Source organism: Herbaspirillum sp. FG34, assembly GCF_057809315.1.
In genome coordinates, this window is record NZ_JBMDJS010000022.1 from 1 (window position 1) to 57,508 (window position 57,508).

The 57,508-nt window shown below is 61.5% G+C and carries 49 protein-coding genes and 1 pseudogene (1 of these 50 cut by a window edge); 36 read left to right on the forward strand and 14 right to left on the reverse strand.

Annotated features, from left to right (window positions below; genetic code table 11):
- Positions 1-90: 90 nt before the first annotated feature.
- The 4 genes and pseudogenes from ACODSZ_RS20735 (at position 91) to ACODSZ_RS20750 (ending at position 1,818) form a co-directional block, all read left to right on the forward strand.
- Positions 91-492 carry a hypothetical protein gene (locus ACODSZ_RS20735; RefSeq protein WP_488928452.1) on the forward strand — a complete coding sequence of 134 codons (402 nt, stop codon included), beginning with the start codon at positions 91-93 and terminating at the stop codon, positions 490-492.
- A gap of 74 nt (positions 493-566) precedes the next feature.
- Positions 567-905 (forward strand): annotated as a pseudogene (locus ACODSZ_RS20740) (hemagglutinin repeat-containing protein); the annotation flags it as partial.
- A 78-nt stretch (positions 906-983) separates the two neighbouring features.
- Positions 984-1,196, forward strand: coding sequence for a hypothetical protein (locus ACODSZ_RS20745; protein ID WP_488928453.1), 213 nt, complete (start codon positions 984-986; stop codon positions 1,194-1,196).
- Entirely contained in the window at positions 1,180-1,818 is a 639-nt protein-coding gene (locus ACODSZ_RS20750) for a LysE family translocator (protein WP_488928454.1), read from the forward strand. Before ACODSZ_RS20745 ends, ACODSZ_RS20750 begins: the two co-directional genes overlap by 17 nt.
- 74 nt (positions 1,819-1,892) lie before the next feature.
- Here the strand turns inward: ACODSZ_RS20750 and ACODSZ_RS20755 are convergent, their stop codons facing one another.
- Complete coding sequence (locus ACODSZ_RS20755) at positions 1,893-3,440, reverse strand: methyl-accepting chemotaxis protein (protein ID WP_175344644.1); 1,548 nt, start codon at positions 3,438-3,440, stop codon at positions 1,893-1,895.
- A gap of 448 nt (positions 3,441-3,888) precedes the next feature.
- Here ACODSZ_RS20755 and ACODSZ_RS20760 point away from each other — a divergent pair, with 448 nt between their 5' ends.
- A complete protein-coding gene (locus tag ACODSZ_RS20760; RefSeq protein ID WP_175344645.1) occupies positions 3,889-4,800 on the forward strand; it encodes a LysR family transcriptional regulator in 912 nt (303 codons plus the stop codon).
- Positions 4,801-4,983: 183 nt separating this feature from the next.
- Positions 4,984-6,177 (forward strand): acyl-CoA dehydrogenase, encoded by a 1,194-nt coding sequence (locus ACODSZ_RS20765; protein WP_175344646.1) that lies wholly within the window; start codon positions 4,984-4,986, stop codon positions 6,175-6,177.
- A gap of 59 nt (positions 6,178-6,236) precedes the next feature.
- Here the strand turns inward: ACODSZ_RS20765 and ACODSZ_RS20770 are convergent, their stop codons facing one another.
- From ACODSZ_RS20770 to ACODSZ_RS20795, 6 genes are all read right to left on the reverse strand, one after another.
- On the reverse strand, positions 6,237-7,445 hold the full coding sequence (locus ACODSZ_RS20770) for a CaiB/BaiF CoA transferase family protein (protein ID WP_008326320.1): 1,209 nt from the start codon (positions 7,443-7,445) through the stop codon (positions 6,237-6,239).
- A 72-nt stretch (positions 7,446-7,517) separates the two neighbouring features.
- The gene (locus ACODSZ_RS20775; protein WP_488928455.1) at positions 7,518-8,318 is read right to left on the reverse strand and encodes an oxepin-CoA hydrolase, alternative type; all 801 of its coding nucleotides are present in this window, start codon (positions 8,316-8,318) and stop codon (positions 7,518-7,520) included.
- Positions 8,315-9,460 carry an acyl-CoA dehydrogenase family protein gene (locus ACODSZ_RS20780; RefSeq protein ID WP_175344648.1) on the reverse strand — a complete coding sequence of 382 codons (1,146 nt, stop codon included), beginning with the start codon at positions 9,458-9,460 and terminating at the stop codon, positions 8,315-8,317. Before ACODSZ_RS20780 ends, ACODSZ_RS20775 begins: the two co-directional genes overlap by 4 nt.
- Positions 9,461-9,470: 10 nt before the next feature.
- Complete coding sequence (locus ACODSZ_RS20785) at positions 9,471-10,667, reverse strand: acyl-CoA dehydrogenase family protein (RefSeq protein ID WP_488928456.1); 1,197 nt, start codon at positions 10,665-10,667, stop codon at positions 9,471-9,473.
- 39 nt (positions 10,668-10,706) lie between these two features.
- Positions 10,707-11,897, reverse strand: coding sequence for an acetyl-CoA C-acyltransferase (locus tag ACODSZ_RS20790; protein WP_488928475.1), 1,191 nt, complete (start codon positions 11,895-11,897; stop codon positions 10,707-10,709).
- 77 nt (positions 11,898-11,974) lie between these two features.
- On the reverse strand, positions 11,975-14,116 hold the full coding sequence (locus ACODSZ_RS20795) for a 3-hydroxyacyl-CoA dehydrogenase NAD-binding domain-containing protein (protein WP_488928457.1): 2,142 nt from the start codon (positions 14,114-14,116) through the stop codon (positions 11,975-11,977).
- Between the two features lie 360 nt (positions 14,117-14,476).
- Here ACODSZ_RS20795 and ACODSZ_RS20800 point away from each other — a divergent pair, with 360 nt between their 5' ends.
- The 6 genes from ACODSZ_RS20800 (at position 14,477) to ACODSZ_RS20825 (ending at position 20,066) form a co-directional block, all read left to right on the forward strand.
- Positions 14,477-15,277, forward strand: a complete 801-nt coding sequence (locus tag ACODSZ_RS20800; RefSeq protein WP_008326330.1) for an IclR family transcriptional regulator — start codon at positions 14,477-14,479, stop codon at positions 15,275-15,277.
- Positions 15,278-15,566: 289 nt separating this feature from the next.
- Positions 15,567-16,751, forward strand: coding sequence for an ABC transporter substrate-binding protein (locus ACODSZ_RS20805; protein WP_175344651.1), 1,185 nt, complete (start codon positions 15,567-15,569; stop codon positions 16,749-16,751).
- A 64-nt stretch (positions 16,752-16,815) separates the two neighbouring features.
- Positions 16,816-17,688 carry a branched-chain amino acid ABC transporter permease gene (locus ACODSZ_RS20810; RefSeq protein ID WP_008326334.1) on the forward strand — a complete coding sequence of 291 codons (873 nt, stop codon included), beginning with the start codon at positions 16,816-16,818 and terminating at the stop codon, positions 17,686-17,688.
- Positions 17,689-17,692: 4 nt separating this feature from the next.
- On the forward strand, positions 17,693-18,673 hold the full coding sequence (locus ACODSZ_RS20815) for a branched-chain amino acid ABC transporter permease (RefSeq protein ID WP_488928458.1): 981 nt from the start codon (positions 17,693-17,695) through the stop codon (positions 18,671-18,673).
- A complete protein-coding gene (locus ACODSZ_RS20820) occupies positions 18,660-19,364 on the forward strand; it encodes an ABC transporter ATP-binding protein (RefSeq protein ID WP_008326342.1) in 705 nt (234 codons plus the stop codon). Before ACODSZ_RS20815 ends, ACODSZ_RS20820 begins: the two co-directional genes overlap by 14 nt.
- Positions 19,365-20,066 carry an ABC transporter ATP-binding protein gene (locus ACODSZ_RS20825; RefSeq protein WP_008326344.1) on the forward strand — a complete coding sequence of 234 codons (702 nt, stop codon included), beginning with the start codon at positions 19,365-19,367 and terminating at the stop codon, positions 20,064-20,066.
- 74 nt (positions 20,067-20,140) lie between these two features.
- On the opposite strand, the gene ACODSZ_RS20830 is transcribed toward ACODSZ_RS20825, so the two are convergent.
- Together ACODSZ_RS20830 and ACODSZ_RS20835 are read right to left on the reverse strand one after the other, a co-directional pair.
- Positions 20,141-21,415 carry a glucarate dehydratase family protein gene (locus tag ACODSZ_RS20830; RefSeq protein WP_175344655.1) on the reverse strand — a complete coding sequence of 425 codons (1,275 nt, stop codon included), beginning with the start codon at positions 21,413-21,415 and terminating at the stop codon, positions 20,141-20,143.
- A gap of 44 nt (positions 21,416-21,459) precedes the next feature.
- On the reverse strand, positions 21,460-22,779 hold the full coding sequence (locus ACODSZ_RS20835) for an MFS transporter (protein WP_299531789.1): 1,320 nt from the start codon (positions 22,777-22,779) through the stop codon (positions 21,460-21,462).
- A 211-nt stretch (positions 22,780-22,990) separates the two neighbouring features.
- On the opposite strand from ACODSZ_RS20835, the gene ACODSZ_RS20840 reads away from it, so the two are divergent.
- Positions 22,991-23,698 carry a GntR family transcriptional regulator gene (locus ACODSZ_RS20840; RefSeq protein WP_008326349.1) on the forward strand — a complete coding sequence of 236 codons (708 nt, stop codon included), beginning with the start codon at positions 22,991-22,993 and terminating at the stop codon, positions 23,696-23,698.
- Between the two features lie 96 nt (positions 23,699-23,794).
- Here ACODSZ_RS20840 and ACODSZ_RS20845 read toward each other — a convergent pair whose 3' ends face one another.
- Positions 23,795-26,071 carry an NADP-dependent malic enzyme gene (locus tag ACODSZ_RS20845; RefSeq protein ID WP_488928459.1) on the reverse strand — a complete coding sequence of 759 codons (2,277 nt, stop codon included), beginning with the start codon at positions 26,069-26,071 and terminating at the stop codon, positions 23,795-23,797.
- A 514-nt stretch (positions 26,072-26,585) separates the two neighbouring features.
- On the opposite strand from ACODSZ_RS20845, the gene ACODSZ_RS20850 reads away from it, so the two are divergent.
- The 13 genes from ACODSZ_RS20850 to ACODSZ_RS20910 all read left to right on the forward strand — a co-directional run bounded on the left by ACODSZ_RS20850 (position 26,586) and on the right by ACODSZ_RS20910 (position 45,464).
- Positions 26,586-27,320 (forward strand): DUF2076 domain-containing protein, encoded by a 735-nt coding sequence (locus ACODSZ_RS20850; protein WP_488928460.1) that lies wholly within the window; start codon positions 26,586-26,588, stop codon positions 27,318-27,320.
- Positions 27,321-27,497: 177 nt separating this feature from the next.
- On the forward strand, positions 27,498-28,544 hold the full coding sequence (locus tag ACODSZ_RS20855) for a Fic family protein (RefSeq protein ID WP_488928461.1): 1,047 nt from the start codon (positions 27,498-27,500) through the stop codon (positions 28,542-28,544).
- A 65-nt stretch (positions 28,545-28,609) separates the two neighbouring features.
- Positions 28,610-31,408, forward strand: coding sequence for a type I restriction endonuclease subunit R (locus tag ACODSZ_RS20860; protein ID WP_488928462.1), 2,799 nt, complete (start codon positions 28,610-28,612; stop codon positions 31,406-31,408).
- A gap of 15 nt (positions 31,409-31,423) precedes the next feature.
- On the forward strand, positions 31,424-33,130 hold the full coding sequence (locus ACODSZ_RS20865) for a type I restriction-modification system subunit M (protein ID WP_488928463.1): 1,707 nt from the start codon (positions 31,424-31,426) through the stop codon (positions 33,128-33,130).
- Positions 33,127-34,728 (forward strand): restriction endonuclease subunit S, encoded by a 1,602-nt coding sequence (locus ACODSZ_RS20870; RefSeq protein WP_488928464.1) that lies wholly within the window; start codon positions 33,127-33,129, stop codon positions 34,726-34,728. Before ACODSZ_RS20865 ends, ACODSZ_RS20870 begins: the two co-directional genes overlap by 4 nt.
- Complete coding sequence (locus tag ACODSZ_RS20875) at positions 34,725-36,506, forward strand: restriction system-associated AAA family ATPase (RefSeq protein ID WP_488928465.1); 1,782 nt, start codon at positions 34,725-34,727, stop codon at positions 36,504-36,506. Before ACODSZ_RS20870 ends, ACODSZ_RS20875 begins: the two co-directional genes overlap by 4 nt.
- Positions 36,506-37,594: an HNH endonuclease gene (locus ACODSZ_RS20880; protein WP_488928466.1), complete on the forward strand. Its 1,089-nt coding sequence runs from the start codon at positions 36,506-36,508 to the stop codon at positions 37,592-37,594. Before ACODSZ_RS20875 ends, ACODSZ_RS20880 begins: the two co-directional genes overlap by 1 nt.
- A 252-nt stretch (positions 37,595-37,846) precedes the next feature.
- Positions 37,847-38,284: a MarR family winged helix-turn-helix transcriptional regulator gene (locus ACODSZ_RS20885; protein ID WP_488928467.1), complete on the forward strand. Its 438-nt coding sequence runs from the start codon at positions 37,847-37,849 to the stop codon at positions 38,282-38,284.
- A gap of 103 nt (positions 38,285-38,387) precedes the next feature.
- Positions 38,388-39,683, forward strand: coding sequence for an MFS transporter (locus ACODSZ_RS20890; protein WP_175344660.1), 1,296 nt, complete (start codon positions 38,388-38,390; stop codon positions 39,681-39,683).
- A 203-nt stretch (positions 39,684-39,886) separates the two neighbouring features.
- Complete coding sequence (locus ACODSZ_RS20895; protein WP_237713508.1) at positions 39,887-41,272, forward strand: S1C family serine protease; 1,386 nt, start codon at positions 39,887-39,889, stop codon at positions 41,270-41,272.
- Positions 41,273-41,375: 103 nt separating this feature from the next.
- Positions 41,376-42,446 (forward strand): LacI family DNA-binding transcriptional regulator, encoded by a 1,071-nt coding sequence (locus ACODSZ_RS20900; protein ID WP_488928468.1) that lies wholly within the window; start codon positions 41,376-41,378, stop codon positions 42,444-42,446.
- 169 nt (positions 42,447-42,615) lie between these two features.
- Positions 42,616-43,995 (forward strand): glucarate dehydratase, encoded by a 1,380-nt coding sequence (gene gudD, locus ACODSZ_RS20905; RefSeq protein WP_488928469.1) that lies wholly within the window; start codon positions 42,616-42,618, stop codon positions 43,993-43,995.
- 113 nt (positions 43,996-44,108) lie between these two features.
- Positions 44,109-45,464, forward strand: coding sequence for an MFS transporter (locus ACODSZ_RS20910; protein ID WP_008326370.1), 1,356 nt, complete (start codon positions 44,109-44,111; stop codon positions 45,462-45,464).
- A 93-nt stretch (positions 45,465-45,557) separates the two neighbouring features.
- On the opposite strand, the gene ACODSZ_RS20915 is transcribed toward ACODSZ_RS20910, so the two are convergent.
- A complete protein-coding gene (locus ACODSZ_RS20915; protein ID WP_488928470.1) occupies positions 45,558-45,818 on the reverse strand; it encodes a hypothetical protein in 261 nt (86 codons plus the stop codon).
- A gap of 125 nt (positions 45,819-45,943) precedes the next feature.
- Between ACODSZ_RS20915 and ACODSZ_RS20920 the strand changes: the two genes are divergently transcribed.
- Entirely contained in the window at positions 45,944-46,867 is a 924-nt protein-coding gene (locus ACODSZ_RS20920) for a DedA family protein/thiosulfate sulfurtransferase GlpE (RefSeq protein WP_175344678.1), read from the forward strand.
- On the opposite strand, the gene ACODSZ_RS20925 is transcribed toward ACODSZ_RS20920, so the two are convergent.
- From ACODSZ_RS20925 to xseA, 3 genes are all read right to left on the reverse strand, one after another.
- On the reverse strand, positions 46,849-47,235 hold the full coding sequence (locus ACODSZ_RS20925; RefSeq protein WP_008326374.1) for an OsmC family protein: 387 nt from the start codon (positions 47,233-47,235) through the stop codon (positions 46,849-46,851). The two genes, ACODSZ_RS20920 and ACODSZ_RS20925, sit on opposite strands and share 19 nt — an antisense overlap.
- A gap of 138 nt (positions 47,236-47,373) precedes the next feature.
- Complete coding sequence (gene sodB / locus ACODSZ_RS20930) at positions 47,374-47,952, reverse strand: superoxide dismutase [Fe] (protein ID WP_175344665.1); 579 nt, start codon at positions 47,950-47,952, stop codon at positions 47,374-47,376.
- Positions 47,953-48,289: 337 nt separating this feature from the next.
- Positions 48,290-49,696, reverse strand: coding sequence for an exodeoxyribonuclease VII large subunit (gene xseA / locus ACODSZ_RS20935; protein ID WP_488928471.1), 1,407 nt, complete (start codon positions 49,694-49,696; stop codon positions 48,290-48,292).
- 173 nt (positions 49,697-49,869) lie between these two features.
- On the opposite strand from xseA, the gene ACODSZ_RS20940 reads away from it, so the two are divergent.
- The 9 genes from ACODSZ_RS20940 to ACODSZ_RS20980 form a co-directional block, all read left to right on the forward strand.
- A complete protein-coding gene (locus ACODSZ_RS20940) occupies positions 49,870-50,475 on the forward strand; it encodes a MotA/TolQ/ExbB proton channel family protein (RefSeq protein ID WP_008326395.1) in 606 nt (201 codons plus the stop codon).
- Positions 50,476-50,496: 21 nt separating this feature from the next.
- Complete coding sequence (locus tag ACODSZ_RS20945; RefSeq protein WP_175344667.1) at positions 50,497-50,925, forward strand: ExbD/TolR family protein; 429 nt, start codon at positions 50,497-50,499, stop codon at positions 50,923-50,925.
- A 113-nt stretch (positions 50,926-51,038) separates the two neighbouring features.
- The gene (gene lpxK, locus ACODSZ_RS20950) at positions 51,039-52,067 is read left to right on the forward strand and encodes a tetraacyldisaccharide 4'-kinase (protein ID WP_488928472.1); all 1,029 of its coding nucleotides are present in this window, start codon (positions 51,039-51,041) and stop codon (positions 52,065-52,067) included.
- Entirely contained in the window at positions 52,048-52,227 is a 180-nt protein-coding gene (locus ACODSZ_RS20955; protein ID WP_034349859.1) for a Trm112 family protein, read from the forward strand. The genes lpxK and ACODSZ_RS20955 overlap by 20 nt, the downstream gene beginning before the upstream one ends.
- 55 nt (positions 52,228-52,282) lie before the next feature.
- Entirely contained in the window at positions 52,283-53,098 is an 816-nt protein-coding gene (gene kdsB / locus ACODSZ_RS20960; protein WP_034349860.1) for a 3-deoxy-manno-octulosonate cytidylyltransferase, read from the forward strand.
- A gap of 280 nt (positions 53,099-53,378) precedes the next feature.
- Positions 53,379-54,035 carry an adenylate kinase gene (gene adk, locus ACODSZ_RS20965; protein WP_008326404.1) on the forward strand — a complete coding sequence of 219 codons (657 nt, stop codon included), beginning with the start codon at positions 53,379-53,381 and terminating at the stop codon, positions 54,033-54,035.
- Positions 54,036-54,306: 271 nt separating this feature from the next.
- A complete protein-coding gene (locus ACODSZ_RS20970) occupies positions 54,307-56,346 on the forward strand; it encodes a sodium-translocating pyrophosphatase (protein ID WP_008326405.1) in 2,040 nt (679 codons plus the stop codon).
- A 215-nt stretch (positions 56,347-56,561) separates the two neighbouring features.
- A complete protein-coding gene (locus ACODSZ_RS20975; protein WP_175344669.1) occupies positions 56,562-57,320 on the forward strand; it encodes an SDR family NAD(P)-dependent oxidoreductase in 759 nt (252 codons plus the stop codon).
- A gap of 60 nt (positions 57,321-57,380) precedes the next feature.
- Positions 57,381-57,508, forward strand: partial view of a patatin-like phospholipase family protein gene (locus ACODSZ_RS20980; RefSeq protein ID WP_034349863.1) — the beginning only. Its footprint extends 1,078 nt past the window's final position; the window shows 128 of its 1,206 coding nt (coding positions 1-128); it begins with the start codon at positions 57,381-57,383; its stop codon lies beyond the right edge, outside the window.

Genomic DNA, 57,508 nt, shown 5'->3' on the forward strand with positions numbered 1-57,508 from the left:
CGAAACGGCTCGGGGTATCGCAGCCGACGCTGTACGAATGGATGAAGAAGTACGCCTTCATTTGATCCCACCCGAGGCGGAGATAAATAAATGTATGAATTCTTTAGTGACTACCTACCCGAAGATGAGCGCGTTCCATATAAAGTAATTCGGTGGTGGTTATTGGATTGCTATTACGGCTATTGCAAGACAAAAATTATGGGTAACAAGCGATGGCATCATCCCTGGCAAAAGGATGAACATGAACTTTGGTACGCCTATGAGCAGTGTGAATTTGCCTATTCCAGACCCATAGAAAATTTGATGTTGGAAGTACTGACGTTGGTTCTTGATGCTGGCCGAGGCTCCAAACTATTTGAAATAGAGCGACGCGCGAAAATTTCTCAGATTCTTAAGGAAAATAATCTTTCCGAAATGCTCTCTGAACTCCCAAAGGATGAGTGTCGCCAATTCGAAGGTGACCTTGCACTATTGGATATTGTTCCGTTCTGAGTCGAACATTAGAAATGCGGAGCGGGCAAAAAATGAAGCAGCTGGAAAAGCCGTAGCGAAAGAAAAGAAGGACTGTACGCGCCTCCGTTGTTGCCTCAGGAGGCAACGTCAGTATCAAAGCACAAGGTGGCGGCAAGGACAGCAGCATCCTCATCCAAGGCAGTGACATCAAGGCCAGCGTCAATGCCACGCTACAGGCCGAGAACGAAATCCGCCTGCTGGCCGATCAGAACACCTCAGCACAGAACAGCAGCAACCAGAGCAAATCTGGATCGGTGGGCTTCTCCATCGGTACGGATGGCTTCCTGGTCAACGCCAATGCGTCCGGCATGGTGGCCGGTGGAGATGAAGTGCGACTGCAGCTCGATCAAAAGTTCAGCGTTGAAGCTGAGTTATGTCATCAGTATTGCTGATAGTGGCTGTCATTAAACTCAATTTTACCAATGACTTCGATTGGCGGATGATCTGCCCATTCATCCAGGGAGAAGTCCATGTGGCACATCATCAGAGAGGTCCTTGCCCGCGTCCTCGGGGACCATCACGCTTCACACGGGGGTGCCGCGCAGGAAATGCGGGAGATGGGCGCGCGCGAGCTCAATGACTTGGGCATCGGTGCGAGCGAGGTGCCTTTCTTCCTGCAGAAGCAATCCGATGAGATCCGTCCTCGTCGCCAAAAGGAGGTTATCCATGCAGCATCTTGCTGAAATGATCGGACTGGCCGCCACGCTGAGCCTGGCCACCATGAGCCCCGGCCCCAGCTTCGTGATGGTGGCGCGCACCTCGGTGGGCGGGGGACGACCCAATGGCCTGCTGGCGGCACTGGGTATGGGGATCGGCGGCGTGCTCTTTGCCGCAGCGGCCTTGCTGGGGCTGCAGGCAGTGCTGCTGGCAGTGCCTTCGCTCTATCTGGTGTTGAAGTTCGGGGGTGGTGTTTATCTGGCCTACATGGGATGGCGCATCTGGCGCGGGGCGCGTACGCCCCTGATGGCTGACGACATCGCACCGCGCGACCAATCACCCTCCTTGTCACGCCGGTCCCTGTGGCTGGGCCTGGTCACCCAGATCAGCAATCCGAAAACCGCCATCGCCTACACCAGCGTGTTCGCCGCCTTTTTGCCGGCCCAGACTTCCCTGTCCTTCAAGGCGCTGACGCTGCTGCTGGTCTTCGTGATCGAAGCGGGATGGTATGGCCTGGTGGCCGTTGCACTCTCTTCATCGCGTCCACGCCGCTGGTATGTGCAGGGCAAGCACTGGTTCGACCGCATCGCGGGCGGCGTCATGATAAGCCTCGGGTTCAGGCTGCTGCTCTCGCGTACGGGGCCGTGACCGCCTGAGCTTGGCTGGACGCGAGGCCAGCGCACGCGGCCGACACCAGGCAATCTGGCGTCGGCCATATCGCTTCAATCCAGCTTGAACTTGCCCACTACGGCTGCGAGATTGCCTGCCTGTCCCTTCAGTGAATCCGCCGCCGCCGCCGCCTGCTCCACCAGTGCGGCATTCTGCTGCGTGGTCTCATCCATCTGCGTGATGGCGAGATTGACTTCATTGATGCCGCCGCTCTGTTCCTGCGTGGCCGCGCTGATCTCGGCCACCACGTCAGTAACGCGGCGCACGCTGGCCACCACTTCGGTCATGGTGCTGCCGGCGCGTTCCACCAAAGCGCTGCCCGCGCTGACCTTCTGCACCGAGTCGTCAATCAATTCCTTGATTTCCTTGGCCGCACCGGCCGAACGCTGCGCCAGTGAGCGCACTTCCGAGGCCACCACCGCAAAGCCGCGTCCCTGTTCGCCAGCTCGCGCCGCCTCCACCGCTGCATTGAGCGCCAGGATGTTGGTCTGGAAAGCGATGCCATCGATCACGCTGATGATGTCGGCGATGCGGCGCGAACTCTCGGTGATGCCTTCCATGGTTTGCACCACCTGACCCACCACTTCACCACCCTGGCTGGCGATGTCGGATGCGGTGGCCGCCAGCTGGTTGGCCTGACGGGCGTTGTCGGCGTTCTGGGTCACGGTGGAGGTCAGTTGTTCCATGGCCGAGGCGGTCTCTTCCAGCGAACCGGCCTGTTGTTCGGTGCGGTTCGAGAGATCCAGATTGCCGCGCGCGATTTCGTTGGAGGCGGTGGCGATGGTGTCAGTCCCCTGGCGCACCTCATTGACGATGTCGCGCAGGCTGTCGTTCATCAGGCGCAGGGCTTCCATGAGGCGTCCGGTTTCGTCGCGACCGGCCGGGCGAATGCGCAGGGTCAGGTCGCCACGTGCCACGCGCTGGGCAATCTCTACCGCTTCCTTCAGCGGACGCGAGACATTGGCCGCCACCACGAACGCCAGCAGCGAACCGACGGCAACGGTGGCCGCCAGCAGTCCTACGATCCAGCGCTGCGCACCCCGGAATACGCCCGAGGCTTCTTCATCGGCATCGGCGCTGCCGCTGGCATTGAGCTTCACGATGGCATTGAGGTTGCCGACCATCGCGGCATAGAGCCTGGCCGATTCCCCATGGAACAGGGCACGCGTCTCGTCATACTGCTGGTTGGCAGCCATCTCGGCCAGTTGCTCATCTACTTTCAGATAGGCTGCCAGATTCTTGCCGAACTGGGCGTACTGTTGCTTTTCCTCCGGCTCGGACATGCGCTGCTCAAACACCACGCGCTGCTTGGCCAGCGCATCCAGGCGCTTCTTGATGGCCGCATTGGCCGCACTGCGTTCCTGCGGCGTGACGGCGGTCACCAGTTCCAGTTCAGTGAGTCGTAGCGGCGGCAGCGAACCCTGCAGCTCGCGGGCGGCATCCATGGTCGGCATCCACTTGTTGACGATCTCGCCGGAAGCGCTGTTGACCTGCTTGAGCTCCTTCATGGCAAACAGCCCCTGCAACAGCGTCAGCGCAATCACCACTGCAAAGGACAGGGCCAGTTTCTTGGCGATGTTGAGGTTGTAGAACCAGATCATGTCTTCCTCGCATTTGTTTTATATCGTTTTCAGTTTCGGATCCCGACGATGCGGTCGACGCGTCGATGGCGAGGTCACCCGTTTGGCGTGCGGGCGTCAAGAGGGGCATGCGGCCGGGGGCGTGGTCGCGAGGAGCAATGAAGTGCTGGTGATGTCATGCTGTCATGCCGTCACGAAGCGTCGGCTTCCTGCCCATCCTGTCTCTCTTGTCGCCAACGGCCTCCCTCGGCCGCCGGCGCTTGCTGTTCGATGGTCGCATGGCTGGATCGGGCTTGATCTTAATGAGCGGCAAGAATTCCATCCAATGAAATTAATCATGCAGGCAATGCGCTAATTGATATCGATAGTGATCTGGATGTCAGACAAGATTATTCATATGATCATTTTGGAATGCGCCGCCGCTGTAATAAGATGTGCATAAAATTCACTTCAGAGCCATTTTTGCCCGATGCGCCGAAAGATCCCTTCTACCCAGGCCATGGCGGTCTTCGAGTCTGCTGCACGCCATCAGAGTTTTACCAAGGCGGCGCAGGAAATGGCCGTGACGCAAAGTGCAGTCTGCCGTCAGGTGGCTGCGCTGGAGGAATTCCTGGGCCTGAAGCTGTTTCGCCGTACCAAGCGCGGCGTGCGCCTGACCGAGGCCGGGGTGAGCTACAGTCATCAGGTCGGTCAGCGCCTGGACGAGATCGAGCGCGATGCCCTGCACCTGATGTCGCGCGACGGTCATGGCGATACCCTGGAGCTGGGCGTGATGCCGACCTTCGCCACCCGCTGGCTGTTGCCGCGCCTGCGTTCCTTCCTGGAGGCGCATCCGGGCGTGACCGTCAACCTGCGGCCGCGCACCCGGCCCTTCCTCTTCGAAGAGACCAATCTCGATGCCACGCTCTACGCCGGGCAAGCCAGCTGGCCCGGTACCGAGGGTGTGTTCCTGATGCGCGAGAGCATGGTGGCGGTGGCCAGCCCGGAACTCATCGGTCCCGACCGCAAGCTCACGCCCACCGGGCTGCTCGCTTATCCGCTGCTGCAGCAGAGCACTCGTCCCTACGTGTGGCGGCAGTGGTTCGCCTCCTTCGGCATGCAGGTGCAGAACGATCTGGTGGGCACCCAGCTGGAACTGTTCTCCATGCTGACCCAGGCGGCCATCGTGGGGATGGGCGTGGCGCTGATCCCGCGCTTCCTGATCGAGGATGAATTGCGGCGCGGCCTGCTGGTGGTGGCCGTTGATCACGATTACCTGAGCACCCACTCCTACTACCTGATCTATCCCGAGCGCACCTCCGAGCGGCCGCTCCTGCGCCTGTTCCAGGACTGGCTGGAAGAGCAGGCCAAGGCCTATCGCCTGCCCAGCGGATTGGGTTGAGCCGGGTCGGAGAAGGCCGTCTCGACAGGCGGAACCGGAGTGCGAAAAACGCACACGGTGATGCAAACAATTCGTTTGCGCCGGGGCAGGGCAGTCCGTATATTTTTGTCCACCGCCGCTGCGGGATCACTGTCTGCGCGACAGTGATCCCGCAACGATTCCTGATGCACAAATGAGGCTTCCATGAGCAAAACATCGCAACGACATTCCTTCGATTACGCCGATCCCCTGATGCTGGAGCAGCAACTGAGCGACGATGAACGCCAGGTGCGCGACGCCGCCCAGGCCTATTGCCAGGATCGCCTGGCCCCGCGCGTGCTGGAAGCCTTCCGCCACGAGAAGATGGATGTGAGCATCTTCCGCGAGATGGGCGAACTGGGCCTGCTGGGCGCGACCATCGATGAGCAATACGGTGGTGCCGGTCTGAATTACGTTTGCTATGGCTTGATCGCGCGCGAAGTCGAGCGCGTCGATTCCGGCTATCGCTCCATGATGAGCGTGCAGTCCTCGCTGGTGATGACCCCCATCAATGCCTTTGGGACGGAGGCGCAGAAACAGAAATACCTGCCCAAGCTGGCCAGCGGCGAATGGATAGGCTGCTTCGGCCTGACCGAACCCAACCACGGTTCCGACCCCGGCAGCATGATCACCCGCGCGCGCAAGGTGGACGGCGGCTACAGCCTGTCCGGCAGCAAGATGTGGATCACCAACAGCCCGGTGGCCGACGTCTTCGTGGTGTGGGCCAAGGATGACGAAGGCGAGATTCGCGGCTTCATCCTCGACAAGGGCGCCAAGGGCTTGTCGGCCCCGGCCATCCACGGCAAGGTCGGCCTGCGTTCTTCCATCACCGGGGAAATCGTGATGGACAACGTCTTCTGCCCGGAAGAAAACGCCTTCCCCGACGTGCGCGGATTGAAGGGCCCCTTCACCTGTCTGAACAGCGCGCGTTACGGCATCGCCTGGGGCGCACTGGGGGCGGCCGAAGACTGCTACGAGCGTGCGCGCCGTTACACCATGGAGCGCCAGCAGTTCGGCCGTGCGCTGGCGGCCAACCAGCTGGTGCAGAAGAAACTGGCGGACATGCTCACCGAAATCTCGCTGGGCCTGCAAGGCTGCCTGCGCCTGGGGCGTTTGAAGGATGAAGGTTATTCAGGCATCGAGCAGACCTCGATCATGAAGCGCAACAGCTGCGGCAAGGCCCTGGACATCGCCCGCATGGCGCGCGACATGATGGGCGGCAACGGCATCTCCGACGAGTTCGGCGTGGCGCGTCATCTGGTCAATCTGGAAGTGGTCAACACCTACGAGGGTACGCATGATGTGCATGCGCTCATCCTCGGCCGCGCCATCACCGGGCTGGCGGCTTTCTCCAACTGATGCCGCATCGCCTGCGGGCCGCCTCCATGGTGGCCTGCAGGCGGTCTACCCCCCTCTCGCTACAACACCCCTCGCTCGCGCAGCGCGGCGATCTGCGCTTCTTCCATCCCCAGCAGCGACTGCAAGACTTCTCCCGTGCCTTCACCCAACGAGGGCGGTGCCCTGCGTACCGGCAGACGTTCCCCATCGAAACGATAGGGCGGCGTCAGCACCTGTACGCTGCCCGCTTGCGCATGCGGATGCGTGCTGACCAGGCCGGCAGAGCTAGCGCGCGGGCTGGTCAGGGCCTCATGCAGGCCCAGCACTTCACCGCAGGGAATGCCGGCCTGGTGCAGCTTGGCCAGCAGGTCGGCGCGCTTGCGGGCCTTGAGTTCGCGGTTGATTTCCGGGACCAGCACGTCGCGATGCTGGCCACGGCTGACGTTGGTCTTGAAGCGCGCATCCTCGGCCAGGTCGGGACGGTCGATGACGCTGTGGCAGAAGCGCTGGTACTGGCTGTTGGTGCCTACCGTGATGACCAGGCGGCCATCGGCCGCATCGAAGACGCCATAGGGAATGATGGAAGGATGCGCATTGCCATAGCGCGGCGGATCGTCGCCCAGGATCAGTGCTTCCAGTCCGTAATACGAAGTGATCATGACGCCGCAGTCGAACAGCGCCATCTCCACATGTCGGCCCTGTCCGGTCTGCTGGCGCTGGTACAGCGCGGCCAGCACGCCCTGGGCGGAATACATGCCGGTGAACAGGTCCACCGCCGCCACGCCCAGTTTCAGCGGCGGCTGGCTGGCCTCGCCATTGAGTGACATCAGGCCGGATTCGCCCTGGATCACCAGGTCATAGCCGGGCCGTGTGGCCTCCGGCCCGCTGCTGTCGTAGCCGGTGATGGAGCAATACACCAGACCGGGATTGTCGCGGCGCAGGGTCTCGTAATCGAGGCCAAATTTCTGCACGCCGCCGAACTTGAAATTCTGGATCACCACATCGCTCTTGCGGGCCAGCTGGCGCACGATGTCCTGGCCTTCTTCGGTCTGCAGGTCCACGCTGATGGAGCGCTTGTTGCGGTTGACGCTGTTGAAATACGCGGTCTCGGTCGAGCCGATGCGGGTACCCCAGTCGCGCGTGTCGTCGCCGCGTTCGGGGTGCTCGACCTTGATCACTTCGGCGCCCAGGTCGCCCAGTACCATCGCACACCAGGGGCCGGCCAGCACGCGCGAGAGGTCCAGTACGCGCACGCCGGCCAGCGGCAGGGATGCAGTTTGTTCAGTCATGTCGTCTCCTCATGGACGGGATGCGTGCTGCGCTTGTTGTTCTGTATGACGTGCTTGCGCATCCCGGTACAGCTATTGTTTCGGTGCCTGACGCAGCCGCCGGAAATCGGCAGGCCGTTTTTCGAGGAAGGCGTGAATGCCCTCGGCCGCTTCGTCTTCGCCCTGCGAGAGCACCATGTGCTGCGCTTCCAGTTCCAGTTGTTCTTCCAGCGTGGCGCCGTAGGCATGCTGGCACAGGTGCTTGATGCGGGCCATGGCCTGTGCCGGACCGTCGGCCAGGGTGGCGGCCAGTTGCACGGCCGCTTCCAGTGCCTGTCCTGCCTCGGCCAGCTGATTGACCGCACCCATGGCATGCAGGCGTTCGCCATTGAAACGCTCGCCCGACAGGCACAGCTGCGTCAGCATCTGGCGCGACAGGAATTGCGCGAGGAAGGCCGTCACGCCGCCATCAGGCGTGAGCCCGACCTTGACATAGGCCACCGAGAACTGCGCTTGGCGCGTCGTCACCAGCAGATCGCAGGCCAAGGCCAGCGACAGCCCGGCACCTGCTGCGCCACCTTCGACGGCGGCGATCACCGGCTTGCTGCAGCGGCCGATGTGGCGGATCAGGTCGTGCAAACCTTCCAGCTTTGCACGGCGCTGCTGGGGTGCCATGCTGCGGCGCTGGGCCAGCAGGCGCAGGTCGCCGCCGGAGCAGAAGAAGTTGCCGCCCCCGGCCAGCACGATGGCCCCCACTTGCGGATCAGCCTGGGCCTGGTCGAGCGCGGCCGTCAGCGTCGCGTACAGGTCAGCGTTGAGGGCATTGCGCGTGGCCGGATCGTGATTGATGAGCACGCGCACCGCACCGCGCTGCTCCTGCAGGACTTCGCTCATGCCGGCATGTCGCGGCTCAGCGCGATATAGCGTTGCAGGTGGTAGTCCTCGTCACCGAGCTGGTGGTCGATCATCACCAGGCGCTTGGCGTAATGCGACAGCGGCAGTTCCCAGGTCATGCCGATGCCGCCGTGCAGCTGGATGGATTCTTCGGCCACCAGCGTACCGATGCGGCCGATGCTGAACTTGGCCGCCGACAGGGCGCGTTCACGTGTGAGGCGATCGGCCTCCAGTGCAGCAGCGGCATTGATGACCGCCGAGCGCGCCTGTTCCACTTCCAGCAGAAGATCGGCCATGCGATGTTGCAGGGCCTGGAAGCTGCCGATGGGCAGGCCGAACTGCTTGCGGGTGCGCAGGTAATCCAGCGTGGCTTCCTTGGCCACTTCCATCGCGCCCAGTGCTTCGGCGCACAGCGCCAGCACGCCGCGTCCGAGGATGCGCTCCAGCAGCGCAGCGCCTTGGCCCGCGCTGCCCAGCAGGGCGTCGGCGGGCAGGGCCACATCTTGCAGCAGCAGGTCGGCTACGCGGCCACCGTCGATGGTGTCGCTGCCTTGCAATTGCAGGCCCGCCGTATTGGCCGGGATCAGGAACAGCGAGATGCCGTCAGCGTCATCGCTCGCGCCGCTGGTACGGGCTGAGACCAGCAACACATCCGCCGCTTCCGCTTGCACCACGACCGCCTTGTGGCCTTGCAGGCGCCAGCTTCCGTCGGCTTCTTGCGTGGCGCGCGTGGTCACATGCGTGGGTGCATAGTGACTGTCGGCTTCTTCATGGGCCAAGGCGGCCAGGGTCTGGCCGGCGATGATGGGTTCCAGCAAGGCCTTCTGTGCGGGTGTGCCAGCCGCCGCGATGGCCTCGCCGACCAGGATGGCGCTGTCCAGCAAGGGCTCCAGCAGCAGGCCGCGGCCGATTTCTTCAAAGACCACGGCAATATCGAAACCGCCACCGCCGTAGCCGCCGTCTTCCTCACGGAAGAGCGCGCCGATCACGCCCATCTCGGCCAGTTGCGACCACATGTCGCGGCTCATGCCGGGTGCGGATTGCAGCAGGTGCTTGCGTTCTTCAAAACCATACTGTTCGGTAATGAGACGACGCAGGCTGTCGGCCAGCATGCGGCGTTCTTCGGTGTGCTCGAAATTCATGGGCATTCCCTCACAGGCCAAGGATCATCTTGGAGATGATGTTCTTCTGGATTTCATTGGAGCCGCCGAAGATCGACAGCTTGCGATTGTTGAAGTAATGCGCAGCCGCACCGGCAGCGGCCTCCGGGCCGAGCGTGTGGCCATCGTGGCCTTCATCCTGCGCCTGCCACTGATAGGGGCGCGCGTAAGGGCCCATGGCGCGGCGGGTGAGGGCGGTGATTTCCTGGCGGATCTCGGTGCCGCGTATCTTGAGCATGGAGCTTTCCGCACCGGGCGCACCACCGCCGGCCACCGCCGAGATGACGCGCAGGTTGGTGGTCTTCATGTTTTCCAGATCGATTTCCACGCGGGCCATGCGGGCAGCGAAGAGCGGGTCGTCGGCCAGCGGACGGCCATGGCTGCGTTGCGTGGCGGCGATTTTCTTCAGGCGTTGCAGGGCGGCCACCGAGAAGCCGATGCCGGCGATGTTGGTGCGCTCGTAGGTCAGCAGATACTTGGCGCAACTCCAGCCGCGATCTTCCTCGCCGACCAGGTTTTGTACCGGCACGCGCACATCGGTGAAGAAGACCTCGTTGACTTCGTGCTCGCCGTCCAGGGTGATGATGGGGCGCACTTCCACGCCCGGTGCATTCATGTCGATCAAGAGGAAGCTGATGCCTTCCTGCTTCTTGGCTTCGCGGTTGGTACGCACCAGGCAGAAGATCATGTTGGCGTAGTGGCCCAGCGTGGTCCAGGTCTTCTGGCCATTGACGATGTAATGGTCGCCATCGCGAACCGCATGCGTCTTCACGGCGGCCAGGTCGGAACCTGCACCGGGTTCCGAATAGCCCTGGCACCACCAGTCCTCGCCACTGAGGATGCGTGGCAGCCAGTATCGCTTCTGCGCTTCGTTGCCGTACTTGATCAATACCGGCCCCAGCATGTTGACGCCGAAAGGCACCACGCGCGGCGCATGCGCCAGGCAACACTCATGTTCGAAGATGAATTTCTCGATCACGGTCCAGCCGGTGCCGCCATATTCTCGGGGCCAGTGATTGGCCAGCCAGCCGCGTTCGTTGAGGATGGCGTGCCATTGTTCCATGTCGTCGCGGCTCAGGTGCTTGCCGCTGGCCACCTTGTCCGACAAGGCCTTGGGCAGCTTCTCGGCGAGGAAGGCGCGCACGCTGTCGCGGAAGGCTTCTTCGGCCGGGGTGAAATTCAGATCCATTCCAGTCTCCTTGGGGATGCAGTGCAGCGATGCTGCGCTTCAATAGATTTCAAACAGGCCGGCCGCACCCATGCCGCCGGCGATGCACATGGTCACCACCGCGTAGCGCGCACCGCGCCGCTTGCCCTCGATGAGCACGTGGCCGGCCAGGCGCGCTCCGGTCATGCCGAAGGGATGGCCGATGGCAATGGCACCGCCGTTGACGTTGAGCAGTTCGTCCGGAATGCCCAGGCGGCGCTGGCAGTACAGGGCTTGCGAGGCGAAGGCTTCGTTGAGTTCCCACAGGCCGATGTCATCCATGCGCAGGCCATGACGCTGCAACAGGCGCGGCACCGCAAAGACCGGGCCGATACCCATCTCGTCGGGTTCGCAGCCGGCCACCACCAGGCCACGGAAAGCGCCCAGCACCGGCAATCCGGCGCGTTCGGCGGCGCGCGCTTCCATCATCACGCAGGCCGAGGCGCCATCGGAGAGCTGCGAGGAATTGCCGGCGGTGATGAACTGGTCCGCACCCATCACCGGGGCCAGCTTGGCCAGCGCCTCATAGGTGGTGCCGGGACGATTGCAGTTGTCGGCCTCCACCGTGACTTCGCGCAGGCTGGTCTGGCCGCTGGCCTTGTCGGTGACCTGCATGGTGGTGGTGCAGGCGATGATCTCGTCGCGGTAGCGTCCGGCTTCCTGTGCTTCGGCGGTCTTGCGCTGGCTGGCTTCGGAGAAGCGATCCTGGTCTTCGCGCGAGATACCGTAGCGCGCGGCCACGATGTCGGCGGTCTCGATCATGGGCAGATAGAGATCGGGCTTGTGTTCGACGATCCACGGGTCCATGCCGCTGTCGCCGCTGTCGGTGGCACTACGGCTGCGGATCTGCGAGATGCTTTCGACACCGCCTGCGATCATGGCGTCAGCACCATCGACCACGATGCGCCCAGCCGCCATGGCAATGGCTTGCAGGCCCGAGGCACAAAAACGATTGACGGTGGTGCCGGCGATGCTGATGGGCAGGCCCGCGCGCACGATGGCCTGGCGCGCGATGTTGCGCCCGGTGGTACCTTCCGGATAGCCGCAGCCGAGGATGGCATCCTCGATCTGGCCCGGATCGATGCCGGCGCGCTCAACCGCTGCGCGCACCGCAAAGGCCGCCAGGGTCGGACCGGGCGTGACGTTGAATTCGCCGCGATGGGCCTTGGTCAAGGGGGTACGCGCGGTGGATACGATGACGGCTTCCCGCATCATGGAATTCTCCTGGAAGGATGGTGCAATGGGGAGACCGGCGATGCGCACGGTCTCCGGCGAGTCCGGTTTGGCGATCAGCCGGCCTGGTTCAGCGAATCAAAATTGGCACCGCGTTCGACCAGCTCCACCAGCAGCGGCGAGGGTGTCCAGAACAGCGGGTCTTCGGCGGCAAAGGCACGGATGTCGGCCAGCACATTGGGCAGGCCCACCATGTCGGCATATTTCATGGGACCGCCACGATGGCGCGGGAAACCGTAGCCGTACAGGAAGGTGACATCCACATCCAGCGGACGTAGCGCAATGCGCTGATGGACCACATTGGCACCTTCATTGATCATCGCGGCCAGGTAGCGGCGCTGGATGTCTTCCTTGCTGAAGCTGCGCGGGGTGATGCCGGCGCGTGCACGTTCCTCGTCGATGAGCGTCAGCACTTCCGGATCGGGCGCGCCGCTGCGCGGGCCATCGGGATAGCGATAGAAGCCGCGTCCGCTCTTTTGTCCAAACCAGCCGCGTTCGCACAGGCGGTCGGCGATGTGCACGTAGCGCGCGCGCGGATCGCGGGTAGCGGCACGGCGTTTGCGGGTGGCCCAGCCGATGTCGCCACCGGCCAGGTCCACTACCTGATAGGGCCCCATGGCAAAACCGAAGTCGCGCACGGCCTCATCGATTTCGTAAGGCGAGGCGCCATCTTCCATCAGGGCATCGGCTGCCTGGCGATACACGGCCAGGATGCGGTTGCCGATGAAGCCATCGCAGACACCAGCGCGCACCGGCACCTTGCGCAGGCGCTTTGCCAGTTCGAAGGCGGTGGCCACCACATCGGCGGCGACCTGGCGCGGCACCACGATTTCCAGCAGCTTCATCACATTGGCCGGCGAGAAGAAATGCAGGCCGATCACGTCCGCAGGACGGGAGATGCTGGCGGCAATCGCATCGATGTCGAGGTAGGAAGTGTTGGTCGCCAATACGGCACCGGGTTTGCAGACGCGGTCCAGTTCAGCGAAGACGGCTTGTTTCACGTTCAGATCTTCGAACACGGCTTCTATCACCACATCGGCGGCGGACAAGGCTTCATAACGGGTGCTGCCGTGCAAGCGTGCCAGCACGGCATCGCGGGCCTCTTGCGTGAGACGGCCCTTGGCCACCTGCGCGTCGTAAACTTTTTCCACATGGCCGCGTCCACGTGCGAGGGCTTCATCGTCGCGTTCGATCATGGTCACCGGCAAACCGGCATCGAGTACCGCCACGGCGATGCCCGCGCCCATGGTGCCGCCGCCGACCACGCCGATCCGGGCGATGGGGCGGGGCTGGGCGTTGCGGGTCTCGGGGGCTTTCTGCACTTCGCGTTCGGCGAAGAAGGCATGGATCAGACCGGCGCGCTGCGGGCTGTCCAGACATTGCAGGAAGAACTGGCGTTCCAGCGCCAGGCCCTGGTCGAAGGGCAGGGTGGTGGCGGCTTCGACGGCATCGATGATCTTGTGCGGGGAGAACAGGCCGCGCGATTTCTTGCCGGTCTCGGCGCGGGCGGCGCTGATGGCGGCCTGCGCGGCAGCGCTGTCGGACAGGGCGCTGCCGTCGCGACTGCGGCGCACCGGGGCGCCCATGTCCAGCAGCGTCTGCAATTCGCGCAGACCGGCCGCGCGCGCTTGTGCGGCGTCCTCACCCTCGGCCAGATGGTCGACCAGTCCCAGCCCCAGGGCTTCCTTGGCGCTCAGGTGGCGACCGCTGAGCATCATCTCCAGCGCGGCCTGCGCGCCGATGAGGCGTGGCGTGCGCTGGGTGCCACCGGCACCGGGCAGCAGGCCCAGCTGGACTTCCGGCAGCCCCAGACGGGCGTTGGCGAGGGCCAGCCGGTAGTGCGCTGCCAGCGCCACTTCCAGTCCGCCGCCCAGGGCCGCGCCGTGGATGGCCGCCAGCACCGGCTTGCTGCAGGCCTCGATGCGGTTGCACAGCTCGGTCAGCAGCGGTGCCTGGGGCGGTTTGCCGAACTCGCGGATGTCGGCACCACCGATGAAGTTGCGGCCCGCGCCAGTCACCAGGATGGCGGCCACGCCTGCATCGGCCTCACCTTCTTCGATGGCCGCCAGCAAGCCACGGCGCACTGCGACACCCAGTGCATTGACCGGCGCATTGTCGATGGTCACGACCAGGATGGCGCCTTCGCGCGCCAGATGAACGGGGGGCAGCTCGCCCGCAACCGTGGCTTGGTTGGACATGCAGCAGTCTCCTGATTTAGTTGGTTCGCATAGCGAAATTCAAGTTCGCAAATTGGATTTTCCGGCAACGATACCGCATTTGCGTCGTGTGTGTAAACCGTGCATGAACAAGGGTGACAATCTGCACAATTCTCTAAGGGAGGCAGAAGGGGAGCGGCTTTGCGGGCGATTCTTCAGAATGGGGCCGGGGCCGGCAGGGCTTTTCCACGATGCAGATGGACCACACGTAGACCGATGATTTCGCACAGCGGAACACGCGTTCGCAAATAATTGACACTGCCAATTCAGGTGTGTACATTCCACTGCCAATGAGGGCGACGTGACCACTCGGCACGACCCTGCCACGCGGAGAAGTGACGGATGGATGAGATAGTGTCGTTCAAGGGAGAAGATGAGAGCCACGACCGGCAGTTCGTCAATGCCCTGGCGCGCGGGCTGGAGATTCTGCGCTGCTTTCGTCCCGGCGAGATCTATCTCACCAACACTGAACTGGCCAAGCGTACCGGTCTGCCCAAGCCGACCATCTCACGACTGACGCATACCCTGACCCGGCTGGGTTATCTCGAATATTCCGAAGACCAGGGCCGCTATCAGCTCGGCTCGGGCGTGCTGGCGCTGGGTTATTCGCTGCTCTCCGGCATGGATGTGCGCAAGCTGGCGCGTCCGGCCATGCAGGAGCTGGCTGACTATTCGCAATGCAATGTGGCGCTGGGCATCCGCGATCGCTTGAGCATGGTCTACATCGAGGCCACGCGCGGCCAGTCCGCGGTGACCTTGCGCCGCGACGTCGGTTCGCGCATCCCGCTGGCCACCACCTCCATGGGCCGCGCGCTGCTGTGCGCACTGCCCCAGAACGAACGCGATTTCCTGATGGACCACATCCGCCTGCGCAACGAAGAGCAATGGCCCAAGGTCAAGGCCGGCATTGAGCAGGCTTTCAAGGATTATCAGGATCATGGCTTCTGCATTTCCGTGGGCGAATGGGAAAAGACCATCAGTGCCGTGGGCGTGCCCATGATCGATGCCAACGAGGAAAAGATCATGGCCTTCAACTGCGGCGGCCCGGCCTTCATGCTCACGCGCGAGATGCTCATGGAAGATCTCGGTCCGCGTCTGGTGAACGTGGTGCGCACGGTAGAAGCCAGCATGGGCCGCCATTGAAGGGCAGCAGTACAGAACAGGCAAGAACCAGGTCGGAGACAGACAAGCAGGCGTGAGCGCTTCCGGCAATCGTGCAGTAGCGTGCAGTAGCGCAAGTCCATCACAACAAGAAACAACAAGATCGAGCCGTCCGGGTCATGGCGACCCGTTTCGGCAATGGCTGCCCGGTGCGGTGAGGCCGGGATGCGTCCGCATGGATGGCCTCATCCTGCGTACGTCCATTGCTGAAACGAGCGCTGTGCGTGGCGGACATCACATCAACATCACTCAGATGAAAAAGGTGGAGACAATGACGAACAAGCATCACGGCATCAAGCGACTGGTCCTGCTGGCCGGGTTCGCCTCGGCACTGGCCGGCGGCATGGGCAGGGCGGTGGCCGACGAACTCAAGGTCGGCGTGGAGATTCCCCTCACGGGTAGCCTCGCGCGGGTTGGCTCGGGCATGCAGGAAGGCATCAACGTGGCTGCCGACGTCTTCAACAAGACCAATGGCAAGCACAAGATCAAGCTGGTCACCATCGATAACGAGTCGGCCCCGGCCAAGGCCATCGCCGCCGTCGAGAAGCTGGCCGGCGAGGGCGTGGTGGCCATCACCGGCGGCTACGGTTCCAACAACATCGCGCCGGCCGCCGATGCGGCGGGCAAGGCCGGCTTGGTCTACGTGACCTCGGGCGGGGTCGATGACAACCTGGTCAATAGCGGTCGCAAGAACTTCTTCCGCATCAACAATGTGGCCGGTTACCAGAAGGCCATGGTGGGACTGTTGGAGGACATGAATGCCCGCTCGGTGTCGATCGTCTATTCCACCAAGGAAGCCACTGCCGCCCTGGCCAAGGATCTGGAGAAAGCCTGGGGCGCCAAGGGGCTCAAGGTGACCTCCCATGCCTTCGATCCGGCCATCAGTGACTTCAAGCCCATCATCAACAAGATCAAGCTGCAGGACAAGCCGGAAGTCATTGCCATGATCGGCTACGAGAATGACTACGTCGGCATCCTGCGCGCCGCCCGCGTGTTGAAGCCTGCCGTCAAGGCCATGGTCGGCGTCTGGTCGCTGGCCACTCCCAAGATGGCCCAGGACTTCCCCGATCTGGTGCCCAACGTCTACGGCACGGCACTGCTGCCTTATCCGGCACAGTTCACCAGCGCCGACGGCAAGCTCTTTGAGGAAACCTACCGTCGTCTCTACAAGAAGGACCCGGACTATCTCGGTCAGTTCGGTTACGTGCAATCGATGCTGCTGTTCGAAGCCATCGCCCGCGCTGCCGACAAGGGAACGCTGAAGAAGGATGGCGTGGCCGAGGAAATGCGCAAGACCGACCGCGAGACCCTGATCGGTCGCGTGCAGTTCGGTGCCAATGGCGACAACCTGAACTTTACGCATCACATGGGCCAGCACCAGGGGGACAAGATCGCCATCGTCTGGCCCAAGTCGGCCGCCACCAACAAGATGAATTATCCGGCAGTGCCCTGGTAATGCCCGGCCGGCGCGTGCTGCCCTGAGGCGACCGCGCCGCAGCCTACTCCAACGGAATGCAGACATGACTGAACTGATACTGCAAGCCCTATATTCCGGGCTGCTGCAGGGGGGCTCCTACGCTCTCATTGCCCTGGGCCTAGCGCTGGTATTCGGTGCCATGCGGGTCATCAACCTGGCCCAGGGCGAGCTGGTGCTGCTGGCCGCCTACATTGCCTACTCGGTGGAATCCGGCCTTGGTCTCAACCCGGTGCTGGCCATTCCCATCGCGCTGGTGGTGGTGTGCCTGACCTCGGCCATCGTGTATTTCGTGGTCAGCCGCATCAAGAAGGACCGCGAGATCAATTCGCTCATCCTCACCTATGGCATCGGCGTGATCCTTACCAACGGCATGCTGCTGATCTGGAAGGCCGACATCCGTTCCACCAGTTCGGAATGGCTACAGGAAGCCTTCGTGCTCGGTCCCTTTTACAGCATGCGCAGCGAGGTGCTGTTCTTTGGTGTGAGCCTGCTGATGATGGCGGCGCTCTGGTGGTGGCTCTCGCGCAGCTGGTACGGCCGCGCGGTGCGTGCCGTCTCCAGCAATCGCGATGCGGCCAAGCTCATGGGCATCAACCCCGGCTATACCGAACTGGTGTCCTTCATCGTGGCAGGCGTGCTGGCTTCCTTCGCGGGGGTGGCGCTGTTCAGTTATGGTGTCATCAGTCCAGCTTATGGCGGGGTGCTCACGGTCAAGGCTTTCATTATTACTGTGCTGGCCGGTGTGGGTTCGATTCCGGGCGTGCTCATCGGTGCGGTGCTGCTGGGCGTGGCCGAAGCGCTGACCGTGACGTTGGCCAGTTCGGCCTTGCAGGAACTGGCCGGCATGGGATTGTTCCTGCTGGTGCTGTTCATCATGCCCAACGGCTTGTTCGGCGTGCGGGCAAGGAGGGGATGAGACCATGACGATGAACAAGAACAAGCTTTCCGCTCTGGTGCTGCCGCTGTTGCTGGTCGCTGCCCCCTTGCTGCTGGCGCAGGATCACTACGTGATGAGCCTCATGGTGGCCGCCATGGTGATCGGCGGCATCGCGTTGTCATGGGCACTGCTGGGCAATCTGGGCGGCATGATCAGCTTCGGCCATTCTGCCTTCTTCGGGGTCGGGGCTTATACCTCGGCGGTATTGAGCATGAAATTCGGCGTACCCGTACTGATCGCACTGCTGCTGGGCGGCGTCGGTGCGCTGGTGGCGGCGCTGGCGATGTTGCCGGTGCTGCGCCTGCGCGGACCGTATTTCGCGCTGGCCATTCTGGCGTATGCGCATATTTTCCGCATTCTGGCCACAGAGTGGACCTCCATGACGGGCGGCTCCGGCGGGCTCTCCAGCATCGCGCGCCTGCCCACGGTGATGGGGGTGGACTTGTCCAGCAAGATCGGTGCGTATTTCGTGATCCTGGTGATCGTGGCCCTCTTCGCCGCCATCTATGCCGCCGTGCGCGAGAGCCACCATGGGCTGGCGCTGCGTGCCATGCACGAGAGTGAGGATGCGACCCGCGTGGTCGGCGTCAACAGCACCGTGCTCAAGGGCATGATGCTGCTGCTGTCGGCCTTCATGTGCGGGGTGGTGGGCGCCTTCAATGCACACTACATCAGCTTCCTGGAACCGGACTACGCCTTCAGTGGCCTGTGGGTCACCATCCCCATCGTGGCGGCCATCTTCGGTGGTTATCGCAGCATCACCGGACCGGTGGTCGGTGCGGTGGTGGTCTACCTGCTGGATCAACTGGTATTCAAGAACATCATCCCCTCCGGCCATCAACTGGTGCTGGGCGCCTTGCTGGTGGCGATGATCGTCTTCAGTCCCGATGGCCTGCTGCCGCTGCTGCGCAAGCTGGGACGGGGCAAGGACAACGGTGCAGGAGGTCAGCATGCTGCAACTTGAAAAAGTGTCGGTGCGTTTCGGTGGTCTCACCGCCGTCGATGAAGTCTCGCTGCAGGTCGGCACCGGCGACGTGGTCGGACTGGTCGGCGCCAATGGCGCGGGCAAGACCACGCTCTTCAACGCCATTTCCGGATTGGTGCGGCCCACGGGTGGGAGCATCCGCTTCGACGGCACCGATATCCTCAAGGCACCGCTGCATCGCCGTGCACGGCTGGGCATCGGACGCACCTTCCAGATTCCGCAGCCCATGCACGAACTGACGGTACGGCAGAACCTCATCGTGGCGCAGCGCTTTGCCACCGGCAAGGTGGATGCGGGCAGGATTGCCGAGGTGCTGGCCTTTACCGGCCTGGCCGAGAAGGCCGATCGCGATGCCGCCACTGGCCTGGCGCTGACCGAACTGAAGGCGCTCGAAGTGGCCAAGGCCCTGGCCACGCAGCCCAAGCTGCTCTTGCTCGATGAAGTGCTGGCCGGTCTGGAGACCAATGGCAAGCGGCGTTTCATGCAGATGCTCAAGGGTTTGCACGAAGCCTTCGCGGTGGGCATCGTCATCATCGAACACGACATCGAGACCATCAGCAACCTGTGCGCGCGCGTGGCCGTGCTCAACTTCGGGCAGCTCATCGCCGAGGGTACACCGGCGCAGGTGTTCAATGATCCGGCCGTCATCAAGAGCTACACGGGAGCCTGAATGCTTGAAGTCACCAAGCTGCGCGCCGGCTATGGCGCCATCAACGTGCTGTGGGATGTCTCGCTGACGGTGGGGCGGGGACAGCTGACCACCATCATCGGCCCCAATGGGGCCGGCAAGACCACGCTGCTGCGCGCGATCATGGGCCTGATCCCGATCGGGCAGGGGCAGGTCGCGCTGGAGGGGCGCGTGCTCAATGGCACGCCGACCTGGGAGATGTCCAAGGTCTCGATGGCGATGATCCCGGAAGGGCGCATGATTTTCCGTGCCATGAGCATCGAGGAAAACCTCATCGTCGGCGCCTTCGCCCCGCAGCATCGCGCCCGCGTGAAGGACAACCTGGAGCGCGCCTACACCATGTTCCCGCGCCTGCGCGAGCGGCGCCGCCAGCTGGCCGGATCGCTCTCGGGTGGCGAGGCGCAGATGCTGGCCATGGCGCGCGGGCTGATGTCGGAGCCCAAGCTGCTCATCATCGATGAACCCTCGCTGGGACTGGCACCGGTGGTGGTCAACGAACTCTTCGAGATCCTTGCACGCCTGAAAGAAGAGGGGCGCACCATCATCCTGGTGGAACAGAACACCGAGCGCGCCGTGGGCGTGGCCGATCATGTCTATCTGATGCAGGGTGGCAAGGTGATCCTGTCGCAGCAGGCCGATCAGGTGGCGCTGGACCACCTGCATGATCTTTACTTCGCACGATGAGGCGGGGGCCGCGATGTTCCTGCTTGCCCCTGCGCGGCAGGGTGAAGCTTTCTGTCAAAAACTGAGAGCGGCCCTCAGAAGCGCGGCTTGACGGTCTTCCACTCGGGTTTGTACTTGCGCATCTGCCCCACGTCGTCGCGCTGGCGGATGCCGCATTCCAGGTAGAGCTGGTGCAGCTTGCGCAACTGTTCCGGGTCCACCTCCACGCCCAGGCCCGGTGCGTCAGTGATCTGTACGCAGCCGTTGCGAATGGGCAGCTTGCCGCCCCGGATGACTTCCTCGTCCGGCTCCTGCCAGGGATAGTGGGTATCGCAGGCATAGGAGAGATTCTCCACCGCTGCCGCCACATGCGACATCGCCATCAGGCTGATGCCCAGGTGCGAGTTGGAGTGCATCGACACGCCCAGGCCGAACACATCGCACATCTTGGCCAGTTGCTGGGTATCGCGCAGGCCACCCCAGTAGTGGTGATCGGCCAGGACGATCTGGACGCTGTTCAAGGCCACGCTGCGGCGCAGTTCATCGAAGTCGGTCACCACCATGTTGGTGGCCAGCGGCAAACCGGTGCGGCGGTGCAGTTCGGCCATGCCTTCCAGGCCGGGGGTCGGGTCTTCGTAGTATTGCAGATCGTCGCCCAGCAGTTCGGCCATGCGGATGGCCGTCTCCAGCGACCAGTTGCCGTTGGGGTCGATGCGCAGCGGGGCGTCGGGGAAGGCTTTCTTGAGCGCCTTGATGCAGGCTACCTCATGCTCGGGGTCCAGCGCGCCGGCCTTGAGCTTGATGCTCTTGAAGCCGTTTTCCTCGATCATCCTGCGCGCCTGCGCGACGATCTGTTCTTCGCTCAGCGCCTCGCCCCAGACGTCCGGTGCATAGGGGCTGTCGATGTGCCGGGCGTACTTGAAGAACAGATAGGCGCTGAACGGGATTTCCTTGCGCACCGCGCCGCCCAGCAAATCCACCAGCGGTACCTTCAGATAGCGTGCCTGCGCATCCAGGCACGCCACTTCGAAGGCCGAATAAGCGTTCGAGACGGCCTTGCCGGCATGCGAACCCGGTGCCAGTTCGGCGCCCGCATTGCTGGCCGGGGCCGTCCTGGCGACCACGCCGCGCACGATGGCGCGCAGACCGTTGAGGTTGAACGGGTCCAGACCGATCAACCGGTCCTTGACCAGATCGAGGATCTTCAGCGCCGGTGCGTCTCCATAGCTTTCGCCCAGGCCGATGTGGCCGTTGTCCGTTTCGATCTCGATGATGGAGCGCAGCGCATAGGGTTCATGGATGCCGCTGGCATTCAAGAGCGGGCCATCCTTGAAGGCGATGGGCGTGACGGTGACGCGGGTGATTTTCATGTTGGACTTCCTGTGATGTGCGGGAAACGGATTTGCTCTGTTGTTCAGCGCGAGGCGCCCGGCCCCGAGCGGGCCAGAAACACCACGCCGGCAGCCACCAGCGAGGTGATCGCCAGGCCCATCAGGCCGCCCTGGATGGAGCCGGTGCGCTGCTCCAGAAAGCCGAAGGCGGTCGGTGCAACGAAGCCGCCCAGGTTGCCGATGGAATTGATCAGCGCGATGACGCCGGCGGCGATGCGCGCATCCAGATACCCCTGCGGCAGTGGCCAGAACAGGGAAGAAGCCGCCTTGAAACCGACTGCCGCAAAGCAGATCGAGACGAAGGCGTAGACCGAGTCGCCAAAGGTGGAGGCGAACATGCCAATGGCCGCAATCACCAGCGCCGTTGCGGCCCAGGCCTGCTGGTGCTTGTAGCGGGCCGCCAGGGCGGCAAAGAGGTACATGGCGAGAATCGAAATCAGCCACGGAATGGAATTGAACAAACCGACCTGGAAATCGCTGAAGCTGCCCATCTTGCGGATGATGCTGGGCAGCCAGAAGGTGGCGCCATAGATGGTGAGCGAGATCGAGAAGTAGATGAAGCAGAAGATCAGGATCTGCGGATCGCGCAGCAGGCGCAACGATGACACATGTTCGGGTTTGTGCTTCAGGCGCTCGGCCTGTTCTGCCACGATGGCGCGGGTGATGGCAGTGCGTTCCTGTTCGGTGAGCCATTTGGCGTCGCCGGGCATCGAATCCAGCCAGAACCAGACGAAGCCGCACAGCACCACCGAGGCCATGCCCTCGATGATGAACATCCATTGCCAGCCATGCAGGCCGCCGCCACCGAGTTGCAGCAGCCCGCCCGAGATCGGGCCGGAGAGAATGGACGCCAGTGCCGAGCCGGACAGGAAGATGGCCATGGCGCGCCCGCGCTCGCTGGCCGGCAGCCATTGCGTGAAGTAGTAGATCACGCCGGGGAAGAAGCCGGCCTCGGCTGCGCCCAGCAGGAAGCGCAGCACGTAGAAGGTGGTTTCGCTGTTGACGAATGCCATTGCGGTGGCCGCCAGGCCCCAGGTCGCCATGATGCGGGTGAGCCAGGCCTTGGCGCCGAAGCGTTGCAGCAGCAGGTTCGAGGGGACCTCGAAGATGGCATAGCCGACGAAGAACAGGCCGGCGCCCAGGCCGAAGGCGGCGGTGCCGATGCCCACATCGGTGGCCAGATGGCTGCGTACGAAGCCGATGTTGACGCGGTCAATGTAGTTGACGATGAACATCACCACGAATAGTGGCAACACCCGATGCTTGATCTTTCTGACCGCCTGCAACAGCAGCGAAGGTTCGGCCGCTGCGAAGGCGCTGGCCGATGGCTTGATGGTTTCCACGCATGTCTCCTGAATGGGAAGGGCGCTGCCGCCGGGCCTCTCCCGGGCCGTGCCGTCCAGACTCGACGGTCGTCATGCGTAGCGCGATGTGGTGCATTAAAACACTAATATATTAGTGCGTCAATGAGGCGAGGACGGGTATCATGCCGGGCAGGAGCGCGGGCTGGTCGTTTATATGAAGCCTGCCAGTTTTGAGCTGAGGATTGTCTGCATGAGCACTGCCACCGAACCGATCACCATTACGATTCCGCCGCTGGACCGTTCACGGCACGCTGCGCCGCAGGTCTTCGAGCATCTGCGCGAACTCATCATCGGCATGCGCCTGGTACCGGGCACCGTGCTGCAGCGTGCGGAACTGGCCACGCAATACGGATTGAGCCAGACGCCGATCCGCGATGCACTCATCAAATTGGGCGAGGAGGGGCTGGTGGACATCTTCCCCCAGCATGCGACGGTGGTCAGCGCGATCAATGTGACGCAGGCGCGGCAGGCGCATTTCCTGCGGCGCTCCATCGAGCTGGAGATTGTCCATACGCTGGCGCGGCGCATTGATGGCGCGCTGGTGAAGCGATTGCGCGACAGCATCGAGGTGCAACGCGTATTGGCCGGGCGCGAGAACTACAGCGAGTTCGTGCTGGCCGATCAGGCCTTCCATCGCCAGATGTACGAGGCCGCGCAAGTGCCGGAGCTATGGGTGATGGTGCGGCGGCAGAGCGGCAACCTGGACCGCCTGCGCAATCTGCATGTACCCATTCCCGGCAAGGCCAAACGCGTGCTGCGCGATCACGCCGCGTTGGTCGATGCCCTCGCGGCGGGCGATGCGCCGACGGCACAGGCGGCGCTGCGCGAGCACCTGTCGGGCACCCTCACGCATCTGGAAGAGATCCGCGAGCGTTTCCCTCACTACCTCAAGGATTGAACGGCACGGCCAGCAGCCTGACGCCCATGAACAACGCCCCGCCATCTCACGATGGCGGGGCGTTGTTCATGATGCCGCTGAAACGGCGTTACCAGATCATGCCTTGGATTTGCCGTCCTGCGCCTTGGCCGCAGCCAGTGCGGTCATGTTGATGACGCGGCGCACGGTGCTCGACGGGGTCAGCACGTGCACCGGGGCGGCGGCGCCCAGCAGGATGGGGCCGATGGTGGTGCCCTGACCGCTGCTGGTCTTCAAGACGTTGAAGAGGATGTTGGCCGCATCCAGGTTGGGGCAGACCAGCACGTTGGCCGCACCGGTCAGAGCGCTGTCGGTCAGGCCCGCATTGTGGCGGATCTTCTCCGACAGGGCGGCGTCGCCATGCAGTTCGCCGGCGGACTCGACCCCCGGTGCCAGCTTCTTGAAGGCGTCATGCGCGGCGGCCATCTTGCGGGCCGAGGGGCGCGAGGAGCTGCCCCCGTTGGAGTGCGACAGGAAGGCCACCTTCGGCGGCACACCAAAGCGCGCGACCTCTTCGGCAGCGGCCTTGGTGATGCGGGCCAACTGCTCGGCGTCCGGGGTGTCATTGACGTAGGTGTCGGTGATGAAGAGCGTCTGTTCCGGCAGCAGCACGGCGTTGAGGGCAGCGAACTCCTGCGCGCCGTCCTTCAGGCCAATCACCTTTTCCACATGGGCCAGATGGCCATCGTAGTTGCCATCGAGGCCGCACAGCATGGCGTCGGCATCACCGGCCTTGACCATCAAGGCCGCCAGCAGGCTGGCGCTGGCGCGCACGTCGGCTTCGCTGCCATCCTTGTATTGGGCGGCGTACTGTGCCACGCGGGCATCGCTGGCCGGGTCGATCACTTGCACGTTCTGGCCGATCTTGATGCGCAGGCCGGCCTTCTTGATGCCGGCTTCGATGGCGGCGGGCTGGCCCACCAGGATCGGTGCGGCCAGGCCTTCGTCGGCCACGAACTGCACGGCGCGCAGTACGCGCTCATCCTGGCCTTCGGCGTAGACCACGCGTTGCGGCGCGACCTTGGCGGTATTGAAGACAGGCTGCATGAACATGCCGGTCTGGTAGATGAAGCGGGTCAGTTCTGCACGGTAGGCGTCGTAGTCCTGGATGGGGCGGGTGGCCACACCCGACTCGGCGGCGGCCTTGGCCACGGCGGGGGCGATCTTGAGGATCAGGCGCGAATCGAACGGGGTCGGGATCAGGTAGTCAGGGCCGAACACCAGTTCCTTGCCCGGATAGGCGGCGCTGACTTCGGCGCTGGTCTCGGCCTTGGCCAGGTCGGCGATCTGGCGCACGCAGGCCAGCTTCATGGCTTCGGTGATCTTGGTGGCGCCGCAGTCCAGCGCACCACGGAAGATGTAGGGGAAGCACAGCACGTTGTTGACCTGGTTTGGATAGTCCGAACGGCCGGTGGCGATGATGCAGTCGGGACGGACCGACTTGGCCAGTTCGGGACGGATTTCCGGTTCCGGATTGGCCAGCGCCAGGATGATGGGCTTGTCGGCCATGGTCTTGACCATCTCGGCAGTCAGCACGCCCGGGGCGGAGCAGCCCAGGAAGACGTCGGCACCATTGACCACATCGGCCAGGGTGCGTGCTTCGGTCTTGATGGCGTAACGCTGCTTGGAGGCGTCCAGGCCACCGGGGCGACCTTCATAGATGACGCCCTTGCTGTCGACCATGTAGACGTTCTCGCGCTTCACACCCAGGCCGATCATGACTTCCACGCAAGCGATGGCGGCCGCGCCCGCACCGGAGACGGCGATCTTGACTGCGCCGATGTCCTTGCCGACCAGTTCCAGGCCGTTGAGCAGTGCCGCCGAAGAGATGATGGCGGTGCCGTGCTGGTCATCGTGGAAGACCGGGATGTTCATGCGGGCCGAGAGTTTCTGCTCGATGTAGAAGCATTCCGGGGCCTTGATGTCTTCCAGGTTGATGCCGCCCAGGGTCGGTTCCAGCGCGGCGATGATCTCGACCAGCTTGTCGGGGTCGTTCTCGGCCAGTTCGATGTCGAACACGTCCACGCCGGCGAACTTCTTGAACAGGCAGCCCTTGCCTTCCATCACGGGCTTGGAGGCCAGCGGACCGATGTTGCCCAGGCCCAGCACGGCGGTGCCGTTGCTGATGACGGCCACCAGGTTGCCGCGCGAGGTGTAGTCGAAGGCCTTCAGCGGATCGGCTTCGATGTCCAGGCAGGGATAGGCCACGCCCGGCGAATAGGCCAGCGACAGGTCGCGCTGGTTCGACAGGGGCTTGGTGGCGCGCACTTCGATCTTGCCGCGGGTCGGGGTACGGTGGTATTCGCGGGCGGCGTCACGCAGGAGTTGCTCGGCGGCGGAAATTTGTTGGGTCATGGTCTTCTTGAGGGGTTAAACGGTCCTGGACAAGCGGTCTGTGCAACGACGGGCGTCGGCGGCCAGCTTGCGCTGTTCTTGTTTCCTGGTCTTGAATGCGGCGGGCCGATCGGGAAGGATGGTGGATTCTCGTCGGTCCGGAGTGGGGTGCGGGAACCGCTGGCCAGTTCTGCCTGCCGGTGGTCCGCGCCTGCCTCCGCCCGCTCCGGGCTTGTGGCCGCTGGAACGGGTGCGGGGAGGGGGATATTACCTAAAAATTCACACTTCGGGTTTTTTGCGGGCATGCCGTTTGATATCAGGGGCCGCGTGCGGCTGTTACAAGCTGTTTCCAAGTTGACGATTGTTGACACAAATCTTCGGCTTCCGCGCGCGCATAATCATTCATACCGCGAAGATGAGGGCGCTTCAGGTCATCCACGTCAGCTGTTTCCATCGTTGTGTCTACAGTCTTCGTTTCAAACGCGATGCACGCGTTTTTCTTGGATTTTTCATTTTTCGTTGGGAGCCAGGCATCATGAGTCCGCAAGAAACACAAGCACTCCAGGATTTTCTCCAGCAATTGACGCAGGTGCAGGGCATCAGCAAGGATGCCCAGGCCGACGCCATGATCCAGGCGGCGGTGGCGCGCCAGCCGGATGCGGCTTACCTGCTCGTGCAACGGGCCTTGCTGATGGAGCAGGCCCTCAACGCCACCAAGGCGCAAGTGGCTGCGCTGCAAAGCCAGGTGCAGTCCTTGCAGGCCGGTGTGGCGGGCGGTGGGCGCGAGCCGGGCTTTCTGGATGGCAACGCCTGGGGGCATGCGCCTGCTGCGGCGCGTGCGCAAGCGGCTGCGCCCGCTTATGTACCTGCGGCTGCACCGGCTTACGCGGCACCTGCGCCTGCCGCGCCGGCTTACCAGGCAGCGCCAGCGCAGCCCTCCGGTTTCTTCGGCGGTGGCATGGGCAGCATGCTCGGCACCGTGGCGGCCACAGCGGCGGGTGTGGCCGGTGGCGCGTTCCTGTATCAGGGGATCGAACACTTGTTCAATGGCAACAGCGGCTCCGGCTTCGCCCACCAGAACGGCTTGAGCGCGCCGGTGGAGAATATCGAGAACACGACCGTCAACAACTACTACGGCAGTGACGGCGACCGTCAGTCGGATGTGGCCAGCAATGATTACGGCAATGATGCCGGCAGCAGTAGCGATCTGGCTGATCTGGGCAATGTTGATCTGGATGATAGTGGGGGGTATGACGATTCGATGGTGTGAACCTCGAGTCAGCTCCTGGAGGGCCTGCGTGAGTGGGCCTTTTTTGAGGTCACTCCTTCTTGTTGGAGACTTTTTGTAGGGTGGAATGGGGTAATTGTTGATTTATTGGGGTAATGGAGGTCGCATATACCCTCATTTGCGGTAGTATTAGCCGATTTTTTCTCCGGATGCTGCCGCATGCACTCACTCTCGCCTGACTACCTTGCCAAGCTGCGCTTCGACGCGCGACAGCTGGCAACACTGCGTGCCTTGGGGGAGTACAGGGGGAAACAGCAGCTTTTCGTAGCGCAGTCCCCCGAAGTATTGAGTGACCTCCGGCAGGTTGCAGTCGTCGAGTCCACCGAGTCATCAAACCGACTGGAGGGCGTGGTCGTGGCTGCGCACCGGCTCAAGTCACTGGTTCTAAAGAATGCCACACCGCAAAGCCGTTCCGAGCAGGAAGTGGCCGGCTACCGCGATACCTTGAGCCTGATCCACGAAAGCGGCGAGCAAATGCCGTTTTCAGAGAGCACGGTTCTACAGCTCCACGGCATGTTGTACCGCTATATGCCGCAACCAGGCGGGCACTGGAAAGCCACGAACAACGACATTGTGGAGCACCACCCCGATGGCAGCTCGCGGGTCCGTTTTCGACCAGTCGCCGCGCATCTGACCTCTATTGCGATGGCGGATCTGATCGAGCGATACCGCTTGGCGTTGGATCGGCACTTGGCTGACCCCTTGGTGTTGGTGCCTCTTGTCGTCCTCGACTTCCTGTGCATTCACCCATTCCCAGACGGGAACGGCCGCATGGCGCGACTTTTGACCCTGCAGTTGCTATATCACTTCGACTATGCGGTGGGCCGTTTCATCAGCCTGGAGCGTATCTTCGAAGAATCGAAGGAAAGCTATTACGAAACTCTGGAATCCAGCTCGCAGGGCTGGCACGAAGCGGATCATAATATCGCTCCCTGGCTTGATTACTTCTGGGGAGCCCTGCTGCGCGCATACAAGGAATTCGAAGAGCGTGTGGGGACCATTGAGCGCGGGCGCGGTGCCAAGGGAGACCGTGTTCGCTCGGAAATCCTGAAGCGCCAGTTACCATTTTCCATCTCGGAGATTGAGGAGGCCTGCCCTGGCGTCAGTCGCGACATGGTGCGTGTGGTTCTGCGTGTGATGAAAGCCGAGGGACTGATTGTGCCGAATGGCAAGGGACGTGCTGCCAAATGGATCAAGCTCGACTAAGGCCCTCACGGCCTCGGTCAGAACAAGCAATAGCTGAGAAAAACAAGCGGCAAGAGGGAGCAAAAATGACTAGAACTGAGGCCCAAACCAGATCGGAGCTGATTGACCAGCAACTCGCATTTGCGGGCTGGGACGTTAAAGATCCGACCCAGGTTGTTGAGGAATTCGATATCCTTACTGCACTGCCTGATGGTGTGGCGGAGCCACGTACCCCCTATGACGGGCACCAGTTCAGTGACTACGTTCTACTTGGCAAAGATCGCAGACCCTTGGCAGTGATCGAAGCCAAAAAGACCAGCCGCGATGCTGCCATAGGCCGCGAGCAAGCAAAGCAGTATTGCTACAACATCCAGAAGCAACTGGGTTGCGAACTGCCGTTCTGCTTCTACACCAACGGCTACGAGCTCTATTTCTGGGATCTGGAAAACGCGGCACCGCGTAAGGTTGTCGGCTTTCCCACGCGCGACGATCTGCAGCGCTTTGCCTACATCCGCCGCACTCGCAAGCCGTTGACGCAAGAATTCATCAACACGTCGATTGCCGGACGTGACTACCAGATCCGCGCGATTCGCTCAGTACTCGAAGGCATAGAGCAGAAAAAGCGTGATTTCCTGCTCGTGATGGCAACCGGTACCGGCAAGACGCGCACCTGCATCGCCATGGTGGATGCGCTCATGCGCGCAGGCCACGCAGAAAGAGTGCTGTTTCTTGTTGACCGGATTGCATTGCGCGAGCAAGCATTGGCCGCCTTCAAGGAACACATGCCTAATGAGCCGCGTTGGCCCAATGTAGGCGAAAAGCTGATTGCAACGGACCGCCGAGTGTACGTCGCCACCTATCCCACGATGCTGAACATTATTCGGGACGAGGTGCAGTACCTGTCGCCGCACTTTTTCGACTTCATCGTCGTTGATGAGAGTCATCGCTCTATCTACAACACCTTCGGAGATGTGCTCGACTACTTCAAGGCCATCACGCTGGGCTTGACGGCTACGCCAACTGACATCATCGATCACAACACCTTCCAGCTTTTCCACTGTGAAGACGGCATTCCTACGTTTGCCTATACCTATGAAGAAGCCGTTAACAACGTGCCACCTTATCTCTGCAACTTCCAGGTCATGAAGATCCAGACCAAGTTCCAGATGGACGGCATCAGCAAGCGCACCATTTCGCTGGAAGACCAGAAAAAGCTGATTTTGCAGGGCAAGGAAGTGGAAGACATCAACTTCGAAGGCTCACAGCTTGAAAAGCAGGTGATCAACAAGGGCACCAACACCTTGATCGTCCGCGAGTTCATGGAAGAGGCGATCAAGGATCCCAACGGTGTGCTGCCGGGCAAGACCATCTTCTTTTGTGCCACCAAGGCACATGCTCGCCGTATGGAAGAGATCTTCGACAAGCTCTACCCACAGCATCGCGGTGAACTGGCCAAGGTGCTGGTATCGGACGATCCGCGCGTCTACGGCAAAGGTGGCTTGCTCGATCAGTTCACCAACAACGATATGCCACGTATCGCCATCAGCGTAGATATGCTTGATACCGGCATTGACGTGCGTGAAATCGTCAACCTCGTCTTTGCGAAGCCTGTCTATTCGTACACCAAGTTCTGGCAGATGGTCGGGCGCGGCACCCGCCTGCTGGAAACCAGCAAGCCCAAGCCATGGTGCCCGGAAAAGGATGTTTTCCTGATTCTTGATTGCTGGGACAACTTCGAATACTTCAAGCTCAACCCGAAGGGTAAGGAACTCAATCCACAGTTGCCGCTACCGGTGCGGCTGGTGGCGCTGCGCCTCGACAAGATCGAAAAGGCCATTGATAGCGGTCATGCAGACATTGCGCTGCGTGAAATCGCCAAGCTCCGTCAACAGATTGCAGCATTGCCCAAAGCGTCAGTGGTGATCAAGGAAGCCGCCGCCGTGATTGCGAGGTTGGAAGATGACAATTTCTGGCTCAACCTCAGCCACGAACGGTTGGAGTTTCTGCGTATGGAAATCAAGCCGCTCTTCCGCACTGTATCAGAGGCTGACTTCAAGGCTATGCGCTTCGAGCGAGACCTGCTGGAGTATTCGCTGGCCTTGTTGAACGAAGACAAAGGCCAAGCTGAAACGATCAAGGAAGGCATCGTCGAACAGATCAGCGAGTTGCCGCTTTCGGTCAGCTTCGTAAAGCAGGAAGAAGCTCTGATTCGCGCCGCACAAACCAGCCACTATTGGTCCAAGGCGGACGAAGATGCCTTCGATGAACTGGTGGCCAAACTTGGCCAACTGATGAAATTCCGCGAGCAATCCACCGGACAGGGGCAAATTCACCTTGATCTGGCCGATGAACTGCACAAGAAGGAATGGGTGGAATTCGGGCCACAACACGAGGCAGTCAGTATTACTCGCTACCGCGAGATGGTAGAAAGTCTGATCGCCGAACTCACCGAGTACAATCCGGTGCTGCAGAAGATCAAGAACGGGCAGGTGGTAAGCAGCGAAGAGGCCAATGAATTGGCCGCGCTGCTGCACGAAGAGCACCCGCACATCACCGAAGATCTGCTGCGTCAGGTTTACAAAAACCGCAAGGCACGCTTTATCCAGTTCATCCGCCACATCTTGGGTATTGAAGTGCTCAAGAGTTTTCCTGATGAGGTGAGTGCCGCGTTCGACCAGTTCATCCGCGCCCATACCACACTCAGCATCCGGCAGATGGAATTCCTCAATCTGTTGAAGGGTTTCATCATTGAGCGCGAAAAAGTGGAAAGAAAGGATCTGATCAACGCCCCCTTCACGGTGATCCATCCACAAGGCATCCGTGGTGTGTTCAGCCCACTTGAAATCAACGAAATCCTGCAGCTGACCGAACGGTTGGCCGCTTAATAATCAAGGTCTCCCATGTTACAGAACAACCGCGAACTCAGAAGCAAGATTGAACAGCTATGGAACAAATTCTGGAGTGGTGGTATCAGCAATCCGCTTACCGCCATCGAGCAGATCACTTATCTGCTGTTCATGAAGCGGCTTGATGAACTTGACTTAAAGCGCCAATCGGACGCGGAGTTCATCGGCGAGAAATACGTCTCGAAGTTCTCTGGAAAGTGGATTCCACCAGAGTACCGCGCGAAGATACGGGAGGAAGATTCCGAAGAAGAGCGGAAGAGAAAGCTCGAAGAAGAAAAGCGCTACGAAATCGACAAGAGCGAACTTCGCTGGAGCAGCTTTAAACATAAGCAAGCCGAAGAAATGCTGCAGATCGTGCAGAGCAAGGTATTCCCATTTCTCAAAGACCTCAACGGTGCTGATTCCAATTTTACGCACCACATGAAGAATGCCGTTTTCATCATTCCAAAACCTGCCTTGCTGGTGGAAGCCGTGAAGACCATCGACGAAATATTTGTGGTCATGGAACGTGACTCGCGCGAGAACGGGCAGGCGTTTCAAGACATCCAGGGTGATGTCTATGAAATGCTGTTGTCCGAGATTGCCACCGCTGGAAAAAACGGCCAGTTCCGAACCCCGCGCCACATCATCAAACTGATGGCCGATCTGGTACAGCCGCAACTGGGCCACAAGATTGCCGACCCAGCCTGTGGTTCCGGCGGCTTTTTACTCGGCGCCTATCAGTACATCGTCACGCAACTGGCTATCAAGGGAGGTAGTAAAGACCTCACACCCGATGAAGACGGCTTCGTGCGCACCTCGGTTGCCGCGGCACTCACCGAAAAGGCGCAGGCTATTCTGGCCAGCTCGCTCTGGGGGTACGACATCGATCAGACCATGGTGCGACTGGGGCTGATGAACCTGATGATGCACGGTATCGACGAGCCGCATATCGATTACAAGGACACGCTCAGCAAGAGCTACAACGAGGAAGCAGAATACGACATCGTGATGGCTAATCCACCCTTTACCGGCAGTATCGATAAGGGCGATATCAACGAAAACCTGCAGTTGGCCACTACCAAGTCCGAGCTGCTGTTTGTCGAAAACATCTATCGCCTGCTCAAGAAGGGCGGTACCGCTTGCGTCATTGTGCCGCAGGGTGTGTTGTTCAGTTCTGGCAGTGCGTTCAAAAATTTGCGCCAGTTGATGGTGGAGCGTTGTGATCTAAAGGCTGTGATCACGATGCCCAGCGGCGTATTCAAACCTTATGCCGGGGTCAGTACTGCCATCTTACTGTTCACTAAAGTCTGGGGGGCGAAAGACAAAGTCACCCAGCCTGCCACCGAACATGTTTGGTTTTACGAGATGGAGACCGATGGCTATTCGTTGGACGATAAGCGTAGCAAGCTGGATGGTAACGGTGACCTGCAAGATATTGTCGCCAGATACCACGCCCGTGATCCTGCGTCTGACATCGACCGAACGGCTAAATGCTTCATGGTGCCTCGCGCTGAGATTGTAGACGAGAAAAATAACTTTGATCTTTCGCTATCACGCTATAAGACCGATGTGTTCGAAGAAGTGCGCTACGACGCGCCGGGATTGATTTTGGATCGTCTGATCCAAGCCGAAGTTGGCGATGTGGATGAAGCCGATCTCGTCAAGGTGAAAAGCGGCATCGTACGTGAGTTGCTGGAACTGAAGGGGATGGTCGGATGATATCGATGATACTAACACCGCTATCTGAACTTGCCTCGGTATCAGCAGGTCAGAGCGCACCAAAGGATAATGAGTTTTCGAAGAGCGGTGTCCCCTTTGTTCGCGCGGGCAGCTTGGAAATGCTGCTTTCAGGAAAAGATGAATCTGAGCTCGAACTTGTCAGTGCGGAAATCGCAAAGCAGCGAAAACTGAAAATCTATCCTAAGGGCACTGTTCTGTTTGCTAAAAGTGGTATGTCTGCTACCAAAGATCGTGTTTACGTTCTTCAGAATCCAGCGCACGTTGTTAGCCATTTGGCGACGTTGATTCCCAAAGTTGGAGTTAATGTGGATTACCTAAGAATGGCTTTGAAGCGTTACCCACCGTCGTCACTGATTCGAGATTTGGCATATCCAGCCATCGGCCTCGGCGAGATTGAGGGCTTCAAAATTCCAGTGCCCAAAGAATTTGACGACCAAATTCGCGTAGCCCGTCTACTCCGCAAAGTGGAAGGGCTGATCGCACAGCGCAAACAACATCTACAACAGCTCGATGACCTGCTCAAGAGTGTGTTTCTTGAGATGTTTGGCGACCCTGTGCGGAATGAGAGAGGCTGGGATAAACCCCAGTTTTCAGAGCTACTCGTCGATATCGAAAGTGGAAAAAGCCCTAAGTGCGAATCCCGGCAAGCCCAGCCTGATGAGTGGGGAGTGCTCAAGCTTGGCGCAGTAACTCGCTGCAAATTTGATGAGACCGAAAGTAAAGCGTTACCCAAAGACACTTCGCCGTCCGCGCGCCATGAAGTCAAAGCCGGTGATTTGTTGTTTAGCAGAAAGAATACTTACGAATTAGTAGCTGCTTGTGCGTATGTATTTCAAACTCGGGGAAAACTTCTGATGCCCGACCTAATTTTTCGGTTCGTTTTCAAGCAGGAGGCCAAGGTAAATCCGATTTTTCTCTGGAAACTTCTGATTTCCGATTCGCAGCGCAAAGAGATCCAATCGTTAGCGGGCGGAGCTGCAGGCTCAATGCCTAACATCTCAAAGGCAAACCTAAAGGCAGTGCGCTTACCTATTCCACCATTACCTTTGCAAAATCATTTTGCGAACATTGTCGAAAAAGTTGAAAGCCTCAAGATTTACTACCAGCGAAGTCTCGCCGATCTCGAAGCCCTTTACGGCAAACTGAGCCAGCAAGCCTTCAAAGGCGAACTGGACCTGTCGCGCGTTCCCATACGAAATATCGAACCAGAGGAAGAGAAAACTGTGGGATCAGAACCTATGCTCGCACCCATCGAACAAAACGTGGCAATCCATTTGCCCGACTCTGATAATTTGCCTGATGCACTGAATAACGCTGAAGCGCGTGATCGTTTGATCGGGGAATGGCTGGAGACCTATCGCGGCCAATTGGGCAACATGCCGTTTTCTGTTCAGCACTTCATGGCCGCGGCGCAAGCCAGGCTATCCGAACTGTACCCGGACAACGATTTCGAACTGGGTACAGACGACTATGAACGTATCAAAGCATGGGTGTTCGACGCGCTGCCCACTGGCCGCCTTGCGCAGGTCTTTGACGATGCGGGCAACCGCATCGATCTCAAGGTAGTGCAGGCATGAAACTGCTGCGCCTCAAGATCACCGACCCCGCTGGCTTTCGCAGTCTGCCCTGCGGTTTTGAACATTACTTTCGTACCGAATGGGGCCTGCAGGATGAGCTTTCCCAGCGCGATGGTTTCGCTCCCTTCGTCTGCGCTGGACCTAATGGCAGTGGTAAGTCCAACTTGCTCGAAGCACTCGCGGCGATCTTTTTTCAACTGGAAGTCCTGCGTGTACGCCGCAGTTTTCTGCCCGAGACTTTACAGAACACGAATCAAGATTTCTCACCGCTAGCTTTTGAATTGGATTACCTGATCCGCGCGCCCGCTCAATATCGTAGTCCAGACAGCCCGGAGTGGGCGCGAGTGTGCGTGTGGAAGGAGGTCGGTGAATCGGTGCGCTTTCAGTGGGAAAATCAGGGCGAATTTAGTACCAATTCGTATGAGGTGTTCGATGGTGGACACGCTGATATCCTGCTACCCAAATATGTGCTGGGCTATTCGTCTGGCGAGAATGAAATCCTCAGCTTGCCGTTCTTCAAGATGCGTTTCGTGCAGTTCGATGAATATTGGACGGCGTTGGCCAAACAGTTGCCTTATCCCGGCAGCCCGGATGCTCGACTGGCATATCTGGATGGTGGATTTAGCCAAGCTATCTTACTTTGCAATTTGCTGTTTCAGGATGAAGCGACACTTCAACCCTTTCGGGAAGACGTCGGCATTGAGGACCTCAAGGAATTTCGCATCCTAATCCGGCGTAGTATCCCACTGACACTTCAACAGGCGACGGCCTTTACGTCTGGCGATTATGTTCTGCCCGGTTATACGCAGGACGGCTACTTTGCGGACAATGTAGCCATAGACCTTGATCCGGAAACGGGCGACTATCGTCTCAATTTGCTGTATGGGTTGGAAGGCGATGAACGCACGTCCATCATAGAAAAACTCAAACGTTGTGCAACCCTGTATTTCCATGATGAGGCCGCTGATACGTTGATCCTTGACTATTGGATAAATCAACGAACGAAGGATGCCTTTCGAGATAATTTCGATGGTTCCGCGTTATCTCTGTTCCAGGCATTGCAAGTACTGTTGACGCTGAATCTCTATTCGGTCAGCGATACGCTCAAGACGGATTTATATGCCTCGACCAGCCACTACGTCAGCGAGACAGTGCCGACGCTGGCATCCGACCAGCGCATCATGCGTTTCAAGTTTGTGCGTTTCTCCAAGCAGGGCGTGACACAGCCGATGATGCTTAAGGAATTGTCGGACGGCGAGCATCAGTTATTGCATAGCATCGGGCTTTGCCTGCTGTTTCGGGGGACTAACAGCCTGTTCCTGCTTGATGAGCCAGAGACGCACTTCAATCCAGATTGGCGCGCCAACTTCATCAGTCGTCTGCGCCAGTGTCTGCCGGGTGATGGAGAGTTCGCGCAGGAAATGCTGATCACCACGCATACGCCCTTCCTGATTTCCGACAGCAAGCCGGATAAGGTGCTGGTGTTTGCCAAGGATAAAACCACCGGAGCGGTCAGTATCAGCCACCCGAACTACAACACCCTCGGCGCCTCAATCAATAAAATCACCATGAATACCTTTGGCAAACGCGAGACCATCGGTGGCCATGCGCAGTCCCTGCTGGACGCCTTACGTCTCAGGTTTGAACAAGGTGGCGAAGACAAGGAAGCACTGATCACGGAAATTCACCAACAGCTTGGTGACTCGGTAGAAAAAGTGCTCCTGATCAAGGCCATCCTGGAAGATGATCAGCGTGGCATGGGGGAGGGACAGGGCTGATGCTGTTTCCATACACCTATGTGCCGCACAAGATGGAGAAGATGCAGGGATTCATCGACTTCATTTTCTATGCGGTATGGTGCCAGGCACCTTCTAAAGGCCCGTACCGTCTAGAACTATTCGCCTCCAATCATGAACTGCTTGAAGTGATGACCGCGTTTTACTACGACGACAGTAAAGGAGCTGAGTTTTTTGCAGGCCACGTACAGCGTATCTATGCACTTTTCGCACCGTTGAGTTCTTGTCAGGTTGAGCAGCTTCGTCTCTGGTATAGGGCGAACAATGATGTGGAAAGCGTGTGCGTCAATGACTGCACAATATCGTTGAAGCGATACGATGACTTCCCCGTGGAGCTTAACGATGTGCGTGATCAGCTAGCGTCGTTCTTCAAAGGTCTGTATTCGCATGTTGGCGCAGCGGCTCTAAGAAAGTGGATCGGTGACATAGACGATCACTACCAGACGTTTGTGCAGACCAATAAGACGGGAAAGTGTCCGTTCTGCGGTATCAACGATTTGCTGGGCGAATACCACAGCAAGCGCGAGGCCTATGACCATTACTTGCCGAAGGCGCTGTATCCGTTCAATTCGATCAACTTTCGCAATCTTGTCCCGGCCTGTCATCACTGCAACAGCAGTTACAAAACCAGCAAAGATCCCGCCTATACACCGAAAGATCCGGCCAAGGCTGTCAGCCGTCGTGCCGTCTTCTACCCTTACAAAACGGCAGCCCATTCCATTGATCTGCAAATTGACTTGCGGCATTCCGACATTGCCAAGCTAACCCCGGCAGATATCACCTTGCAATTTGGCCCCGCTGCCATTGAAGCGGAGATTGACACCTGGAAGGATGTGTACCGTATCGAGGAGCGCTATAAGTCTAAGCTTTGTACGGAAAGCGATGGCAAAGCATGGCTGGCGCAAGTCTTGGATGAATGGAAGGAATTGGGTAGAGACCCGCGAGAATTTCTGCAAGCGGTGGCAATCAATAACCGAAATAGGCCATTCACCGATTGCAATTTTCTTAAAGAACCTTTTCTCCAAGCTTGCCAAAGAAGAGGGGTATTCGACGGAGAACGACCGATTTGAGTAGCATCGCTTTGTTTTTGATTGGCTGGCAAACTCCCGTGGAAAATGGAGCACGCTGACTTTTCGTCAGAAATTGCTTAAAGATAATTTTTCCTTACCTTTGCATTTGCATGTGCAATTCTGCATTCGGCCCTTAATAGCGTTGATGTTGCTTGACTTCCCACGACACCCTTCATATCATGCGCATACATCGATGTATATACATACTTAACGCATCACCTGCTCTGCAGGTCAGCCTTCACCGGACATTCCATGAGCAAGGACATTTGCACCTGCGCCCCCCTGCGCCGTCTCACGCGCCGGATCACCGTGATCTACGACCATCATCTGCACGACAGCGAACTGAGCATCACCCAGTATTCGTTGTTGAGCCGCATCGGCCGCAAGGGCCCGATCGCCAACATCGTGCTGGCGCAGGACATGGGCATGGATCGCAGCACTCTGAGCCGTGCACTCAAGCCCCTGATGGCCGCCGGCTGGGTCGAGACCGTGGACCTGCCCGAGGACGAACTGCTGGACAAGCGCTCCTTCGCGCTGCAGCTCTCGCGCCCGGGTCGCGCCAAGCTGGAAGAGGCCCGCCCGCGCTGGCGCCGCGCCCAGGACGAGATCGATCGCCGCCTCGGCCCCCAGCTTGCGCGTGAATTCAATGACCTCATCGAGGATGCCTACACCCGCCTGCAGGACGCCTGACGCGGCCGCTTGCCCGGTTTGAGCACCCTATGAAGATTGCTTCAGCCAACGATTTCCTCACTCCCATCCCACAAGCTCGCACCGCCCTCCCGACTGGATCGCCATGAACAAACTGACCCAAACGCTGGCCAACGCCGTCGCGCCCCGCTTCCACTATGCCTGGGTAGTGGTGGGCGTGATTTTCCTCGTGCTGCTGTGTTCGGCCGGCATCCGCGCCACGCCCTCGGTGATGATCCTGCCGCTGGAGCAGGAATTCGGCTGGAATCGCTCCACCATCTCGGTGGTGATCTCGGTCAACATCGCGCTCTACGGTCTCATCGGTCCGTTCTCGGCAGCGGCGATGCAGCGCTTCGGCATCCGCCGTGTGGTGCTGGGGGCGCTGGTCCTGCTGGCCAGCGGGACCGCCTTGTCCACCCTCATGCACATGCCCTGGCACATGCTGCTGTCCTGGGGCTTGCTGGTCGGTGCCGGTACCGGCGTGGCCGCCAATACCCTGGGCGCCACCATCGTCAGTCGCTGGTTCGAAACCCGGCGCGGCCTGGCCATGGGCTTGCTGACCGCCAGTGCCGCCACCGGGCAGATGGTGTTCCTGCCGCTGATGGCCTCCATGGTGGGCAGCTATGGCTGGCGCTCGGTGGCTTTCCTGGTCTCGGCGGTGGCACTGCTGGCCATTCCGCTGGTGTGGTTGCTGCTGCCGGAAAATCCGGCTGCCATCGGCCAGAAAATGGTCGGCCAGACCAGCGACACTGCGGACGATGGCCGTTCCAGGCGCAATCCCCTGGCCATCGCCCTGGATGCACTGCGCAGTTCGGTGCGCATGCCCGATTTCTGGCTGCTGTTCATGAGCTTCTTCGTCTGCGGGCTCTCGACCAATGGCTACATCGGCACCCAGTTCATCGCCATGTGCAATGACTACGGCATCAATGAAGTCAGGGGCGCCTCCATCCTGGCCGCCATGGGCATGCTGGACCTGGTCGGCACCACGCTCTCGGGCTGGCTCTCGGATCGCTACAACCCGCGCGTGCTGCTGTTCTGGTACTACGGCCTGCGCGGCCTGGCGCTGATCTTCCTGCCGTACGCCTTCGGCCTGCAGTATTACGGGTTGACCATCTTCGCCATCTTCTACGGCCTGGACTGGATCGCCACGGTGCCGCCCACGGTGCGCCTGGCCAATGATGTCTTCGGTCGCCTGGCCGCGCCCATCGTGTTCGGCTGGATCGTGGCCGGGCACCAGCTGGGGGCCGCCACCGCCACTACCATCGCCGGCTATCTGCGCGCCACGCTGGGCAACTACACGTTGTCGTCGATCATGATGGGCGTGGCCTGCCTCATCGGGGCCGTGCTGGTTTTGCGCATCAAGGGCCATCAGGGGGCGCAGCCGCAAACGGCCAGCGCGTAAATTATTTCACCTGCCTCTTTTGGAGAAGGTCATCTTTCTTGTGGGAGATGACCTTTTTTTTCACATATCGGGCATTTGGTGCAATCGCGGAGACATCCGGGGGCATGCGAGAATCGCTCATCGGCCAGCAGCGGTGCTGGCCTCCTATTGCTCGCTCGATGATGAACAAGACACTCCGGCAATCCCGGCAGCACCCTTGCGCCATGCTGCCCGTCAAGCTTGCGCTGCTGGCCTGCGCGTTCGGCGTGGTGCCAGGCGCGCAAGCCACCCAGGCGCTCATGCCCGCCGTGGACAACAAGACTCCGCTGCTGCTGCCTGCGCAAGCCAGTGCGCGCCCGGCCTTTTTGGCGCGCGCCCAGCGTCGTTTCGATCAGGGCAGTCAGGGCCGCGAGGTCATCGGTGAGCTGCAGGGCGGCTTGTTCTGTAGCCGCAAGAACGAGATCGTCTGGAACCAGGGCAGTGCCGATGTCATGTTGCCGGCCAATGCGCTGTTCCAGCGCTTTCGCAACGAGTTGCAGCAGCATGGCTATCCGGTGCCGACGGCACCGGTCGAACCGCTGTTCGAGGAGAAAGGCGACGATGCCGCCGGCGAGCGTGCGCGCCCGGCTGATTTCAACCTGCAGGTGGGCGTGATCATCACGCAATTGCAGACCAATCTCTGCGCCAAGGGCGGCGACAGCTGGACGGGCGAGGCCTATATCCGGCTGGAATGGCAGGTGTTCGCACCCGAGCAGCGCAAGGTGATCTATCGCGCCACCACTGAAGGAGTGTTCCGCTCACGCGAGCGCAGCCTCGATGGCACCGCGCCGCCGATTCCGATGGAAGCCTTTGGCGTGGCGGTGCGCAACCTGCTGGCCGATCCCCGCTTCGCCCTGGCCTTGCAGTCCCCCTATGACAGCGTGGCCGCCGCCGCCAACGGCCGCGCCAGTGGTGAGGCCACGCGTGCCCCCGTCGCCTTGCCGCCGGGCAGTGCGCTGCCGATCGACAACCAGCCGACCGAACCCGGCGGGACCGAGATCGCCAGGCTGATGCCCGATCTGCGTTCGGCCGTGGTGACGGTGTTTGCTGAGCGGGGTTCCGGAACCGGCTTCTACATCGGCAGTTCCGGCTGGTTGCTGACCAACCAGCACGTGATCGGCCAGGCGCGCGCCGTGCGGGTACGCCTGCCGAGCGGACGCGAACTGCTGGCCGAGGTCGTGCGGGTGGATGCAGCGCGTGACATCGCGCTGCTCAAGACCGAAGCGCCGGGGGTACGACCGATGCCACTGCGCACCGGCGAGCCGGGCATCGGCGAAGACGTCTATGCGCTGGGTTCCCCGCTGGGAGATGCGTTCAATGCCACGCTCACGCGCGGCATCCTCAGTGGTGTGCGCAAGGTGCGCGACCTGGAGTTCCTGCAGAGCGACGTGGCGATCCTGCCAGGCAGCAGTGGCGGGCCCCTGCTGGACAAGTCGGGCCAGGTGATCGGCATTACCGTGGCCGGGCTCGGCGCCAAGGGAATGGCCGGGATGAATTTCTTCATCCCGGTGGGCAGCGCCATCGAGCGCCTGCAACTGCAATTGCGGAACCCGGAGCCGCGCAAGCCTTGATCCGGTGCAGTCCGGCGCACCGGTGGCTGTTGGTATCGCTACCAGCGGCGATGCTAAAATGCCGCCCATGCCCGAACATAGTACCTTCCCCCCCGATTCCTCCATGGATGCGAACCGCAGCGCGCGCGACGACGACAGCACCGAACCGCGCCGTCGTGGTCCGCGCAAGAGTGCCGGCGGCATCACCCTGCGCGACGTGGCGCAGCTGGCCGGGGTGGCACCGATCACCGCCTCGCGGGCGTTGAACACACCGGCGGCGGTCTCGCCCAAGGTCTTGCAGAAGGTGCGCGAGGCGGTCGAGAAGACCGGCTACGTCCCCAACCTGCTGGCCGGTGGACTGGCCTCCAACAAGAGCCGCCTGGTGGCGGTGGTAGTGCCCACCGTCATCGGACCGGTGTTCCAGGAAATCGTCCACACCCTCACCGAAGCCCTGGCGGCGGCCGGTTACCAGGTCATGCTGGGCCAGAGCGGTTACGAAAACTCGCGCGAAGATGCACTGCTCGAAGCCATCATCGGTCGTCGTCCCGATGGCGTGGTGCTCACCGGCATCATGCGTTCGGCCGAGGCGCGCAAACGTCTGCTGGCCAGCGGCATTCCGGTGGTGGAGACCTGGGACCTGACCCCCACGCCCATCGACATGCTGGTGGGCTTCTCGCACGAGGCCATCGGCCGGGAGGTGGCGCGCTACCTGCATGCGCGTGGTCGCCACAAGGTGGCCGTGGTGGGCGGACGCGATGAACGCAGCCAGCGGCGCATGAATGCCTTTGCCGACGAATGCGCGGCGCTGGGCATGCAGCAGGGCAGGGCCTGCGTGCCGATGTATCACGTCACTGCGCCCACCACACTGGGCCAGGGACGCCAGGGCCTGGCCGAACTGCTGCAGGCACGGCCCGACCTGGATGCCATCTTCTGCAGTTCCGACCTGCTGGCCCTGGGGGTGATGATCGAGGCGCAGAGCCGCGCGATTTCCATCCCCGGACAACTGGCCGTGGTCGGGTTCGGCGATCTCGAATTCTCCCGCGACCTGCAGCCGCGCCTGACCACCGTGCGCATCGATGGCACCGGCATCGGCCAGCGGGCAGCACGCTTCATCATCGACCGCGCCTCGGGCATCGAGGTCAATGAACGCATCGTCGATGTCGGCTTCTCCATCATTGCGCGCGACAGCGCCTGAGTTTCCCCCTCTGCCTTTCATCCTCGCCCTGCCGAGATTTTAATGATGCCTTGAGGCAACAGAAAATCCTCATTGACATCTCAATTTGGTACCGCTACCATTCTTTCATTCGAATTTGGTACCGCTACCAAATCACGTCCTATCTTTTCCGCAAGGGAGAACGCTTCTCATGACTCAGACTTCTGCTTCCGTAACGTCCTCGATGTCTTCGCCGGACCTGCACAAGGGGGCGCCGCGCGTGACCGCCATGCGCGTCATCCCGGTGGCCGGGCATGACAGCATGCTGTTGAACCTGTCCGGGGCGCACGGTCCGTATTTCACGCGCAACATCGTCATCCTCACCGATAGTGCGGGCAACACTGGCGTGGGCGAAGTGCCGGGCGGGGAGGGCATCCGCCAGACACTGGAGGATGCACGCGCACTGGTGGTGGGCCAGTCCATCGGTAACGTACAGGGCATCCTCAACCGTGCACGTACCGCATTTGCGGACCGCGATGTGGGCGGGCGCGGCCTGCAGACCTTTGACCTGCGCATCGCCATCCACGCGGTGACCGCGCTGGAGGCCGCCTTGCTGGATCTGCTGGGCAAGTTCCTTGACGTACCGGTGGCGGCCCTGCTGGGCGAAGGCCAGCAGCGTGACGAGGTGGAGATGCTGGGCTATCTCTTCTACGTGGGCGACCGCAACAAGACCGATCTGCCTTACCTGGCTGCGCCCGAGGCCGACGACGACTGGCTGCGTCTGCGCCATGAAGCCGCACTCACGCCGCAGGCCGTGGTGCGCCTGGCCGAGGCGGCCTATGCCCGCTATGGTTTCAATGACTTCAAGCTCAAGGGCGGCGTCATGCGCGGCGAGGACGAGATCGCTGCCGTCACGGCCCTGGCCGAGCGCTTCCCCAAGGCGCGCATCACACTGGACCCCAACGGTGGCTGGCTGCTCAAGGATGCGATCCGCCTGTGTCGGGATCAGCACGATGTGCTGGCCTACGCGGAAGATCCCTGCGGCGCCGAGGACGGTTATTCGGGCCGCGAAGTGATGGCTGAATTCCGCCGTGCCACCGGCTTGCAGACCGCGACCAACATGGTGGCGACCGACTGGCGCCAGATGGGTCATGCGATCTCGCTGCAATCGGTGGACATCCCGCTGGCCGATCCGCATTTCTGGACCCTGCAGGGCTCGGTGCGCGTGGCGCAGATGTGCCATGAGTGGGGCCTGACCTGGGGTTCGCATTCGAACAATCACTTCGACATTTCGCTGGCCATGTTTACGCACGTTGCGGCCGCGGCGCCCGGCAAGATCACGGCCATCGATACTCACTGGATCTGGCAGGACGGCCAGCACCTCACGCGTGAACCGCTGAAGATCATCGGGGGCAAGGTGCAGGTGCCGCGCAAGCCGGGCCTGGGCGTGGAGCTGGACATGGCGCAGGTGGAAGCGGCGCACCAGACCTATCGCAACATGGGGCTGGGCGCGCGCGATGACGCGGTGGCCATGCAGTACCTCATCCCGGGCTGGAAGTTCGATCCCAAGAAACCTTGCCTGGTGCGTTGAGCACGAAACTTCCGGTTTTTCAGCAGGGCCGCGACAAGAGCGCGCTGCAAGCGCCGGCGGCCTGAATTTTCTTTCATCCACCGTCAGTACGGGCTCAACAGAGGAGACAACCCGTGAATCCATCCCAGTCATCCCCCGCCGGCAACCTGGCGCTCACCTCGGCGGTGAGCAAGATCAAGTGGCGCATCCTGCCGCTGTTCGTGGCCATGTTCATCATCAACTACATCGACCGCGTCAACATTGGTTTCGTGCGCAGTCATCTCTCCACCGACCTGGGGATCGGTGCCGCCGCCTTCGGGCTGGGGGCAGGCTTGTTCTTCGTCGGCTATGCGATCTTTGAAGTCCCTTCCAACATGCTGCTGCAACGCTATGGCGCCCGCGCCTGGTTGACGCGCATCATGTTCACCTGGGGCCTGGTGGCGGCCTGCATGGCCTTCGTGCAGAGCGAGACCAGTTTCTATGTCATGCGCTTCCTGCTGGGAGTGGCCGAGGCCGGATTCTTCCCGGGTGTGGTGTATTACTTCACGCAATGGCTGCCCAACCATGAGCGCGGCCGGGCGATGGCCATCTTCCTGTCGGGCTCGGCGATTGCCTCCATCCTCTCCGGCCCGATCACCGGCGCGCTGTTGCTCATCGAGGGCGGCGGCCTGCATGGCTGGCAGTGGATGTTCATCATTGAAGGTGCGGCATCGATGGTGTTCTGCGTGGTGGTGTGGCTGGTGCTGGACTCGAGTCCGCGCGATGCGAAGTGGCTCTCTGCGGAGCAACGCGAGGCACTGGCTACGGTCATCGCGGCCGAGCAGGAGCAACGCGCGGCCAATCGTCCGGCGCATGTGTCGGCGCTGACACTGCTGCGCGATCCGCAGATCGTGTTGTTCTGCCTGATCTATTTCGCCATCCAGCTCACCATTTACGGTGCGACCTTCTGGTTGCCGACCATCATCAAGAAGATGGGGCACTTCAATGATTTCCAGGTGGGCCTGTTCAACACGATCCCATGGATCGTGGCCATTGGAGCGATGTATCTCTTCGCGGTGCTGGCGGCGCGGCACAAGAAGCCGCAGATGTGGGTGGCCACGGCATTGGTGATTTCGGCCGTCGGCATGGCCATCTCGGCCTCGACCGGTCCGGTGATCGGCTTCGCGGCAGTGTGTTTCGCCGCCCTCGGGTTCAAGGCAGCCTCGTCGCTGTTCTGGCCGATTCCGCAAGCCTACCTGGATGCCCGCATTGCAGCGGCGGTGCTGGCACTGGTCAATTCGCTGGGCAACCTGGGTGGCTTCTTCGCGCCGGCGACCTTCGGCTATCTGGAGCAGAAGACCGGTTCCATCGAGGGCGGTCTGTATGCCTTGTCGGCAGCCTCGCTGGTGGCGGCGGTGCTGGTGTTCCTGGCCCGTACGCGGCCTTCGGCGCAGGATGGCGGTGATGCGGTTCAGGCACAGGGCGAGGCGGTGGCCAAGCGCGCGGCCTGAGCGCTTCACAGTATTGGTTTCTCCGAGGTCTTTCCTCGTTTGCCCCGTGTCTCTGGTGGTAGCCAGAGGCCGGGGCATCTTTGTATATACAGATCAGAACCTGTCCAGCAAGTCGGGATGCTTTTCAACCCGGAAATGGGCTTGTGCATCGATATAGACATCCACCCGGCTGAAGGGCGGGCCAATTTCTACGCCTTCGTCGTTGACAAAAGGCGTGCTGACAATGACCCAGAAATCTTCGCCGGGGAACATGGGCGTGTAGAATCGAACGCTTTGGCCGGGGTTGAGATGGTCGCGGATGAGGTCGTGTTCTGGATTTTGCGGCGGGAATTCTCCATAAATTACGATGAACAATTGGTCTGCTTCGGTCTGCGGCGAGCATACCGGACCCGGCAAAACTATAATGGCACCCTGCAATCCGCCATCACGGCGGAACAGTCGCCGCCTCCCCGGTGGCGGGACATCAAGGCAGCATGGCCATGGACACCCTCTATCACCTGATCGAGCAATACGGTCTGATCCTCGTTTTCGTCAACGTGCTGGTCGAGCAGTTGGGCGCGCCGGTGCCGGCATACCCCACGCTGATCATCACCGGCGCGCTCTCGGCCACTGGCCGCTATTCGCCGGCGCTGTTGCTGCTGCTGGCGGTGAGCGCGGCACTGATCGCCGACTACTGCTGGTATCTGGCCGGGCGCCGTTATGGCCGCCGGATCATGACGCAGCTGTGCCGTATTTCGCTCTCGCCGGATTCCTGCGTGCGCCAGACCGAATCGATCTACCTGCGCTGGGGCGCGCGTTCGTTGCTGGTGGCCAAGTTCATTCCGGGATTCGCCTCGATCGCCAGCGCGCTTTCCGGCACCATGGGTACGCGCCGCCTCAGCTTCGTATTGTGGGATGCGGCAGGGAGTGCCCTGTGGGCAGGACTGGGGATTTTTCTCGGGTCGCTGTTCAGCTCGGCGGTGGATGATCTGCTCAACGTGCTGGCCGAGTTGGGCCACTACGGCATGCTCATGATTGCCGTGGCGCTGGCTGCCTTCGTGGCCAACCGTTGGTGGCAGCGTCGGCGTTTTCGCAAGTCGCTGGAGATGGCGCGCATCTCGGTCGATGAGTTGAATACCCTGCTCGAAGAGGGCAATGCGCCCACCATCATCGATGTGCGCTCGCCGATGTCGCAGCAGGATGGTCGCATTCCGGGGGCGCTGACGATCTCCAACCAGGAGATCCAGACCTTCGTCTTCGATGGCCCTGTCGAGGGCGAGGTGGTGGTCTATTGCGCCTGTCCCAATGAAGCCTCGGCGGCCATGGTAGCGCGCCAGTTGATGCGGCGCGGCTATACGCGGGTGCGTCCGCTGACCGGCGGCATCGATGCCTGGCGCGCGGCGGGCTACGCCATCGACGTCTGAATCGCGGTGCCCTGGCGGATGGTCTTGGTGACCGGGGTCTTTTCGCAGATCTCGGCCAGGCGGGTCAACTGCTCTTGAGTGAGCGTATTGCCGAAGCTGATCTTGCGGGTGATGGTTTCCAATCCGCTGTCGTCTCGCCCGAAGTGGGCATCCACCGAAATGCTGCCCAGGTCCCAGCCCTTGCGGTCGGCATACATGCGTAGCGTCAGCGAGGTGCAGGAGGCCAGTGCGGCCAGCAGCAATTCATACGGGGCCGGGCCGGTGTCCTTGCCGCCATTGCTTTCGGGTTCATCGGACTTGAGCTGGTGGATGCGCGCCTTGATGTCCTGGGCGTAGCCGGCGGCATTGTGCAGGGTGACGTGGGCCATGAGGGTCTCCGTGGGGTGAAGGTGGGGATGGACGATTGTGGCACAGGCGGGCCGTGCGATCTTGTATTTTCCTGCCGTGCTGCGGGCGAAAAAAAACCACGCTTGCACGTGGTTTTTTCTTGCCCGGAAGCCTGTGGATCAAGCGAAGTTCTTGGCCACGAAGTCCCAGTTGATGATGCCCCAGTAGTTTTCGACGTACTTGGCGCGTGCATTGCGGTAGTCGATGTAGTAGGCGTGTTCCCACACGTCCACGGTCAACAGCGGCTTGCTGTCGGTGGTCAGCGGGGTGCCGGCGCCGGTGGTGTTGACGATGTCCAGGGTGCCGTCAGCCTTCTTGACCAGCCAGGTCCAGCCGGAACCGAAGTTGCCCAGGCCCTGCTTGGTGAACTCGGCCTTGAAGGCGTCGAAAGAACCCCACTTGGCGTTGATGGCGTCAGCCAGCGCGCCGCTCGGAGCGCCTTGGCCCTTCGGGGTCAGGCCGTTCCAGTAGAAGGTGTGGTTCCACACCTGGGCAGCGTTGTTGAAGATGCCGCCGGAAGATTTCTTGATGATCTCTTCCAGGGACAGGTTTTCGAATTCGGTACCCGGGATCAGGTTGTTCAGGTTGGTCACATAGGTCTGATGGTGCTTGCCATAGTGATATTCCAGGGTTTCCTTGGAAATCGTGGGCGCCAGCGCGTCCAGATCGTAAGGCAGTGCCGGAAGGGTATGTGCCATGATGAATCCTTTCAGTCTTGTTGGTTTGCTACGAAGGGGTCTTTTCCGAACCTGAGATTCTAAAGCGGAAGACAATTCTTTGCACTCGGTCAAATCTTGCGCGCGTCAGGCGGGCATCGGCCTCCAGTGCGGCAATGCGAATGGTTCCCAATGGCAGGAGCCGGTCGCCGGTGCAAGGAACTTCATAGATGCCAGTCCCCGCAAGACGTTCCAGCTCATCTGCACATCCGCATCCGACCGCAACGGGCGTAATACGGCAGTCTGGCCTGTATTTCACCGGAACATGCTTATGCCAAAAAAGTCTGCCACAGCTGTCAAGCAGGGCAACCGGATCACCTCAATCCAGCCGCGGCTGCACGCTGGCAATGCCGACCTCGGCGCTGCCTTCAGCCAGGCGGATGGTGACCTCGCTGCGTGCGGCCAGCTCGGCCGGGGCGTGCAAGACACGTCCGTGGCGATCGCTGACGATGGCGTAGCCTCGTTCCAGCGTGCGTTGCGGATTCAGTAGTTCGAGTTGCGTGGTCAGGCCCGCCAGCGCCTGCCGCTGGCGCAACTGCCGGGCGGCCTGGGCCCCTTGCAGGCGTCGCGTCAGGTCCAGCAGGTCGCGGCGGGCGTGGGCGGTGTCGGGCATCTGGTGCGACAGATGGGTAGCCAGTTGCTGCAGGTGATGGCGCATGCGGGTCAGCGGCACGCGCGTAGCGTGGGCGAGCCGGGTTTGCAGCGCGGCCAGCTTGACGCGTTCGTGCTGTATATACGCACCCGGGTTGACCAGGCGGCGTGAGAGCCAATCCACGGTCTGCGTTTTTTCGGTCAGGCTTCTGCGCAGCGCCCGGGTCAGGTCGTTGGCATGGCTGCGCAGCTCGGCCAGCCAGTCCTCGCGGGCGGTGGCGGCCAGCTCGGCGGCGGCGGTGGGAGTGGGTGCGCGCAGGTCGGCGGCGAAGTCGGCAATGGTGAAATCGGTTTCGTGCCCCACGCCGGAAATCACCGGCATGCGCGCCGCCACGATGGCCCGCGCCACCACCTCTTCATTGAAGGACCACAGGTCCTCGATGCTGCCCCCGCCCCGGCAGACCAGCAGGACTTCGCATTCGCCACGCTCGGAGGCGCTCTGGATGGCGTTGGCGATGCGTTGGGCCGCGCCTTCGCCCTGCACGGGCGTGGGGTAGAGCACCACTTCCACATGCGGCGCGCGGCGGCGCAGGGTGGTCAGTACGTCGCGCAGGGCCGCCGCCTGGGGGCTGGTGACGATGCCGATGCGACGCGGGAAGCCCGGCAGGGCGCGTTTGCGCTCACGGTCGAAGAGCCCCTCGCGTTCCAGCCTTTCCTTGAGCTGTACGAAGGCGGCGTAAAGATCGCCGACCCCCGAGCGACGGATGGCTTCCACGTTGAGCTGGTAATCGCCGCGCGGGGCGTACAGCGTCACCAGCGTGCGCACCTCGACCTTGTCGCCCTCGCGCGGCATGAAACCGGCGTATTGCGCGCGGCCTTTGAACATCACCGCGCGCACCTGGGCGCCGTCATCCTTGAGGTTGAAATACCAGTGGCCGGAGGCGGCGCGGGTGAAATTGGAAATCTCGCCCTTGACCCAGATCAGCGGGAAATTGCGCTCCAGCATGCGTGCCACCGCCTGATTCAGGGCCGAGACGGTGAGCATGGGCGGGCCGCCCTCGGTGGCGCCGGTCGCCGGCAAGGTGTCGGAACGGGGGCGGGCGGTGGGGAAGGGCGGGAACTTGTCGGCAGGCATGGGACGCAGAGACTCCAGGGGCGATACAATGCCGCATTGTAAAGCCAAGCCGGCTGCGCTTGCCGAGCCGCACACAACCGGCTACATTCTGCACCGCAGAAACGGCTGTGTCGCGACAGCGTCGCCGCCTGCCCCGGATTCACCGCTCATCCGCATTTCATTAGGAGTACGTTTTGCTCGCCATCATCCTCGCCGCCGGCTGGCCGATCTGGCCCTTGCTGATCGCTTCCATCATCGGCCTGGCGCTGGTCATCGAAAGACTGGTCTACCTGCGCCGCACCCGTATCCTGCCGCCGGACCTGCTGGGCGAAGTGGTCCGGGTCTACCAGAGCGGGCGGGTCAATGAGGACGTGATCGACAAGCTGGAACAGAATTCCCCGCTGGGCCAGGTACTGGCTGCGGGCCTGCGCAATGTCGATGCCCCGCGCGAAGTGATGAAGGAAGCCATCGAGGAAGCCGGTCAGGCCGCCGCGCATCGGCTGGAACGCTTCCTCACCACACTGGGCACGATCGCCTCGCTGGCGCCGTTGATGGGCCTGTTCGGTACGGTGGTCGGGATGATCGAGATCTTCGCCTCGCAGAACGCCGTCGGGACCAATCCGGCGCAGCTGGCGCATGGCATTTCCATTGCGCTCTACAACACCGGGTTCGGGCTGGCCATTGCCATGCCGGCGCTGGTGTTCTATCGCCATTTCCGCGCGCAGGTCGACGGCTTCGTGGTGGACATGGAGCAGCAGGCGGTCAAGTTCGTGGACATCGTCCACGACGTGCGCCGCTGATTGCGCAGGCTGGAGAACCGCATGAACTTCCGCAAGGGACGCCCCCGCGAAGACCTGGAGATCAATCTGATCCCCTTCATCGATGTGCTGCTGGTGATCGTGATCTTCCTGATGGTCACCACCACCTACAGCAAGTTCACCGCGCTGCAGATCACGCTGCCTACGGCCGATGCACAGAAGGCACTGGAACAGCCCTTCGAGATCAACATCGCAGTCGACGCCAATGGCCGCTACGCGGTCAACAACAAGCGCATCGCCGCGCGCGATGCACAGGGCCTGTCGGAGGAGATGCAGGCGGCGGTCAAGGCCAGTGGCAGCAAGGTCGATCCGGTCATCATCATCAATGCCGATGCACTGGCGACGCACCAGACCGTGATCAACGTGCTGGAGGCCGCGCGCATGGCGGGGTATCCCAAGGTGACCTTCGCGGCGCAGTCGAGCAGCAAGTAGTGCGCAGCAGGTCTTGCTGAAAATTTACAAATGGCTTCACGTCATCCCAAAGCGATGGCGCCCCGGCCAGGCCCCGCCTGGCCCTCGTTTTTTTTATTCACTGGAACAAGAAAATGGCCGAATCCAGGCCCTCCGCCGAAGCCATCCTGACCCGTGCCTGGCAAGGTCGCGGTCTGCTGGCCTGCCTGCTGTGGCCGCTGTCGCTGCTCTTCGGCACGCTGGCGGCGCTGCGCCGTGCGCTCTTTGCGCTCGGCATCAAGCGCGCAGAGCGGCTGCCGGTGCCGGTGATCGTGGTAGGCAACGTGTTCGTCGGTGGCACTGGCAAGACCCCGTTTGCGATCTGGCTCATCGAAGCCTTGCGTGCTGCCGGCCGCAATCCTGGTGTGATTTCACGTGGCTATGGCGGCGGTGCAGAACAGGTGCAGGAGGTCATGGCCGATGCGGCGGCGGCCGAGGTGGGTGACGAGCCTTTGCTGATGGTTCAGCGCACGGCCGTGCCGCTGGTGGTGGGACGGCGTCGCGTCCAGGCCGGGCGCGCCTTGCTGGCGCGGCATCCGGAAGTTGATGTGATCATTTCCGATGATGGCCTGCAGCACTACGCCCTGGCGCGCGACATCGAGATCGTGCTCTCGGACGCGCGCGGCGTGGGCAATGGCTGGCTGCTGCCGGCCGGGCCGTTGCGCGAGCCGGCTTCGCGCCGACGCGATTTTTCGGTGCTCAACGTGGGTGTGCAGGGCGTGGCGCCCGCGGGCTTGTACGCCATGCGGCTGCAGGCGGACCAGGCCGTGCAGCTGGCGCCCCCCGGTGCGCACAGGCCGCTGGCCCGGATGGGCGAGGGTGGTCTGCGGCTGGCGGCGGTGGCGGGAATCGGCAATCCGGAGCGTTTTTTCGCTACCCTGCAGGGTGCGGGTTTGTCCTTTGCGCGCCATCCCTTGCCTGACCATTTTGACTTTGCCAGCGATCCCTTTGCCGGCCTTGCGGCCGATGTCATCCTGATCACGGAAAAGGATGCAGTAAAATGCAGGGCTATTGAGGCCATCCGAAACGACCCGCGCATCTGGGTCGTGCCTGTCTCGGCGCGCATCGACGGCGCGCTGGCTGAACACATAGTGGAGAAACTCCGTGAATGCCCGACTGCTTGATATCCTGGTTTGCCCCCTCTGCAAGGGCCCGTTGGACTATGACAAGAAAGCCCAGGAACTGATCTGCAAGGCAGACAAGCTGGCTTACCCCATCCGTGATGGCATCCCCATCATGTGGGCCGACGAAGCGCGCGAACTGGCGGCTGCCCCGGCAGCCTGAGTCCGGCGCCTGTCTCTTGATTCCCGATTTCTGCCTTCCTGCTGCGGTTGATTCCATGACCTTCACCGTCATCATCCCGGCGCGCCTGGCTTCCACGCGCCTGCCCAACAAGCCCCTGGCCGACCTCGGCGGCAAGCCCATGATCGTGCGCGTGGCCGAGCGGGCCGCGCTCTCGGGGGCGGCCCGCATCATCGTGGCCACCGACCATCACGACATCCACGCCGCCTGCGAGCAGCATGGCATCGCCGTGGCCATGACCCGCGCCGATCACCCTTCCGGCACCGACCGCATCGCCGAAGTGGCCGCCGCGCTGGGCCTGGGTGAGGATGAAGTGGTGGTCAATGTGCAGGGCGACGAGCCGCTGATCGATCCCGGCCTGATCGCCGCCACCGCCGCCCACATCAAGGCTGGCGTGCCCATGGCCACGGCCGCGCACGCCATCGAGACCGCCGAGGATGCCTTCAATCCCAACGTGGTCAAGGTGGTGTTGAACAAGGAAGGCTGCGCCATGTATTTCTCGCGGGCCACCATTCCCTGGCATCGCGACGCCTTCGCCAAGTCACGTGACACGCTGCCCGACGCCAGCGGCCCCGATCACGCCAATGAATACGTGCCGCTGCGCCATATCGGCCTGTATGCCTACAGCAACCGCTTCCTGCAGCTCTACCCGACGCTGGCCCCGGCCCCGCTGGAACGCATCGAGGCGCTGGAACAGTTGCGCGTGCTCTGGCACGGCCATGCCATCGCGGTCCACGTGACCTCGCTGGTGCCGGAAGCCGGCGTCGATACGCCCGAGGATCTGTTGCGCGTGCGCAAGCATTTCGAGCTGCCGCCCGACAGTGCGCTGGTGCAGACCATCTCCGCCCTGTGATGTTGGCGCGGCAGGCATGATCCGGCGCAAGGCCGGACGGATCGGCCTGCTGTAAGTTCCGTGTCAAGCTGACACGACACAATCAGAGTCCGGAGACTGCTTAAAAATCAGGCGTTTGTCATGGTTCGGTAAGATTTTGTGGTAAGTTTCGTCCCGGAGCTGATGCAAAACGGCGCGCAAACAAGCTGCATAACCGTCCAGATGGTAGCGATCCTCTGCCATCACGTCGCAAAAGAATTCAAGCATTCATATTTCAGAAACCCTCAATTTAGGAAACGACATGCGCCTCATCCTTTTAGGAGCGCCTGGTGCCGGTAAAGGCACGCAAGCCACTTTTATCAAGGAAAAATTCAACATTCCGCAAATCTCCACCGGCGACATGCTGCGCGCGGCCGTGGCGGCGGGAACCGAACTTGGCATCGCGGCCAAGAAGGTGATGGATGCGGGCGGCCTGGTTTCCGACGACATCATCATTGGTCTGGTCAAGGATCGCCTGCAACAGGCTGACTGTGCCAATGGCTACCTCTTCGACGGCTTCCCGCGCACCACGCGTCAGGCCGATGCGATGAAGGAAGCGGGCGTGGCCATCGACTACGTGCTGGAAATCGACGTGCCCGACAGCGCCATCGTCGAACGCATGAGCGGTCGCCGCGTGCACCCGGGTTCGGGCCGCACCTATCACGTCAAGTTCAACCCGCCCAAGGTCGAGGGCAAGGATGACCTGACCGGCGAAGCGCTGATCCAGCGCGACGACGACAAGGAAGAAACCGTCAAGAAGCGCCTGGCCGTGTATCACGAACAGACCGAAGTGCTGGTGGGCTATTACGGTGACTGGGCCAAGTCGGGCCAGCCGGGCGCACCCAAGTATCGCAAGATCGCCGGCGTCGGTCCGGTGGAAGAAATCAGGGATCGTGCATTTGCCGCCCTGGCGGAGTAAAGTGAAGCGGACTTCGGTCCGCTTTTTTTATGCTGTTGCTGTTGATGCAGTCAGCACGGCAGTACGCAAAAACTAAGTAAACCGATCACCGGTAGTGACGCCCGCCCGAGGACGTTGCACTGGCGGCCCGGCAAGACAGAACAAGTCCAATAAAAAGGGCGACGCAATTTGCAGGCGCAGTATCGGCCGCGACGAACCGGAACAGCAGAACCCGGACGGCGCAGCCGATGTTCGTGATTGTTGATGAGTCGTGATAACAAAGGAGACGAAGATGGCACTTGCCCTGTGGTTTGCCATTGCCTGCGGCTTGGTCGCGGTGATCTATGGCCTGGTTTCACGGAGCTGGATTCTCAAGCAGGATCCCGGCAATCCCCGCATGCAGGAAATCGCCCTGGCCATCCAGCAGGGTGCTGCGGCCTATCTGGCGCGGCAGTATCGCACCATCGCCATGGTCGGGGTGGTGCTGCTGATCGTCATTGCACTCATTCCGGGTTTGGGTTGGCTCACCGCCATCGGCTTCCTGCTGGGGGCGGTGCTCTCCGGCGCCTGCGGCTTCATCGGCATGAATGTCTCGGTACGCGCCAACGTGCGCACTGCCCAGGCTGCCACGCGCGGGATGAACGAGGCGCTGGGCGTGGCCTTTCGGGGTGGCGCCATCACCGGGATGCTGGTGGTGGGGCTGGGATTGCTAGGAGTGTCGCTGTTCTTCTGGGTCTTGTACGTCCATGGACAGGGCCGCGCAGCCAGCCTGCATGATGCCATCCAGCCGCTGATCGGGCTGGCCTTCGGGGCCTCGCTCATTTCGATCTTCGCGCGCCTGGGCGGCGGCATCTTCACCAAGGGCGCCGATGTAGGCGCCGACCTGGTCGGCAAGGTCGAGGCCGGCATTCCCGAGGATGACCCGCGCAACCCGGCCGTCATCGCCGACAACGTCGGGGATAACGTGGGCGATTGCGCCGGCATGGCCGCCGACCTGTTCGAGACCTACGTGGTTACGCTGGTGGCGACCATGCTCCTGGGCAGCCTCATGTTGAAGGGACTGGAGACGCTGGCGGTGCTCTATCCACTGGCGCTGGGCGGGGTCTCCATCCTTGCCTCCATCGTCGGCTGCGCGATGGTCAAGGCGCAGCCGGGCAAGAAGATCATGTCGGCGCTCTATACCGGATTGTGGTGGTCAGCCGGTCTGTCGCTGGTCGGTTTTGCTGTGGTCACCTGGCTGCTGCTGCCGCCCGAACTGCGGCTGCCGCTCATGGGCGCCGCGGTGGTGGGCATCGTGCTGACCGGTCTCATGGTCTACATCACCGAGTACTACACCGGCACCGACTTCAAGCCGGTGCGTCATATCGCCCAGGCTTCCACTACCGGGCATGGCACCAACATCATTGCCGGACTGGGCGTGTCGATGAAATCCACGGCCTACCCGGTGCTGGCGGTGTGCGCGGCGATCCTGGCCTCCTACTGGCTGGCGGGCTTGTACGGGATTGCCATTGCGGCCACCGCCATGCTCTCCATGGCCGGCATCGTGGTGGCGCTGGATGCTTACGGCCCCATTACCGACAACGCCGGTGGCATCGCCGAGATGTCCGGCTTGCCGGATTCGGTACGGGCCATCACCGACCCGCTCGATGCCGTGGGCAATACCACCAAGGCCGTCACCAAGGGCTATGCCATCGGTTCGGCGGGACTGGCGGCGCTGGTGCTCTTTGCCGATTACACGCATGCGCTGGAGTCGGTCGGCAAGACGGCCAGCTTCGATCTCTCCAGCCCTGCCGTCATCATTGGCCTGTTCATCGGTGGGCTCATTCCTTATCTGTTCGGCGCCATGGCCATGGAAGCGGTGGGGCGCGCGGCGGGGGCCGTGGTGGTGGAGGTGCGGCGCCAGTTCCGCGACATTGCCGGCATCATGGATGGCAGCGGGCGTCCCGAGTATGACCGCGCAGTGGACATGCTGACCTCTTCGGCCATCCGCGAGATGATCCTGCCCTCGCTGCTGCCGGTGATCGTGCCCATTCTCGTGGGGCTGCTGTTGGGGCCGTCGGCGCTGGGCGGGCTGTTGATGGGGACGATCGTGACCGGGCTCTTCGTGGCCATCTCCATGACCACCGGCGGCGGCGCCTGGGACAACGCCAAGAAATACATCGAGGACGGCCACCACGGCGGCAAGGGCTCCGATGCGCACAAGGCGGCCGTCACCGGCGATACCGTGGGCGATCCCTACAAGGACACGGCCGGACCGGCGGTCAATCCACTCATCAAGATCATCAACATCGTGGCGCTGCTGCTGGTGCCGCTGCTGCCGACGGTCTCCTGATTCAATCTGACGCAATCTGACGCTTCCCATGATTGTCGCCGCACGGATAGTCTCCCGTGCGGCGACCTGCGCATAATCCCGGCACCACGAAGCGATGGTCTGCATTGCCAGGTCGGCCGATTCGTCAAATAATGCCCCCTGATGTATCCCATCATCATTGGCTCGTCAGCCCGGCCATCCGCCTGGCTGTGCGCAGAGAAAAAACAGGAGACTCCATGCGTATCGAAGGAAATGTTTTCATTGTCACTGGCGCCGCGTCCGGCCTGGGTGCGGCCACCGCCCGCATGATTGCGGCAGCCGGTGGCAAGCCGGTGCTGGCCGATCTCAACGAGCAGGCCGGCAGCGCGCTGGCCGCGGAACTGGGTGGCGTCTTCGTGCGCTGCGATGTCAGTTCTGAAGACGATGCGCAGGTTGTGGTACGGGCCGCGCAGGAACTGGGGACGGTACGCGGACTGGTCAATTGCGCCGGTATTGCGCCGGCCGAGAAGCTGGTCGGCAAGAGCGGGCCGCACAGCATGGCGCTGTTCATGAAGACGCTCAACATCAACCTGGTCGGCAGCTTCAACATGGCGCGCTGGGCCGCCGATGCGATGGCCAAAACGGAGCCGCAGGAAGAGGGCGAGCGCGGCATCATCATTCATACCGCGTCAGTGGCCGCCTACGACGGGCAGATCGGGCAGACCGCCTATTCGGCTTCCAAAGGGGCCATCGTCGCCATGACCCTGCCGATGGCGCGCGATCTTTCACGCAGCGGCATTCGCGTCATGACCATCGCCCCCGGCATCTTCGAGACCCCCATGATGCTGGCCATGCCGCAGGAAGTGCGCGATTCGCTGGGCCAGGCCGTACCCTTCCCGCCGCGCCTGGGCCGGGCCAGCGAGTACGCGCAGCTGGCCAGGACCATCATCGAGAACGTGATGTTGAACGGCGAGACCATCCGTCTGGATGGCGCCATCCGCATGCAGCCCAAATAGACGGCATTTGCCTGCCAATTCTCTTGTCCACGATGAGGGGCCTGCTGATAAGCTCCCCTCATGGAGACCATGGAACACAAAACAGGCTTGATCCTGACCGGCGGCGGCGCGCGGGCAGCTTACCAGGTGGGTGTACTCAACGCCCTCTCGATGATCCTGCTCGAAGCCGGCTGGCCGGTGCACAGCAA

What these genes read in the sequence shown, in the direction of transcription:
- ACODSZ_RS20875 (WP_488928465.1), top strand. Translation starts at nt 34,725, where the DNA reads ATGAAACTGCTGCGCCTCAAGATCACCGACCCCGCTGGCTTTCGCAGT.
- adk (WP_008326404.1), top strand. Translation starts at nt 53,379, where the DNA reads ATGCGCCTCATCCTTTTAGGAGCGCCTGGTGCCGGTAAAGGCACGCAA.
- ACODSZ_RS20880 (WP_488928466.1), top strand. Translation starts at nt 36,506, where the DNA reads ATGCTGTTTCCATACACCTATGTGCCGCACAAGATGGAGAAGATGCAG.
- ACODSZ_RS20745 (WP_488928453.1), top strand. Translation starts at nt 984, where the DNA reads ATGTGGCACATCATCAGAGAGGTCCTTGCCCGCGTCCTCGGGGACCAT.
- ACODSZ_RS20850 (WP_488928460.1), top strand. Translation starts at nt 26,586, where the DNA reads ATGAGTCCGCAAGAAACACAAGCACTCCAGGATTTTCTCCAGCAATTG.
- ACODSZ_RS20845 (WP_488928459.1), bottom strand. Translation starts at nt 26,071, where the DNA reads ATGACCCAACAAATTTCCGCCGCCGAGCAACTCCTGCGTGACGCCGCC.
- ACODSZ_RS20780 (WP_175344648.1), bottom strand. Translation starts at nt 9,460, where the DNA reads ATGAATTTCGAGCACACCGAAGAACGCCGCATGCTGGCCGACAGCCTG.
- ACODSZ_RS20840 (WP_008326349.1), top strand. Translation starts at nt 22,991, where the DNA reads ATGAGCACTGCCACCGAACCGATCACCATTACGATTCCGCCGCTGGAC.
- ACODSZ_RS20925 (WP_008326374.1), bottom strand. Translation starts at nt 47,235, where the DNA reads ATGGCCCACGTCACCCTGCACAATGCCGCCGGCTACGCCCAGGACATC.
- ACODSZ_RS20775 (WP_488928455.1), bottom strand. Translation starts at nt 8,318, where the DNA reads ATGAGCGAAGTCCTGCAGGAGCAGCGCGGTGCGGTGCGCGTGCTCATC.
- ACODSZ_RS20860 (WP_488928462.1), top strand. Translation starts at nt 28,610, where the DNA reads ATGACTAGAACTGAGGCCCAAACCAGATCGGAGCTGATTGACCAGCAA.
- ACODSZ_RS20825 (WP_008326344.1), top strand. Translation starts at nt 19,365, where the DNA reads ATGCTTGAAGTCACCAAGCTGCGCGCCGGCTATGGCGCCATCAACGTG.
- ACODSZ_RS20975 (WP_175344669.1), top strand. Translation starts at nt 56,562, where the DNA reads ATGCGTATCGAAGGAAATGTTTTCATTGTCACTGGCGCCGCGTCCGGC.
- ACODSZ_RS20805 (WP_175344651.1), top strand. Translation starts at nt 15,567, where the DNA reads ATGACGAACAAGCATCACGGCATCAAGCGACTGGTCCTGCTGGCCGGG.
- ACODSZ_RS20870 (WP_488928464.1), top strand. Translation starts at nt 33,127, where the DNA reads ATGATATCGATGATACTAACACCGCTATCTGAACTTGCCTCGGTATCA.
- ACODSZ_RS20890 (WP_175344660.1), top strand. Translation starts at nt 38,388, where the DNA reads ATGAACAAACTGACCCAAACGCTGGCCAACGCCGTCGCGCCCCGCTTC.
- ACODSZ_RS20865 (WP_488928463.1), top strand. Translation starts at nt 31,424, where the DNA reads ATGTTACAGAACAACCGCGAACTCAGAAGCAAGATTGAACAGCTATGG.
- ACODSZ_RS20895 (WP_237713508.1), top strand. Translation starts at nt 39,887, where the DNA reads ATGCTGCCCGTCAAGCTTGCGCTGCTGGCCTGCGCGTTCGGCGTGGTG.
- ACODSZ_RS20970 (WP_008326405.1), top strand. Translation starts at nt 54,307, where the DNA reads ATGGCACTTGCCCTGTGGTTTGCCATTGCCTGCGGCTTGGTCGCGGTG.
- ACODSZ_RS20770 (WP_008326320.1), bottom strand. Translation starts at nt 7,445, where the DNA reads ATGACTGAACAAACTGCATCCCTGCCGCTGGCCGGCGTGCGCGTACTG.
- lpxK (WP_488928472.1), top strand. Translation starts at nt 51,039, where the DNA reads ATGGCCGAATCCAGGCCCTCCGCCGAAGCCATCCTGACCCGTGCCTGG.
- ACODSZ_RS20765 (WP_175344646.1), top strand. Translation starts at nt 4,984, where the DNA reads ATGAGCAAAACATCGCAACGACATTCCTTCGATTACGCCGATCCCCTG.
- ACODSZ_RS20920 (WP_175344678.1), top strand. Translation starts at nt 45,944, where the DNA reads ATGGACACCCTCTATCACCTGATCGAGCAATACGGTCTGATCCTCGTT.
- ACODSZ_RS20755 (WP_175344644.1), bottom strand. Translation starts at nt 3,440, where the DNA reads ATGATCTGGTTCTACAACCTCAACATCGCCAAGAAACTGGCCCTGTCC.
- kdsB (WP_034349860.1), top strand. Translation starts at nt 52,283, where the DNA reads ATGACCTTCACCGTCATCATCCCGGCGCGCCTGGCTTCCACGCGCCTG.
- ACODSZ_RS20945 (WP_175344667.1), top strand. Translation starts at nt 50,497, where the DNA reads ATGAACTTCCGCAAGGGACGCCCCCGCGAAGACCTGGAGATCAATCTG.
- ACODSZ_RS20815 (WP_488928458.1), top strand. Translation starts at nt 17,693, where the DNA reads ATGACGATGAACAAGAACAAGCTTTCCGCTCTGGTGCTGCCGCTGTTG.
- gudD (WP_488928469.1), top strand. Translation starts at nt 42,616, where the DNA reads ATGACTCAGACTTCTGCTTCCGTAACGTCCTCGATGTCTTCGCCGGAC.
- ACODSZ_RS20820 (WP_008326342.1), top strand. Translation starts at nt 18,660, where the DNA reads ATGCTGCAACTTGAAAAAGTGTCGGTGCGTTTCGGTGGTCTCACCGCC.
- ACODSZ_RS20830 (WP_175344655.1), bottom strand. Translation starts at nt 21,415, where the DNA reads ATGAAAATCACCCGCGTCACCGTCACGCCCATCGCCTTCAAGGATGGC.
- ACODSZ_RS20800 (WP_008326330.1), top strand. Translation starts at nt 14,477, where the DNA reads ATGGATGAGATAGTGTCGTTCAAGGGAGAAGATGAGAGCCACGACCGG.
- sodB (WP_175344665.1), bottom strand. Translation starts at nt 47,952, where the DNA reads ATGGCACATACCCTTCCGGCACTGCCTTACGATCTGGACGCGCTGGCG.
- ACODSZ_RS20900 (WP_488928468.1), top strand. Translation starts at nt 41,376, where the DNA reads ATGGATGCGAACCGCAGCGCGCGCGACGACGACAGCACCGAACCGCGC.
- ACODSZ_RS20790 (WP_488928475.1), bottom strand. Translation starts at nt 11,897, where the DNA reads ATGCGGGAAGCCGTCATCGTATCCACCGCGCGTACCCCCTTGACCAAG.
- ACODSZ_RS20885 (WP_488928467.1), top strand. Translation starts at nt 37,847, where the DNA reads ATGAGCAAGGACATTTGCACCTGCGCCCCCCTGCGCCGTCTCACGCGC.
- xseA (WP_488928471.1), bottom strand. Translation starts at nt 49,696, where the DNA reads ATGCCTGCCGACAAGTTCCCGCCCTTCCCCACCGCCCGCCCCCGTTCC.
- ACODSZ_RS20760 (WP_175344645.1), top strand. Translation starts at nt 3,889, where the DNA reads ATGCGCCGAAAGATCCCTTCTACCCAGGCCATGGCGGTCTTCGAGTCT.
- ACODSZ_RS20785 (WP_488928456.1), bottom strand. Translation starts at nt 10,667, where the DNA reads ATGGATCTGAATTTCACCCCGGCCGAAGAAGCCTTCCGCGACAGCGTG.
- ACODSZ_RS20735 (WP_488928452.1), top strand. Translation starts at nt 91, where the DNA reads ATGTATGAATTCTTTAGTGACTACCTACCCGAAGATGAGCGCGTTCCA.
- ACODSZ_RS20810 (WP_008326334.1), top strand. Translation starts at nt 16,816, where the DNA reads ATGACTGAACTGATACTGCAAGCCCTATATTCCGGGCTGCTGCAGGGG.
- ACODSZ_RS20795 (WP_488928457.1), bottom strand. Translation starts at nt 14,116, where the DNA reads ATGTCCAACCAAGCCACGGTTGCGGGCGAGCTGCCCCCCGTTCATCTG.
- ACODSZ_RS20750 (WP_488928454.1), top strand. Translation starts at nt 1,180, where the DNA reads ATGCAGCATCTTGCTGAAATGATCGGACTGGCCGCCACGCTGAGCCTG.
- ACODSZ_RS20855 (WP_488928461.1), top strand. Translation starts at nt 27,498, where the DNA reads ATGCACTCACTCTCGCCTGACTACCTTGCCAAGCTGCGCTTCGACGCG.